The 51277-nt window shown below is 40.5% G+C and carries 32 protein-coding genes, 5 tRNA genes and 3 rRNA genes; 19 read left to right on the top strand and 21 right to left on the bottom strand.

Features of this window, described 5'->3' with window-relative positions:
• Nucleotides 1–197 precede the first annotated feature (197 nt).
• The 4 genes from rrf (at nucleotide 198) to acnB (ending at nucleotide 6165) form a co-directional block, all read left to right on the top strand.
• Nucleotides 198–313 (top strand): 5S ribosomal RNA (rrf, locus tag ED622_RS17335).
• A 92-nt stretch (nucleotides 314–405) separates the two neighbouring features.
• A tRNA-Asp gene (locus ED622_RS17330) sits at nucleotides 406–482 on the top strand.
• A gap of 606 nt (nucleotides 483–1088) precedes the next feature.
• A complete protein-coding gene (locus tag ED622_RS17325) occupies nucleotides 1089–3356 on the top strand; it encodes a patatin-like phospholipase family protein (RefSeq protein WP_122036236.1) in 2268 nt (755 codons plus the stop codon).
• Between the two features lie 220 nt (nucleotides 3357–3576).
• Nucleotides 3577–6165, top strand: coding sequence for a bifunctional aconitate hydratase 2/2-methylisocitrate dehydratase (gene acnB, locus ED622_RS17320; protein WP_122036234.1), 2589 nt, complete (start codon nucleotides 3577–3579; stop codon nucleotides 6163–6165).
• Nucleotides 6166–6256: 91 nt separating this feature from the next.
• On the opposite strand, the gene ED622_RS17315 is transcribed toward acnB, so the two are convergent.
• The 3 genes from ED622_RS17315 to ED622_RS17305 form a co-directional block, all read right to left on the bottom strand.
• Nucleotides 6257–7396, bottom strand: coding sequence for a glycerate kinase (locus tag ED622_RS17315; protein WP_122036231.1), 1140 nt, complete (start codon nucleotides 7394–7396; stop codon nucleotides 6257–6259).
• Between the two features lie 12 nt (nucleotides 7397–7408).
• Nucleotides 7409–8674 carry a GntP family permease gene (locus ED622_RS17310; RefSeq protein ID WP_045101232.1) on the bottom strand — a complete coding sequence of 422 codons (1266 nt, stop codon included), beginning with the start codon at nucleotides 8672–8674 and terminating at the stop codon, nucleotides 7409–7411.
• Between the two features lie 127 nt (nucleotides 8675–8801).
• Nucleotides 8802–9947, bottom strand: coding sequence for a sugar diacid recognition domain-containing protein (locus tag ED622_RS17305; protein WP_122036229.1), 1146 nt, complete (start codon nucleotides 9945–9947; stop codon nucleotides 8802–8804).
• Nucleotides 9948–10084: 137 nt separating this feature from the next.
• Here ED622_RS17305 and ED622_RS17300 point away from each other — a divergent pair, with 137 nt between their 5' ends.
• From ED622_RS17300 to ED622_RS17275, 6 genes are all read left to right on the top strand, one after another.
• Nucleotides 10085–10453: a YacL family protein gene (locus tag ED622_RS17300; RefSeq protein WP_045101234.1), complete on the top strand. Its 369-nt coding sequence runs from the start codon at nucleotides 10085–10087 to the stop codon at nucleotides 10451–10453.
• A 169-nt stretch (nucleotides 10454–10622) separates the two neighbouring features.
• Nucleotides 10623–10961 carry a P-II family nitrogen regulator gene (locus tag ED622_RS17295; RefSeq protein WP_045101235.1) on the top strand — a complete coding sequence of 113 codons (339 nt, stop codon included), beginning with the start codon at nucleotides 10623–10625 and terminating at the stop codon, nucleotides 10959–10961.
• Nucleotides 10962–10978: 17 nt separating this feature from the next.
• Nucleotides 10979–12208, top strand: coding sequence for an ammonium transporter (locus ED622_RS17290; RefSeq protein WP_122036227.1), 1230 nt, complete (start codon nucleotides 10979–10981; stop codon nucleotides 12206–12208).
• Nucleotides 12209–12381: 173 nt separating this feature from the next.
• Nucleotides 12382–13395, top strand: a complete 1014-nt coding sequence (locus ED622_RS17285; RefSeq protein ID WP_122036225.1) for a Fe(3+) ABC transporter substrate-binding protein — start codon at nucleotides 12382–12384, stop codon at nucleotides 13393–13395.
• Nucleotides 13396–13462: 67 nt separating this feature from the next.
• Nucleotides 13463–15094, top strand: coding sequence for an iron ABC transporter permease (locus ED622_RS17280; protein ID WP_122036223.1), 1632 nt, complete (start codon nucleotides 13463–13465; stop codon nucleotides 15092–15094).
• Nucleotides 15094–16134: an ABC transporter ATP-binding protein gene (locus ED622_RS17275; protein WP_122036221.1), complete on the top strand. Its 1041-nt coding sequence runs from the start codon at nucleotides 15094–15096 to the stop codon at nucleotides 16132–16134. Before ED622_RS17280 ends, ED622_RS17275 begins: the two co-directional genes overlap by 1 nt.
• Before the next feature lie 91 nt (nucleotides 16135–16225).
• Here ED622_RS17275 and ED622_RS17270 read toward each other — a convergent pair whose 3' ends face one another.
• The 14 genes from ED622_RS17270 to hemL form a co-directional block, all read right to left on the bottom strand.
• A complete protein-coding gene (locus ED622_RS17270; protein ID WP_122036219.1) occupies nucleotides 16226–17638 on the bottom strand; it encodes a phosphoglucomutase/phosphomannomutase family protein in 1413 nt (470 codons plus the stop codon).
• A 79-nt stretch (nucleotides 17639–17717) separates the two neighbouring features.
• Complete coding sequence (locus ED622_RS17265) at nucleotides 17718–20123, bottom strand: GH36-type glycosyl hydrolase domain-containing protein (protein WP_122036217.1); 2406 nt, start codon at nucleotides 20121–20123, stop codon at nucleotides 17718–17720.
• 38 nt (nucleotides 20124–20161) lie between these two features.
• Nucleotides 20162–22063, bottom strand: coding sequence for a beta-N-acetylhexosaminidase (locus ED622_RS17260; protein ID WP_162922565.1), 1902 nt, complete (start codon nucleotides 22061–22063; stop codon nucleotides 20162–20164).
• A 20-nt stretch (nucleotides 22064–22083) separates the two neighbouring features.
• Entirely contained in the window at nucleotides 22084–22959 is an 876-nt protein-coding gene (locus ED622_RS17255) for an N-acetylglucosamine kinase (protein WP_122036213.1), read from the bottom strand.
• A 2-nt stretch (nucleotides 22960–22961) separates the two neighbouring features.
• On the bottom strand, nucleotides 22962–24680 hold the full coding sequence (locus ED622_RS17250; RefSeq protein WP_122036210.1) for a glycoside hydrolase family 9 protein: 1719 nt from the start codon (nucleotides 24678–24680) through the stop codon (nucleotides 22962–22964).
• A 48-nt stretch (nucleotides 24681–24728) separates the two neighbouring features.
• Nucleotides 24729–25724 carry an ABC transporter ATP-binding protein gene (locus tag ED622_RS17245; RefSeq protein WP_122036208.1) on the bottom strand — a complete coding sequence of 332 codons (996 nt, stop codon included), beginning with the start codon at nucleotides 25722–25724 and terminating at the stop codon, nucleotides 24729–24731.
• A 22-nt stretch (nucleotides 25725–25746) separates the two neighbouring features.
• Nucleotides 25747–26730: an ABC transporter ATP-binding protein gene (locus tag ED622_RS17240; protein WP_060994148.1), complete on the bottom strand. Its 984-nt coding sequence runs from the start codon at nucleotides 26728–26730 to the stop codon at nucleotides 25747–25749.
• A 1-nt stretch (nucleotide 26731) separates the two neighbouring features.
• On the bottom strand, nucleotides 26732–27757 hold the full coding sequence (locus ED622_RS17235; protein ID WP_122036206.1) for an ABC transporter permease: 1026 nt from the start codon (nucleotides 27755–27757) through the stop codon (nucleotides 26732–26734).
• A 2-nt stretch (nucleotides 27758–27759) separates the two neighbouring features.
• Entirely contained in the window at nucleotides 27760–28746 is a 987-nt protein-coding gene (locus ED622_RS17230; protein WP_122036204.1) for an ABC transporter permease, read from the bottom strand.
• A gap of 147 nt (nucleotides 28747–28893) precedes the next feature.
• Entirely contained in the window at nucleotides 28894–30567 is a 1674-nt protein-coding gene (locus ED622_RS17225) for an ABC transporter substrate-binding protein (RefSeq protein WP_122036202.1), read from the bottom strand.
• 615 nt (nucleotides 30568–31182) lie between these two features.
• On the bottom strand, nucleotides 31183–34560 hold the full coding sequence (locus ED622_RS17220; RefSeq protein WP_122036200.1) for a response regulator: 3378 nt from the start codon (nucleotides 34558–34560) through the stop codon (nucleotides 31183–31185).
• A gap of 163 nt (nucleotides 34561–34723) precedes the next feature.
• Complete coding sequence (rsmC, locus tag ED622_RS17215) at nucleotides 34724–35743, bottom strand: 16S rRNA (guanine(1207)-N(2))-methyltransferase RsmC (RefSeq protein WP_122036198.1); 1020 nt, start codon at nucleotides 35741–35743, stop codon at nucleotides 34724–34726.
• Nucleotides 35744–35868: 125 nt separating this feature from the next.
• Nucleotides 35869–36954, bottom strand: a complete 1086-nt coding sequence (locus ED622_RS17210) for an AI-2E family transporter (protein ID WP_122036196.1) — start codon at nucleotides 36952–36954, stop codon at nucleotides 35869–35871.
• Nucleotides 36955–37219: 265 nt separating this feature from the next.
• Complete coding sequence (hemL, locus tag ED622_RS17205; protein ID WP_122036194.1) at nucleotides 37220–38515, bottom strand: glutamate-1-semialdehyde 2,1-aminomutase; 1296 nt, start codon at nucleotides 38513–38515, stop codon at nucleotides 37220–37222.
• Between the two features lie 233 nt (nucleotides 38516–38748).
• Between hemL and erpA the strand changes: the two genes are divergently transcribed.
• From erpA to ED622_RS17190, 3 genes are all read left to right on the top strand, one after another.
• Nucleotides 38749–39090 carry an iron-sulfur cluster insertion protein ErpA gene (gene erpA / locus ED622_RS17200; protein ID WP_045101254.1) on the top strand — a complete coding sequence of 114 codons (342 nt, stop codon included), beginning with the start codon at nucleotides 38749–38751 and terminating at the stop codon, nucleotides 39088–39090.
• 139 nt (nucleotides 39091–39229) lie between these two features.
• Nucleotides 39230–40342, top strand: a complete 1113-nt coding sequence (locus ED622_RS17195) for an efflux RND transporter periplasmic adaptor subunit (RefSeq protein ID WP_122036191.1) — start codon at nucleotides 39230–39232, stop codon at nucleotides 40340–40342.
• Between the two features lie 9 nt (nucleotides 40343–40351).
• Nucleotides 40352–43447 (top strand): efflux RND transporter permease subunit, encoded by a 3096-nt coding sequence (locus ED622_RS17190; RefSeq protein WP_122036189.1) that lies wholly within the window; start codon nucleotides 40352–40354, stop codon nucleotides 43445–43447.
• A gap of 62 nt (nucleotides 43448–43509) precedes the next feature.
• On the opposite strand, the gene ED622_RS17185 is transcribed toward ED622_RS17190, so the two are convergent.
• The 4 genes from ED622_RS17185 to mtnN all read right to left on the bottom strand — a co-directional run bounded on the left by ED622_RS17185 (nucleotide 43510) and on the right by mtnN (nucleotide 47367).
• The gene (locus ED622_RS17185) at nucleotides 43510–44817 is read right to left on the bottom strand and encodes a peptidoglycan DD-metalloendopeptidase family protein (RefSeq protein WP_174213462.1); all 1308 of its coding nucleotides are present in this window, start codon (nucleotides 44815–44817) and stop codon (nucleotides 43510–43512) included.
• A 180-nt stretch (nucleotides 44818–44997) separates the two neighbouring features.
• Complete coding sequence (locus ED622_RS17180) at nucleotides 44998–45609, bottom strand: TRIC cation channel family protein (RefSeq protein WP_122036185.1); 612 nt, start codon at nucleotides 45607–45609, stop codon at nucleotides 44998–45000.
• Between the two features lie 44 nt (nucleotides 45610–45653).
• Nucleotides 45654–46607: a cobalamin biosynthesis family protein gene (locus tag ED622_RS17175; protein ID WP_122036183.1), complete on the bottom strand. Its 954-nt coding sequence runs from the start codon at nucleotides 46605–46607 to the stop codon at nucleotides 45654–45656.
• A 64-nt stretch (nucleotides 46608–46671) separates the two neighbouring features.
• Complete coding sequence (gene mtnN, locus ED622_RS17170) at nucleotides 46672–47367, bottom strand: 5'-methylthioadenosine/S-adenosylhomocysteine nucleosidase (protein WP_122036181.1); 696 nt, start codon at nucleotides 47365–47367, stop codon at nucleotides 46672–46674.
• Between the two features lie 446 nt (nucleotides 47368–47813).
• On the opposite strand from mtnN, the gene ED622_RS17165 reads away from it, so the two are divergent.
• The 6 genes from ED622_RS17165 to ED622_RS17140 form a co-directional block, all read left to right on the top strand.
• Nucleotides 47814–49371, top strand: a 16S ribosomal RNA gene (locus ED622_RS17165).
• Between the two features lie 96 nt (nucleotides 49372–49467).
• Nucleotides 49468–49543 (top strand) — tRNA-Glu (locus ED622_RS17160).
• Nucleotides 49544–49545: 2 nt separating this feature from the next.
• Nucleotides 49546–49621 (top strand) — tRNA-Lys (locus tag ED622_RS17155).
• A 25-nt stretch (nucleotides 49622–49646) separates the two neighbouring features.
• A tRNA-Ala gene (locus ED622_RS17150) sits at nucleotides 49647–49722 on the top strand.
• A gap of 31 nt (nucleotides 49723–49753) precedes the next feature.
• Nucleotides 49754–49829: transfer RNA gene (locus tag ED622_RS17145), tRNA-Val, on the top strand.
• Between the two features lie 270 nt (nucleotides 49830–50099).
• Nucleotides 50100–51277, top strand: a 23S ribosomal RNA gene (locus ED622_RS17140); the annotation flags it as partial.

Raw genomic sequence — 51277 nt, 5'->3', positions numbered from 1 at the left:
TTGATAGGCAGGGTGTGTAAGTGCTGCGAGGCATTGAGCTAACCTGTACTAATTGCCCGTGAGGCTTAACCATACAACACCCAAGGGGTTTTGAACGGATTTGAAGTTGCAAGAAACGTATTGAATGTGATTAAGAACRCATACACAGCTTTCCAGATTATTATTTATCTCTTATTGAGGTAGATAGAAAGAATTTGCTTGGCGACCATAGCGTTATGGACCCACCTGATCCCATGCCGAACTCAGAAGTGAAACGTAATAGCGCCGATGGTAGTGTGGGGTTTCCCCATGTGAGAGTAGGACATCGCCAGGCTTTAAATTAGTTTTTATCTTTTTAAAGATAAAAACAGAATAAAACATAATATGTTTTATTTAAGTAATAGCATTATGCTGAATAGACACTGCGGAGTGGTAGTTCAGTTGGTTAGAATACCGGCCTGTCACGCCGGGGGTCGCGGGTTCGAGTCCCGTCCACTCCGCCACTATTTGAAAAAGCCCTAATCGAAAGATTAGGGCTTTTTTACGTCTGTATAAAAGTAAAATGATGCAGAATAGACACTGCGAAGTGGCAGTTCAGTTGGTTAGACTTTCTATTGGAGAGCTTAGCGGCCTGTCACGCCGAGGGACGTGTCGCTTTCAAGGTTAATAGAAAGTCCCGTCCACTCCGTCACTATATCAAGAAAGCCCTAATCGGAAGATTAGGGCTTTTTTACGTCTGTCTAAAAGTAAAGCGATGCAGAATAGACACTTCGGAGTGGTAGTTCAGTTGGTTAGACTTTTTATTGGAGAGCTTAGCGGCCTGTCACACCGGGGGACGTGTCGTTTTTAAGGTTAATAGAAAGTCCCGTCCACTCCGCCACTATACCAAGAAAGCCCTAATCGAAAGATTAGGGCTTTTTTACGTCTGTCTAAAGGTAAAATGATGCAGAATAGACACTGCGAAGTGATAATTCAGTTGGCTAGGCTTTTTTACACTGGTATAAAATTATTCATTAACATAATCAATTAAAACAAAACTCAGCTACTTATCTTTCTCTATCACCTTTCATCCTGTATTCTTTTAATATTGCTATTTCAAGGATGACATCATGCATTTCAAACCTCTCTTATTTTCTTCTATTGCTCTATATCTATTTTCGTCAGCATCGCTGGCTGCTGAAGCTCGCCCTAAAATCGGTCTTGTATTGGCGGGAGGCGGTGCAAAAGGTGCTGCCCATATTGGTGTACTTAAAGCATTAGAAGAAATGAATATTCCAATTGATTATATTACAGGCACTAGTATGGGAGCTTATATTGGAGGCTTGTATGCGTCAGGGCTAAGTGCGGATGAAATCGAAGTATTTATTGATTCTATTGATTGGAATAGTGGATTTGTAGATAAAGTTGAACGAAGTGAAAGACAAATTAGAGATAAAGAATATGAAGATCGTTATCAAATAGGAACTGATATCGGCTTCTCATTCACAGAACTAAAAGCACCAAAAGGATTTGTTCAAGGCCAGAATATGGCCAAAATTCTGAGAACAACCTCAGGAAATGTTCCTTATTTAGAGTCATTTGATGATCTTCCTATCCCATTCAGAGCCGTTGCCACCGATATAGAAAAGCTAGAGCCTGTTATATTAGATCATGGCAATTTAGCTGAAGCAATGATGGCAAGTATGTCGGTTCCTGGAGCCCTTCCACCCGTTGAATATGAAGGACGCTTGTTAGTTGATGGTGGTAGTGTAAATAATATGCCTGTTGATATAGCAAGGGAGATGGGAGCAGATATTATCATTGCGGTAGATATCGGTTCTGATTACTTAGAAGCAAAAGATATCTCTAGTTATCTATCTGTAATGGGACAATTAACAAATTACATTGTAAAAAACAGTACTCTTCAGCAAGAGAAATTATTAGAAGAACAAGATATTTTGCTCTCACCTCATGTTGGTAAAATGGAAACCGCTGAGTTTGATAAAATGTCGTTTGCCTATGAAAAAGGCTACGATATCGCTTATGAGAAGCATAAAGCATTAGATAAGTTAGTCTTGTCTAAAAGTGCTTATAAATCATATTTAGATGAGAAAACACATAAAACAGAACAACTTGTTCGTGGTGAAACTATTCAAGTTAATGAAATTGTAATTAAAAACAACAGCTTATATACAGGGAAGATGCTGCGTGATCGATTAAATTTAAAAGAAAACAAAGCGTATAGCGCGAGTGAGCTTGAGGAACATGTAAGAGATTTATATGTGATAGATAGATTTGAGAGGGTCGATTATTACTATGAAGAGAATGAAGCTGGAACTCATGATCTAGTTGTTGAAGTGAAGGAAAAGAGTTGGGGACCAAATTATTTAGATTTTCGATTTGCATTAGAAGATGACTTTGATAATCAGAGTAAATATTCATTAGGGATGTCGATTAATTTTACTGATATTGAGTTAACTGGCTTTAGAGATAACCGTTCAGAATTAAGAACTAACTTTGAGTTGGGAACAGATAAATTAATCTCTGCAGAGCTATACACCCCATTTTTAATTAACCAACTATTATTTACATCATTTAAGTCTACTTATAGTGTAGAGCAGAAAAAATTCTCTTTATCAGGTAATGAATTAAGCTCAATTGATAATGATTTTCCATTGGAATACAGTGACTTAGTTTTTGAAGCTGCATTTGGGCTACAAGGTCGTTTATGGAGTGATTTTAGAATTGGTGGGCGATACACTAAAGGTGACGTCGCTTTTAGTAGCATCTCAAGTATCGATGCAAGTTACACGCGAGAAGGTGTTTTTGCTCAGTATCGCCTTGATACATTAGATAACTATACCTTTCCAACTAAAGGTTTCTATGTTCGTTCAGAGTACCTTTATTCTCATGATAATGTAGATGACAGCGTTATTGATATTGATGGAACTAAAGATTCAGTTATAGAGTTTTCTGTGAATACCAGAGCTGCTTGGACTTATTCTCGTCATACTTTCGTCGGTAATTTTGAATATGGTGTTGTCGAAAATAAGAATGGAGATTTACAGTTAGAACCCAAATCTCTCGGCGGATTTTTACGCTTATCAGGCACACCAAAAGACAGCTTAACAGGGCAAAACTTGGCGTTTGCTAGTCTTGTATATCGATATCGTTTAATGGATAACGATTTTGGATTATTTCAATCCCCTATATATTTAGGGGCTTCAGTCGAAAATGGAGGGCTATGGAATGATGAGCATTTTGATGACGCACCTATTTATACCTCAGGTTCTATTTTCGCAGGAATAGACTCGCCATTAGGACCAATTATTTTAGCTTATGGTCGTACAGAGCAAAATCATGAATCAGTATATTTAAGCATTGGTGCAACATTATAATGTTTAAAATTGCGCTATAAGTCGTATGTTGTTTGATGTGGTGAGATTTTAATTTTAAGTTAAATTTGATATCATCTGGCCACATTTTAGTCTATACCGATACATATTCTCTTGTTTTATTGAGATTTATAACAGAATTAAAAAGTTAATGGATATAAACTGAATCGTTTCCAAGGATGTTTACTCATTAAGAGTAGACCAGAAAGTGAGGAATTAAGTCGTGCTTGAAGCTTATCGTAAACACGTCGAAGAACGTGCTTCTGAAGGTGTGGTCCCAAGACCATTAAATGCTGAACAGGTAGCAGCATTAGTTGAACTAGTAAAAAATCCGCCACAAGGTGAAGAAGAGGTCATTCTTGATTTACTAGAAAATCGCATTCCCCCTGGTGTTGATGAAGCCGCTTATGTTAAAGCTGGTTTTTTAACAGCAATTACAAAGGGTGAAGTGGAGTCCCCATTAGTTAGCAAAGCAAAAGCGACTGAACTGCTTGGTACTATGCAAGGTGGTTACAACATTGAATCTCTAGTTTCTCTACTAGATGATACAGAGCTTGCTCCTATCGCTGTAAAAGCACTGTCTCATACTCTACTTATGTTCGATGCGTTCTACGATGTAGAAGAGAAAGTGAAAGCTGGAAATGTATTTGCACAACAAGTACTTCAATCTTGGGCTGATGCTGAATGGTTTACAGCGAAAAACAAAGTAGCAGAAAAGATCACCGTTAAAGTATTTAAAGTTACTGGTGAAACCAACACCGATGACTTATCTCCTGCGCCAGATGCGTGGTCACGACCTGATATTCCAGTACACGCAAAAGCGATGCTGAAGATGGAGCGTGATGGTATCACTCCTGATGAGCAAGGTAGCGTTGGTCCAATCAATCAAATTGAAGAAATGCAGAAAGATGGCATTCCACTGGCTTACGTTGGTGATGTTGTTGGTACTGGTTCTTCACGTAAATCGGCAACAAACTCAGTGCTTTGGTTCATGGGCGAAGATATCCCATTCGTACCAAACAAGCGTACTGGCGGTGTTTGTCTTGGTGGTAAAATTGCACCAATCTTCTACAACACTATGGAAGATTCAGGTGCACTACCAATTGAGTTGAACGTACAAGATATGAACATGGGTGATGTGATTGATATCTACCCTTATGAAGGTGTTGTTCGTAAAGACGGTGCTGAGATCTCAAGTTTTGAGTTGGGCAAAGTACTTTTAGATGAAGTTCGTGCTGGTGGTCGTATTCCACTGATTATTGGTCGTGGCTTAACAGGCCGTGCTCGTGATGCTCTAGGCCTAGCTGAGACGGATCTATTTGCTAAACCAATCGATCCATCTGAATCTGATAAAGGCTACACGCTAGCTCAGAAGATGGTTGGTAAAGCGTGTGGCGTTGAAGGTGTGCGTGCTGGTCAGTACTGCGAACCTAAAATGACAACGGTAGGTTCTCAAGATACGACCGGTCCTATGACTCGTGATGAGCTTAAAGATCTAGCATGTCTTGGTTTCTCTGCTGATCTTGTAATGCAGTCTTTCTGTCACACATCGGCATACCCAAAACCAGTTGATGTAAACACTCACCATACGCTACCTGATTTCATCATGAACCGTGCGGGTGTTTCACTGCGTCCGGGTGATGGTGTTATCCACTCATGGCTAAACCGCATGTTATTGCCTGATACTGTAGGTACTGGTGGCGATTCACATACACGTTTCCCTCTAGGTATTTCATTCCCTGCTGGTTCTGGCTTAGTAGCATTTGCTGCAGCAACAGGTGTTATGCCTCTTGATATGCCTGAATCAATCTTGGTTCGCTTTAAAGGTGAAATGCAACCAGGTATCACGCTACGTGACCTGGTACATGCAATTCCTCTTTACGGTATCAAGCAAGGCCTACTGACCGTTGAAAAAGCCGGTAAGATCAATGAATTCTCTGGTCGTGTACTAGAAATTGAAGGTGTTGACCACCTATCAGTAGAGCAAGCATTTGAGCTTTCAGATGCATCGGCTGAACGTTCGGCAGCTGGTTGTACAGTGAAGCTTTCTCAAGAGTCTATCTCTGAGTACTTAAACTCGAATATCGTCATGCTTAAATGGATGATTGCCGAAGGTTACGGTGATGTTCGTACGATTGAACGTCGCATAATTGCAATGGAAGAGTGGTTAGCGAACCCTGAGTTGTTAGCTGCTGACTCAGATGCTGAATATGCTCATATTATCGAGATTGATCTTGCTGATATCGACCAACCAATCCTATGTGCGCCAAACGATCCAGATGATGCTCGTCTTCTATCTGATGTTCAAGGCACTGAGATTCAAGAAGTGTTTATCGGTTCATGTATGACGAACATTGGTCACTTCCGTGCTGCAGGTAAGATGTTAGAGGAGTTTAACGGCTCACTAAATACTCGTCTATGGGTTGCTCCGCCAACGAAGATGGATAAAGACCAACTGACAGAAGAAGGCTACTACGGCATCTTCGGTCGCGCTGGGGTACGTATCGAAACTCCTGGCTGTTCACTATGTATGGGTAACCAAGCCCGTGTTGCTGACAAGTCGACAGTAATGTCTACCTCTACTCGTAACTTCCCGAACCGTTTGGGTACAGGTGCGAACGTTTATCTGGCTTCTGCTGAGCTTTCTGCTGTTGGTGCGATTCTTGGCCGCATTCCAACAAAAGAAGAGTACTTAGAGTACGCAGAGAAGATAAATGCAACAGCTGCTGATACATACCGTTACCTGAACTTCCATAAAATGGGTCAGTATACAGATAAAGCAGATACAGTTATTTTCCAAGAACCCGCTTAATCTTTGTTTATAAATGAAAAAAGCAGCCAAATCGGCTGCTTTTTTATTGCGTATAACTTTATATTAATAACGTACTCAATAAAAAAATACGCTATTTTTTAATATGCATCGAATAAATTGCAGCGACATTTCTTGCTGTATTTTCAACATTGATCGAGGCTTCTTTTAGTGCTATTTCTAAAGATACAGAGCGAGGAACGACACTAAATACCGCATCAATGCCATATTCATGAACAACAGCGCAATCATCAGATAGACAACCAGCAATGCCAATAACGGGTAAATCAAACTTTTTCGCAGTTCTTGCTACACCAATAGGCGTTTTACCATGGATGGTTTGACTATCAATTCGGCCTTCACCTGTAATCACTAAATCTGCCTTAGATAACACATTACTTAAATTAACCGCGTCCATTACAATTTCGATACCAGGTCGAAGCGTCGCATCAAATAAACCAAGTAACGCCGCACCAAGACCACCTGCAGCACCTGCGCCTTCTGTATCTTTTACGTCTTTATTCAATTGTGATTTCATCACATCAGCGTAATGGCTTAGGTTTGAATCTAATGTTTTGACCATTTCAGGTGTTGCCCCTTTCTGTGGGCCAAACACGAAAGATGCACCTTTGGGGCCACATAATGGGTTATCAACATCGCACGCGACTTCAAGCGTAATATCATCAAGACGAGGATCTTTATTTGAAGTATCGATCGTTGCAAGCTGTGCTAATGAACCGCCACCAAAAGCAAGATCATTACCATCTTTATCCAGCAACTTAATACCAAGCGCTTGAGCCATGCCAATGCCGCCATCATTAGTCGCACTGCCACCAATTCCGACAATAATATGTTTTACACCTTTATCGAGAGCCGCTTTAATTAACTCGCCAGTACCATAGGTTGTAGTGTGTAAAGGGTTGCGGAAATTGGGTTCAACAAGGTGTAAGCCTGATGCCGCAGCCATTTCTATAATTGCGGTTTGGCCATCCCCAAGTAATCCATAGAATCCAGTTATTTTCTCACCAAGAGGAGCGGTAACCGTATGTTCAATTATAGACCCACCAGTAGCGTCAATTAGAGATTGAACTGTCCCTTCACCGCCATCGGCCATCGGTAATTTAATATATTCAGCGTTAGGTAATACCTGTTTAAATCCAGCTTCAATTGCCGTAGCGACTTCCATCGCTGTTAAACTTTCTTTGTAAGAATCAGGAGCAATAACAATTTTCATAATAAAGCCTTATTAAACAAATAAACCGAAGACACCAAAGATGAGAGTTGAAACAGTTGCGATCATAAGACCAACCGCTGATTCATATGGGATAAGTTTTAAACGTTCTTTCATGTCCATGTGAACTGCGCCACCCGTTGCATGAAAGAAGCTGCCGTGTGGCATGTGATCTAATACTGTCGCACCTGCGTGGATCATTGCAGCACCAGCAAGAGCGGGAACACCAAGCTCTAAAATAGTATGACTAAAGACACTGGCTGCAACTGCTGTACCTGCGGTCGTTGATGCCGTTGCGAGTGACATCATTGCACCTGAAATAGGCGCTAATAAATAAGAAGGAAGACCTGATGCGGTTAATACTTCAATTAAGCCTGATTTAAGTCCGGAGTTCGCAATAATTCCTGCAAGAGTACCTGTACCAAGTAGCATTACCGCCACTGGAGCCATACGAGAAAGACCTGATACTGCAAAGTGATTGGTGTCTCTAAAACGTCCCATAGCAACAGCACCTAATAAACCACCAAGTGGAAGTGCGATGAGTGGGTCAACGTTAATCCCTGCGATAGGGCGTAACGCAAGAAGGCTAATAGCAACAAGAGGAGCGACGATTGAAGTAACGAAACTTGGTAAACGAGAGTGATCAACTGCCACGACTTCGTGCTCTTGAACTTTACTGCCTTTATTGACTAATTTCTTAGCGATGAAATAGGCAAAGACTAGGCCGAATAAGCCAGGGATCACACCTGCTGCCATTACTGAAGTTAAAGGAACATTAAAGGCATCAGCAGCTGCAATGGCGTTTGGATTCGGAGACATAACGTTACCCGCTTTACCGCCACCAACCATAGCTAATAGAATCGCCATTTTTGAAAGGTCAGCACGACGAGCAATGGCAAGTGCAATAGGAGCTACGGTGATAACAGCAACATCCACAAAAACCCCAACGGCGGTTAAGATCATTGTCGCGACGGCTAAAGCAAATAAAGCACGAGTTTCACCGACTTTCTTTACAATGGTTTCTGCAATAGAGGTTGCCGCGCCTGATTCGATTAGAACACCAGCAAGAACACCAGCAGCTAGAATACGAAGCACAGCAGTAACGATACCTTGTGCACCACCTATCATTAAGTTCACGGTATCGGTAAGTGATACGCCACCAACAATACCACCGATTAAAGCACCAATGATCATGCCATAAGCCGGCGGTACTTTTTTCAAAATGAGTGTAATTGCAACGGTCAAGGCGGCGAGTGCACCTAAAGTTGATACTTCGATCATATTAATGTTCCATTTAATAATTAAGATGCCAGTAATCTATCTTTAAGAGTAGAAATAAGCTTTAGACGAATGAACAAATTTTATCGCCGGGGTGTAGCTTTGATTGTGCCGCTGCACAAATTCACATTTACTTGTTGCTTGATAGTATTGCTAAATATAAATAAGTACGATCGTTTATCTTATTGATATTTAAGTTGGTTTCTTGTTGTATCTTGTCTAGTCGATAGCGGAGAGTATTACGATGTATATGAAGCGCATTACAGGTTTGAGCTGAATCACAATTATGATTAAAAAAGGCACGTAGTGTTTTAATTAAAATATGTTTTGTATCACTGGCCATCAGCTTTTGAATCGGAAGCGCTAATTGTTCCGATCGCCATGCATCAGGTCGTAAGCCATCGATTAAAACAGGCAAGATATTATCTTGGTAAAAAAGAATACGGCTTTTGGAGTCTGCGGTATTCATGGTGGCCTTTGCCGTCATATAAGATTGTGCAAGACCTTCTAAATCAGGAAAGTAATCACCAAGTGCTATTTTTATCGTGAATTTCTCATCATGGGATATTCGTTGGAAAAGTTGGCGAATACGTTTTTCTTCGTGAGATCGATTCCACCCTGTACCCGTCAGTGTTATTGGTTTTAACACCACAACTTCATTTAATGTCACTGAACTGATCGCCACCAAATTATCGCGTTCAGGGTATTCAAGTAAATGAACGAGCTTTTGTAGGTGAGTAAGAGACAGGTTCTCTCCGTTAAATGAATCAACCTTAATGATGGTAGCGATCCGAGGTTGATGAAGATCGAGCTCTAAGCGTTCAGCAATTGAATACAGCTGTTGAGTATTGAGCTCTGAAGGTTGAATTAGCTGTAAAACCAACTCTTCCTTATGTCGTTTCGACCACTGTATCTCTGTCATTAATGCCGCTTGCTCTATGATTAGCTCAGCGGTCATTTTTACTAATTCACCGTATTGTTGAATATCTATTGGGTGGCCTGAAATACCAACCACACCAATGATGTGATTTTGGAAAATAATAGGCAAGTTGATCCCAGCTTTTACCCCTCGTAATTGCTGGGCGGTTGCGTGATCAATCTCGACAATGCGATTTTCATTAATGGCTAAGATAGCCCCCTCATGACGGCAATTAAGGCGAGATGGATCGCCAGATCCAATAATGACGCCATATTCATCCATCACATTGACAGAATGCTTGATGATTTTCATTGAGCGCTCAACGATTTGCTTTGCGATCACGGTGGTTAGTTGCATGGTTGGATCTCTTTCATCATGGAATAAGGGCTTAACTATAAAAATACTAGGGATAGGATTATACTGGAGGAAAATAGCTCAGCATTGTCTTTGGTTAAAAACGTGTGAGCTAACGTCAATTATCGTAAGGGTTTCCGATGGATTACGAATTTAAGAAAAATACACTCGATGGCACTTATCATGCGAACTTTTCTATGGGGCATGAAGCCATGGGACGTTGGTTGGTAGAAGATGTCGCAAAAGATACCGAACTATTGGCGGAGCTGTATCAGCAAATAGCAGCAGTAAAAAATACTCAAGACGAATGGAAACGCTCAGGTCAGGTAATGACTCTAATTCTGACCGATCAAGAAGTTATCGTCCAAGAAAATGCTTTATTTGAAAATTCAGAAGAAGAATTTGAAGAAGATATTCATATGTATGACGATGAATGTATTTCTGTATGCGGATTAGAAGATTTTGAAACCATGCTCCAAAGTTGGGAGGCGTTTATTCGACGCTTCTGATCTGAGTCATTTATTGCTCAATACTAGGGAAAGGCTGCACTTATTTAGTGCAGCCTTTTTTCGTTTTTTTGAAGAAGATTAATTAACGCATTGAATTTTTTATGTTTTTAAAGTTGGCACACGAATTGGATTGTTAATTATAAGTTACAAATAATTCAAGGACTGAAGCATGAAAATAATCAATGCCATTATAAAGCCATTTAAATTAGACGATGTTCGTGAGGCTCTTGCAGAAGCAGGCGTCGATGGAATGACAGTATCGGAAGTGAAAGGGTTCGGACGTCAGAAGGGACATACTGAATTGTATCGAGGTGCAGAGTATCAAGTCGACTTTCTACCTAAAGTAAAACTTGAAATAGCAGTTCAAGCAGAGCATGTAGACAATATTATTGAGGCGATTACAAAAGCTGCACATACCGGAAAAATTGGTGACGGAAAGATTTTTGTTTATGACCTTCAGCAAGCCGTGCGTATTCGTACTGGTGAAACTGATACAGAAGCACTTTAAGGATAGAGGACAATATTATGGAACTTTCAACAACAGTATCAGAACTTCGTTATGCCTTAGATACCTTTTTCTTTTTAATGTCAGGTGCTTTAGTCATGTGGATGGCAGCAGGTTTTGCCATGTTAGAGGCCGGTTTAGTTCGCTCAAAAAATACCACTGAAATTTTAACTAAGAACTTATGTTTGTATGCGATTGCTTGTACAACTTATTTAGTTGTCGGTTATAACATCATGTATGTCGATAATACAGCGGGTGGGATCATGCCTTCTATTGGTGCTTTAATTGGTACTCAATCAGAAGGGGCTGATCATTCATTAGAATCGGATTTCTTTTTCCAAGTGGTTTTTGTTGCTACAGCGATGTCAGTGGTATCTGGTGCCGTGGCTGAACGTATGAAACTTTGGTCTTTTCTTGTGTTCTCTGCCATTTTAACGGCCTTTATTTATCCAATGGAAGGGTATTGGACATGGGGTGGCGGCTTCTTATCTGAAGCAGGATTTAGTGACTTTGCCGGTTCTGGTATTGTTCATATGGCTGGTGCTTCAGCCGCATTAGCTGGCGTACTATTACTTGGTGCTCGTAAAGGTAAGTACGGTAAGAAAGGTCAAATTTACCCAATTCCTGGTTCTAATATGCCACTGGCAACATTAGGTACCTTTATCTTATGGTTTGGCTGGTTCGGATTTAACGGCGGTTCTCAATTAATGATTTCAGACTTTGAGAATGCAACTACAGTTGGCCAAATCTTTTTAAATACCAATGCAGCAGCAGCAGCTGGTGCCATCACAGCGTTATTCGTGTGTAAAACTACGTGGGGCAAAGCGGATTTAACTATGGTATTAAATGGTGCATTAGCTGGGCTTGTAGCGATTACCGCGGATCCTTTATCCCCGTCTCCATTGGCCGCCGTGAGTGTCGGTGCTGTGGCTGGTGCATTGGTTGTCTTTAGTATTGTTGGGTTTGATAAAATTAAGATTGATGATCCAGTGGGGGCTATTTCAGTTCATGGTGTATGTGGGTTATTTGGTTTGATGATAGTTCCACTAAATAATACAGATGCAACGTTTGGCGCTCAACTGTTTGGAGCTGTCGTTATCTTTGCTTGGGTATTTGGTGCAAGTCTTGTGGTTTGGGCAATATTAAAAGCAACCATGGGGATCCGAGTAACAGAAGATGAAGAGCTTGAAGGGATGGATGTTCACGATTGTGGAATAGATGCTTATCCAGAGTTTGTTAGTGTGAAATAAATAACATTATTAATATTTATTTACAAAATATGAAGCCTCAACACCGTCTGTGTTGAGGCTTTTTTAGTAAATAATGCGTGAGATCATTGCCATTTAATAATTGCTTTGTATAATAGCGATATTGATAAGTATTCTTATTACCATTTGTAACTAGAAAAATTTAAAGGAATATCATGAAAAAGTTATTATCAGTTTCTGCACTAATCGCAGGTATGTTTGCACCAAGTGTTATGGCTGCTGAAGAAGTCAATGTTTACTCTTACCGTCAACCTTTCTTGGTTGAGCCAATGTTTAAAGAGTTTACCAAAGAGACTGGTATTAAAGTTAACGTGAAATTTGCTAAAAAAGGCTTGGCTGAAAAGCTAGCTCAAGAAGGTGAATTAAGTCCTGCTGATGTTATCTTAACAACTGATATTAGCCGTCTTGCTGAACTAACAAATAAAAATCTAGTACAACCAGTAGATAGCAAAACGATTGATGCTAACGTTCCTGCTCAATACCGTGATTCAGACGATGAGTGGTTCGCATTAACTCTACGTGCTCGTAACGTATATTCATCTCGTGACCGTGTTGGTAAATTAGGTGCTGATTTTGATTACGCTGACTTAGCAAACCCAGAGTGGAAAGGTAAAATTTGTACTCGTAGCGGTAAGCACCCTTACAATGTTTCTCTTGTATCATCAATGATTGCTCATCATGGTGAAGCAGAAACAAAAACATGGCTAGAAGGCGTAAAAGATAATCTTGCTCGTAAGCCACAAGGTAATGACCGTGCACAAGTTAAAGCAATTAAAGAAGGTCTTTGTGATGTTGCTTTAGGTAACAGTTACTACCTAGGTAAAATGGTTAATGATCCTAAGCAAGTTGCATGGGCTGAGTCTGTATACATTAACTTCCCTAACCAAAACACTGATGGTACTCACGTAAATATTAGTGGTATGGCAATGGCTAAATACGCACCTAATAAAGGCAATGCCTTGAAATTAATGGAGTTTTTAACGGGTGATGTTGCACAAGGTATGTACGCTGAAGTGAACTACGAATACCCAGTAAAACCTGGTGTTAAGCGTTCTGAGTTAGTTGCATCTTGGGGTGATTTCAAAGCAGATACGCTATCTTTAGATGCGATTGCAGATAACCACACTAAAGCGATTAAACTTTTAGATGAAGTTAAATTTGATCTTTAATTTGATATTTACTATTGGTGAGGTAACAATACCTCACCATTTTAAAAAGAGCCTTGCAGTTTAGGCAATGAAAGAAAAATTATTATTCTGGAAAACCAGTAGTTGGAGTGTATCTCTACTACTGGTTTTGCCGATCTTAGCGATCCTATATACCGCACTAGGTAATACAGATGATATCTTTACTCATCTGTTTAATACCGTATTACCAACCTATACGCTGAATACGGTGTTATTAGTCTTTGGTGCGATGTTCTTTTCCTTAATTTTAGGTGTCCCTTCTGCATGGTTTATGGCCATGTGTCGTATACCTTCCTCGTCAGTTTTACAATGGGCTTTAGTTCTTCCTTTGGCTATGCCAGCTTATATTGTGGGATATATCTATACCGATTGGCTTGATTTTGCAGGACCAATCCAAGTATTACTCCGCGATATCACTGGATGGCAATCTTACGGTGATTATTGGTTCCCAGATATTCGAACCTTAACTGGTGCCATTCTTGTAATGTCTTTGGTGCTATACCCATATGTATATTTACTTGCTCGTGCTGCATTTATGGAGCAAAACATCAGTTTGCTACAGTCGGCGCGATTATTAAAATGTACTCCTTGGGAGAGCTTTAAACGCATATCGCTACCTCTAGCAAGACCTTCTATTGCGGTTGCTTTATCTTTAGTTGCGATGGAAGCGTTAGGGGATTTTGGTACGGTTAGCTATTTTGCAGTAAATACATTAACGACGGCGGTTTATGATACGTGGTTAGGTTATTCGAATTTGAATGCCGCAGCTAAAGTGTCAGCGTTTATGTTGATGGGTATTTTATTGTTGATCAGTGGTGAGCGTTATAGCCGTCGTAAACAAAAAATGTTCCAAGAGAAGTTTAATACCAACGAAGAGTTTCAATATGAACTTCATGGTTGGAAAAAGTGGGGCGCATTCACTTGGTGCTGGGGATTAGTCTCGATTGCTTTTATTTTTCCATTATTGCAGCTCATTAGTTATTCTTTTCATTACTTTGAAGAGAGTTGGACGGCAGAGTTTCAAGAGTATGCAGTCAATAGTTTATATGTCTCATCTATTGCGGCGATCATTGCTGTAATTATTGCCATCGTGGTTAATTTTTTACACCGTCTGCAACCTAGCAGTAAGTGGAGTGTGCTCCCGATGCGCTTAGCATCACTTGGTTATGCAGTTCCCGGAACAGTGCTAGCGATTGGTGTAATGTTACCTATGATTGGTTTGGATCATTTAGTTAATGATATTTCAAAACAACTGGGTTTTGGGATGGTTGGTTTAATTTTCTCAGGCTCAATCTTTGCGTTAATTTTTGCATCTGTGACTCGCTTTTCAGCGGTTGCGATTGGTTCGATTGAAAGTAATTTAAATAAAATTCCACCGTCATTGGATATGGCATCGCGCACTTTAGGTTGTGGAACGTGGCCTATGTTACGTCGAGTTCATTTTCCATTAATTCGTCGGGGTTGCTTGATTGCTGGGTTATTAGTCTTTATTGAAACCATGAAAGAGTTAAATGCGGCCTTATTATTACGCCCATTTAACTTTGAAACACTAGCCACTTATGTATTTAATTTTGCTTCTGATGAGCAATTAGAGATTGCAGCAATGCCTGCGGTATTATTGGTATTGGTTGGATTGATCCCATTGATCATTGTTAACCGTTCTTTGGAGCAACAGCATTAATGAATTCTGCATTATCTATATCTAATTTAACCTGTCGCTATCATGATCAGGATATTTTATCTCAGCTCTCTTTAGACGTTGAATCGGGTGAAATTGTTTGTTTGCTAGGTGCGAGTGGCTGCGGAAAAACTACTCTTCTAAAAGCGATTGCAGGTCTCTTGCCTCTATCTGAAGGTGAGATGAATCTTAATGGTAAAGTTATTACCGGCAGTCATACATGGTTGCCGCCAGAGCTGCGAAATATAGGTATGATCTTTCAAGATTATGCGTTGTTTCCACATCTTACGGTAAGCGAAAATATCGGGTTTGGCTTAAAGAAATGGGAAAAGCAGCGAGCAATAGATAAAGTAGAATCTATGCTTCATCTTGTGCACTTAAGTGGCTTTGGTGATCGTTATCCTCATCAACTATCGGGTGGTCAGCAGCAGCGTGTCGCGATTGCAAGAGCACTCGCCAGTGAGCCTGATCTTCTGTTATTAGATGAACCATTCTCTAATATCGATACACAGGTTCGTCACGATTTAATCAAAGAGATCCGCCGTATCTTTAAAGCTCAAGGCGTGACGGCTATTTTCGTTACTCATAGCCGTGAAGAGGCATTTGCTTTCTCTGATAAATTAGCAGTAATGAACCATGGTGTGATAGAGCAATTTGGCAGTGCTAATGACTTATATTATTCACCAAACAGTCGTTTCGTTGCTGATTTCTTAGGTGGTGGCTCTTATGTTTCAGGTATGATTGGCAATGATGGAAACATTGAAACTGCGGTTGGTTTGATCTCTTGTGGTCGTAGTACTGAAGATGCAAATAAGAAAGCCGATGTTTTACTTCGCCCACAAAATATTACGTTATATAGAGACGTATCAGGCAGTGCTATTGTTAAAGAATTACAATTTATGGGTGATACGTGCCGATATGTGATTGAAGATGATGGGACGCAATTGATTGGTGTTTCTAATGACTCTTTATCTAATGGTGAAAAGGTAAGAGTTGAGATTAAGCCTCATTGTCCAATCGTATTCCTTCAAGAAAATAATTAAGCTTTTAGATAAAAAGAACCCAGCTAATCGACTCAAGAATTAGCTGGGTTAAGTCTTTAGAAGTGTATTTTTATTAAAAATACATTGGAAACTAAAGAGAAAGGAAAGCTTTCATTTCATTCAATACTTTTTCTGCTGTTAATTGGTCTTCCATCTCAGCAAAAATTCTTAGTAACGGCTCTGTTCCTGAGAATCGAGCAATTACCCAGCCACCATTTTTGAAATAAACTTTAGCGCCATCTTCATAGCTCACTTTTTCAATTTCATGTTCAAATTCAGGCAGTTGTTTTTCAATATAAATTTTATTGTACAGCGCTTCTTTTTCACTTGCTTTGAATGTACAGTCGCCTTCGGCAGTGTAGGCATAACCATATTTAGCATAAATTTCATCAAGCATTTCAGAGAGTTTTTTACCCGTCACACTGATCATTTCAACGAGTAAACTTGAAGCGAATACGCCATCTTTACCTTTAATGTGACCACGAATAGTTAAGCCACCCGAGCTTTCACCACCAAGTAAAGAATCATCCGCTTCCATTTGTGAACTGATATGCTTAAAGCCTACCGGAACCTCAAAGCTCTTTTCACCATGATCGGCTGCGACTTTATCTAGTAGGTGAGTAGTAGCAATATTACGAACAACAGAACCTTTCCAACCTTTGTACTCAAGTAGGTAATAATAAAGTAGCAATAGCACTTCATTTGGATGAATAAAGTTACCTTTCTCATCAATGATACCTAGACGGTCAGCATCACCATCGGTGCCAATACCAATGTCATAACCATCATGAGCAACCAAGTGTTTTAAACGATATAATGTTGCTGCGTTAGGCGATGGCATTAGACCACCAAATGAAGGGTTTTCACCGTCATTGATAACATCAACATCACAGCGAGCACTGATTAATACGGTTTGTAGAGCATTTTTTGCCACGCCAAACATAGGGTCGATCAGTACGCGTAAATTCGCTTTTTTAATGGCTTCCATATCGATAAAGTTAACGATGGAATCAACGAATGCGTTCATTGGATTAATTATCTCAATACAACCATCGTTTAGCGCTTCTTCAAAATCAACACTGCTTACATCTTGCTGCGTTAAATGAGCAATTTGTTGTTCAATTTTTTGAGTGATTATTTCATCAGCATCGCGTCCGCCTTCAATGAAGACTTTAACACCGTTGTAATCTGCAGGGTTGTGAGAGGCAGTAATACAAGCCGAGTAAATACATCCCATCTCTTTTGCTTGAAACATAACAATCGGGGTTGGAACGAATCGGTCAATAAAGCTAACTTTAATACCGTTTGCCGCGACGACTTCAGCAAACCATTTACCTGCTTTATCTGAAAGAAAGCGGCGGTCATAGCCAATAACAAAGCCTTTTTCTTGCGCTTGTTCATTGATCATAATATTAGATAACGCTTGTGCGACAAGACGTACATTGTCTTTAGTGAACTCTTCACCAATGAAAGCACGCCATCCGCCAGTACCAAATTGAATCATTGTAAATTCCTTTTAGAGTAAGGAGCTTGCTATAAGCTCCTTACTTTTATCATTTAAATTAAGCGTTAATTAAACGTACTTAACCCATGATTACGATAACGTTATTCACACTGCCTTCTGCTTGAACAGGGACTGCGCCATTAACTTCTTCGCCATTAATCGTGATTGATTGAACGCCTTTACTTACTGAGTTAGGGTTCTTAACTTGAATATTGTATGTAGCACCACGCCATTGACGAGTCACTGAGAACTCAGGCCAATTAGTTGGAATACAAGGATCAATCGTTAAGCCTTCGAAGCCAGCACGAACACCAAGAATAAAATTAGTTACCGCGAAGTAAGCCCAACCAGAAGTACCTGTTAACCAAGGGTGGTTAGCACGGCCATGATCTTGATGATCTTTACCCATGATAAACTGTACGTATGAGTATGGTTCTGCAACACGCTTTTCAATCATGTCATTTTGGTTATATGGATTTAGTGCATCATAGAATTTCATTGCACGGTCACCACGACCTAATTTTGCTTCTGCTACCCAAGCCCATGGGTTTGGGTGGGAGAAGATTGCGCCATTCTCTTTTACGCCTTGGTAAACACGAGTAACAAAACCAATGTCATCATTTGGTGTTGAGAATGAAGGTGAATTTAGGTGTAAACCGTATTCAGAGAATAAGTTCTCATCAACAGCATCCATCGCTTTCTCACCGCGCTCTTGAGATACCGCACCAGATAAAACCGCTAATGTGTTTGATTCAAGATGAACACGGCCTTCAGTTTGCTGTGCTGTACCAATTTTGTCGCCATCTTTGGTTAGACCACGAATGTACCAGCCGCCTTCTTCATCCCAAAGGTGAGTTTCACACGCTTCGCGTACGTTAGCTGCCATTTCTGAGTATTTAGAGATATCAGCATCATTGTTACGGAATTTAGCTAAATCTAAGAATTCTTCTAATGCCCAGAAATGTAAGAATGAAACCATTGATGATTCGCCACCACCTAAGTTCAAACAGTCATTCCAGTCAGCACGTAAACCTTTACAAATACCAGTACGACCAACGTATTCTGCAGAGAAATCTAACGCCGCTTTCATGTGCTCATAAACTGTTGCGTCACCGCCATCAGCGTATGGGATCACTTCGTCAAAGAAAGAATGTTCACCAGTTTCCATTACATATTTGATGATCGTCGGAACAATCCATAAATGGTCATCAGAACAGGTATCTTCAATGCCGTGGATCTTATCGTCATCGGATGGAGTAGGAACCACTGTTGGTGATTTTGATGGAACAACGTCTGCTTTTTCAGGATCGAACCAGTCAGGATCAAATAAGTGTAGACCGTAACCGGCTTTTACTTGGCCACGTAATAAGTCTACGATACGTTTACGAGTCATTTTTGGATTAGCGTGAGGTACAGAGATCGCATCTTGAGCGGTATCGCGGTAACCAAGCCCAGTACGTCCACCCACTTCGATGAATGAAGCAAAACGAGACCAAACCACACAAGTTTCTGCTTGATATAGTGTCCAAGTGTTGATCATTGTATCCAAACCTTCGTTTGGTGATTTAACTTGGAATTTATCGCAACGCTCACTCCAGTGATCTTTAATCTCTTGGAAAGCAGCATCAACATTAGCTACATCTTGGTATTTTTGACGTAGACGCTCACCGTTGCCTTTGCCTAGACCAAGTACGTAAGCGAAACGAACTTCTTCACCCGGTTGAATAGTGAATTGCTTATGAAGAGAACCACAATGGTTGTAACAGGTTTGTGCTGAGTTAGAGCATTGACCTTTTTCAACCGCAATTGGGTTTGCTTCATCACGGTATGCGCCTAAGAAGCTGTCACGTTGGCCATCATATGAATCAGGATCAAACGTAGATGCTAAGTAGTAGAAACCTTCAAAATCATTGGTGTTGTAGTAAAGATCGTATTCGATCACGCCTTCATTGTAAGACGTACCAGCAGAGTACAATGACATTTGGTGGTTTTGGTTATCTGATTGGATATGGCTGAATGAGAATTCAACAAAAGAGAATGCAGAGATAACACGAGGCTTATCGCTAGTATTCTTAATAACCACATCCCACACTTCAGCGTCTTCACCTTTTGGAACAAATAAGGTTTTTGTTGCTTCAATGCCGTTGTAATCACACTTGAACTTAGAGTAAGACAGGCCGTGACGAACTTCATAGCTTGCTTCATCTAAGCTTTTTGCAACAGGCTGCCATGAGATAGACCAGTAATCGCCAGTTTCATCATCACGCAAGTAAACATAGTGTCCAGGGCGATCAAATGTGCCATTTGGACGGAATTTAGTAACACGGTTGTACTCTGGAGAGTTATAGAAAGAGTAACCGCCAGCATTATGAGAAATAACCGTACAGAATTTTTCTGTGCCTAAATAGTTAGTCCATGGAGCTGGTACGTCAGGGCGAGTGATTACATATTCACGGTTATCGTTATCAAAAAAGCCGTATTTCATTGTTTTATCCTTAACTAAAATACTAATAATTGGGTGACTTATGGTTGACGGAAATTAATACCCTGACGTGTTAGGGTTGGTAATCGTCCATTTAACCTTGATAAAAAGTCTGTCCAGTTTCTGTGTTGTTTTTGTGTCCACATACCTTCAGACATTGCTAAAAGGCGTGGGAAAATCATGTAGTCCATACGCTCTTGGTTATTGATGATTTCACACCAAAGGGCGCATTGAATGCCAAGAATTCGTTTACGAATAGGGTCGTTATCAGCAAGTTCTGCTAATGGTTCATAGTTATATGCATCTTCAAGAGGAAGTACATTAGCCCAATCTACCCCTGGTTCTTCAGGCGCATAATCTTGAGCCATATCTAGGTAAGTCGTTTGTCCAGGTTGAAGTACCACATCAAAGCCTTGTTTAGCGCAATTAAGTGCCGCTTCTTCGCTTAACCAAGAGTAAATAACGGTATCTTTACTGACTTTATTACCATGTTGAGCTTCTTCCCATCCCAACATTCTTTTGCCGAGTTGCTTTAATTTTGTTTCGGCATGACGAAGTAAGTGGCCTTGAAGCTCTACTGGATCGCTATAGCCTTGTTGTTCCATTAGTTCTTGGCATTTTTGGCTGTCTGTCCAAACGCCTTTTGGTACTTCATCTGCGCCAATATGAATAAAGGGAGCAGGAAATAGCTCAGCAAGTTCTTCTAATACGGTATTAATAAAGGTGTAAGTTCCTTCTAATGCAGGAGAAAGAACATTGTCTGTGTAATGTTGGATACTGCGGTAATTTGAGTGATCCTCGGTATCAACTAATAAATGAGGTAATGCTTTGATTGCTGCGCGGCAGTGACCAGGAATATCGATTTCTGGGATCACGGTAATGCCACGTAATTCAGCGTAAGCGATCACTTCTTTGACTTCTTCTTGTGAGTAAAAACCACCATGAGAGCGAGCAACATGCGTATATTGAGGCTCTAAAAGATGGTCAGGTCCACGCCACGCTCCGATTTGAGTTAACTCTGGGAATGCTTTGATCTCAACGCGCCAGCCTTCATCATCGGTAAGGTGCCAATGGAATACATTAAATTTATATTGAGCTAATTGATTGATTAAACGCTTTACTCGTTCAAGCGGATGGAAGTGTCTTGCGCAATCTAGCATCATGCCACGGTAATGAAAGCGTGGTTGATCCTTAATTTTTACACATGGTACTAGTTGTGTGTTTTCATTAATTAATTGCAGTAATGTAGCGCAAGCATGAGCAAAACCTTCATTTGAACCAGCATGGAGTGTGATTTTATCTTCCACCACTGAGACTTGGTAAGCCCCTCTATCTAGTGTTGGATTAGCAATAAATAGGATCTGTCCATTATCACTAAGAGGATGACTTTTTGATGTAATTACCTCTAACTCTTCACTTAACCATGTTGCAGGGCCTTTTGCTAAATGAGTTTGAATCTCAAGTGAGGAGTTCGTTAAATTAAATAACCCATCAAGGCGTTGTACTGATTCTGGTTTTGGAATTAACGATAATTCAGCAGGTGCAACTCTTGGTATTTGAGTGCGTTCCGTGTGTGGTGATGCTAATACTATTGGAGAGATTGAAACCTCTAAAAATTGAGGCTTTTCGCTATCGGTAATGAATATAGCTGCATCATCAAGACCATCAGAAATAAAACGAAAAGGGGCCGTTCCAATGCTGAATTCTACATAGTAATGGTTGTTTGCTTTCAGTACTTGGTTAGCATTTGGAATCAGCTTACAGAAACTACCGATTTGCTCTAAAGTACCTTGAGTATTACTGTGCGGAGCTATGAAGCGATCAATCGTAAAATGAAACTGCCAATGATGAAGATCCACATCGCTTAAATTGTGTAACGTTAAGCCAAAGCGGCTTAGATTGTCTTTTTCTGACAAAACAACAAGATCTACACGATAATCCATCATCTTTTCCTTATAAAATGCTAGAACAGGTTATGTTCTGCTTTTCCTGCCATCATGATGCCACCTTCAATCGCATCACATTGTGGTTGTACTAAATATTGGCGAATAGAAGGGGATAACCACTCAACAATGCGCTCACCAATACTTCCCATTAACGCAATTTGTGTTGCGCCTTTCTTATTTAAAGCCGTTAAAAACATTTCGATATCACTGGCTGTTTGTTGTAACAGCTCAATAGCAAGATCATCCCCTTTTAACGCAAGAGCGAAGATAGTTGGAGAGAACTGTCCGTAATCGCATGGGCGAGCCGTTTTAGACCAATCAACGATGCTATCGATATCATGATTAAAATGCGCTAATACATGCTCGGTTAGAGCTGTCATAGGTTTTATACCATCAGAAGCCAAAAGCGTATTTTGAATTAAATGAAGGCCCATAATTGCGCCACCACCTTGGTCTGATATTGGAAACTCTCGACCGCCAACAACATGCTGTTGACCATCTTGGATGTAGATACCACAAGAGCCAGTTCCAGCTATCATGATTGCTCCATTTTTGCCTTTATGGGCACCTAAACATGCGCCGTAAGCATCTGTGTTTAATGTCATTGAGGCAAAAGGGTGTTTTAATTGCATAAATTTATGCCAAGCTGATTTTTGCTCTGCACCAGCAAGGGCAAGGCCAACGTGCATTGTGGCAAAATCATTTTGTGATAATTTACTTTGTGCTGCCGCTTGGGTAATCGCAGTAATGATTGAATCCATTGCAACTTCAATACCTAATAAGATATTGGCACTGCCGCTTTTAGCTTCACCTAATAAATCACCTTGTGCATTGCGAATTCGAGCGCGACAAGAAGTACCACCACCATCAATTCCAACATATAAATAGCTCATGACTATTCTCCTAGTTTCGCTTGGTAAGATGATTGAGTCATAATTGCTAATAAATACCATGCGCCGTGAGGGATCCATTGTTCACCCCAACGCCAGTTTTGTAGCATATCTTCACCGTGTGGTGCAGGATTGAAAGCGATATCTTCTTCATCATCAAAACCACCAGTAATGCCATTACAAACACCACCTTTAGCATTAAAAAAACCAAGATGAGGAAGGTAATCAGGGTTGTTATGACCATGGCCATCTAACATACACATATCATAAGGATTTAATCCTAATACCCAGTTCAAATTATTCTGAGCAAAGATCTCTAATTTCTGTTTAATATCAGTACAAGTAATATGAGGTAGGACTAAATAGCTCATGCTCGCTAACGAACCTAGGCGAGCATTCTCTCCTTGCCACCAGTAGCCAGATTCATTGTCATGAGCGACAAAAAAGGCACTGCGTTTTTTACCCTTAACCGGCTTAACGTATTGTCTTGGATAACCAAATGGATTGAATGTTTCTGAAGAGATAGTTAATTCAAATTCAACAGCTTTGTTGATAATTAATTGAGTATGAGCTTTACGGCTATTGTCAGTTTCTATTTCTAAGTATTGAGATAGTGCAATCGCAGGAAGACCAGCTTCTGCTGCATGGAAATAAGGACGTTCGCCATTTTGAGTTGCAGACCAAAAGTTGCTTTGCTGCTCATCACTTTGTTGGCGAGCTGATAATCTTTCTGCCCATGAACGAGCTTCCAGTAAAAAGGCATTATCTTGAGTTGTTTTGAATAGCTCGATAACAGCAAGAAGAGCACAATATTCATCAATGATATTCTCTTCGCCATTATTTAAATAATTAAGGTTATGTTCTTTTAGGTGCCAATAACCTTTTACCGCTGCGTCTAAATAGTTTTCACTAGTAAATTCACCATCAATATCTAAGCGAGCAGCAGAAGCAAGAGCCGCAATTGCGATTCCTCCACCTTGACGGAAACCTGCTTGGTAATCATCAGATTTCAGACCCTCTTGAGTCGCGTAAGCACAGATATCACGTTGATTGATATCTTTACTCCACTTATCAAATACGGTCATGTAAAAGAAACCTGTCGGATTTTGCATTCGAACTAAAAAGTCAGCACCAAACAATGCCTCTTCCGTGAGACGGGTGCGAGAGAATGCAGCAAAACTCGATAGGTTTTGAGTTAATTCAAGCCCTTTCAGCATATTCCAAACAACCATTGGAATTTGTTGAGGGTTTAAGTAATTAGCATAAGAAAGGTGACTGAAGTATTTACTTACATCACCAGATGCGTCGTACCAACCACCATGAACATCGACGGTTTCATTACTGTTTAATACAGGAGCTTTCTTATCTTGTTTATCAAAAATTCCACCACAACGTTGCGATTTAAAGTAGTGCATAACATCAGAGAATGTATGACTCATTAATAGGTTTGATTTGATAATAAAAGGATGAGAAATCGCCCCTTCGATTACAAGAATGAACTCTCCCTGTTCTGAGAATTCATTAAATGAAATCTCAGCAAAGTAACCTTGATGCCAATGAGCAACTTGGTTTGATGAAGAAATAGAAAAACGGTGTTTTACCTGTTGTGTTTGAGTACAAACAATTTGACCAGAGATTGGCTGCGCTAGGGCAGTGGTAGCCAATAATACCGCTGATTTCGGTCCGTTTGTTTCATATCCAATATGGTTAGTTAACAGTTGCATCTATTTCTCCAAAATACCAATTACTGCTGTTCGATATTACTAATGAAATTAATTTTCGTATAAGTAACAACGAACAAAATGGTTGTCTGACAGTTTTGTTATGCCAGGCATACGTTCTTTACATTTTTCTGTTACGTGAGTACAACGGCCAGCAAATGGGCAGCCTGCTGATTCTGGAGTCCAAAGAGGGATCTCCCCTTTATTTCCCTTCAACTTGGTGTGGATCGATTTGCTTGGATCTGGCACCGCTGACACTAATAGCTGTGTATATGGGTGCTGAGGATCGTGAATAATTTCATCAGTGTCACCCCATTCAACCATGTGCCCTACGTACATTACCGCGAGATCTTCTGCGATATAACGAGCGGTTGCGATATCGTGCGTGATGTAAAGTAGAGACATTTCTTTCTCAAACTTCATCTCTTCCATTAGGTTAAGAACACCTGCACGGATAGAAACATCAAGCATTGATGTAGGCTCATCAGCAAGAACAACTTCAGCACCTACAGCAATATTTCGAGCAAGGTTGACACGTTGACGTTGACCACCTGAAAGCTGGTGCGGGAACTTAGCCGCGGTTTCTTTTGGTGGGATCAAACCAACTTGCTCTAGAAGATCATAAACACGATCTTCAAGTTCTTTTTGATTGCCAGATGTGACTTTCTTATGAATAAGAAGTGGTCGAGCAATATGATGGAAAATATTATGGGTTGGGTTTAAAGAACCAAATGGGTCTTGCCATACCATTTGTACGCCTTCACGATATTTCATGAGATCATTTTTCTTAACGATATCTTGAATATCACGGCCTTTGTATTCAATAACGCCGTCTGTTGGTGCGTACATTTTTGCGATCATTTTTGCAGTGGTGGATTTACCAGAACCAGATTCACCTACAACAGAAAGACCACGACTTTTGTACATCTTGAATGATACGTCGTTGATTGCTCGCATCATTGGGTTTTTAAGTGCGTTACTACTTACAGGGAAATCTTTAACTAGATTTTTGCCTTCAATCAGTAGTTCGCCAAATGCTTTGCTCATAATTTACTCCAGAAAATCCGTTTTATGCTTTTGCTTGTGCAATTGTCTCACCATAAAGGTGGCAATTTGACAAGTGACCAGGCTCAATCTGACGAAGCTGCGTAGGAATCGTACGACATGCTTCGTGTACACGATCACAACGAGACTGGAAGCGACAACCTTGCGGAATCTCTAATAAATTAAGAGGGTTTCCAGGGATACCTGTTAATTTTGTTTTTGGTCCCGTTAGTGGTGGGAATGAACTACCCAGCCCTTTTGTATATGGGTGGTAAGGAGAGGTTAAGATCTCTTTTGAAGAAGCAACCTCGATCAATTCACCTGAGTACATGATCCCAATACGATCTGAGAACTCAACCATTAGTGATAAATCATGCGTAATGAATAGAATAGAGAAACCAAACTCTTCTTTTAGCGCATAAATTTTCTGTAAAATCTCACGTTGAACCACAACATCTAGTGCCGTTGTTGGTTCGTCCATGATGATCATTTTAGGGTTTAGTGCTAATGCAATTGCAATAACCAAACGCTGACGCATACCACCAGAGAATTGGTGAGGATAATCACTTAAACGACTCGGATGAATATCAACAATTTCCAATAAACCTTGAGCGCGAGTAATTGCTTGCTCACGAGTCATTGTGGTATGGCGCATGATTACATCACAAAACTGCTCTTCCATCGGAAGTACTGGGTTTAATGCGTTCATGGCACTTTGGAATACCATTGACATCTCACTCCAACGGAAAGCCTGCATTTGTGGGTCGCTATATTTTAAGATGTCTTGTCCATCAAATATAACCTCACCACCGGTGATGAATGCTGGCGGCTTATGTAGGCGCATTAAAGAGAATGCAATAGTTGATTTACCACAACCTGATTCACCAGCTAGACCAAAGACTTCACCTTTACCGATGTCAAAACTCACATTGTTTACAGCACGCACATCACCTGATTCAGTAATGTAATCCACACATAGATTGCGGATAGAAATTTGTGGGTCAGTCATATCAATCTTCCCTGTTCCAATTTAATACTGGTTTAGCTAAATCTGGTTTACGTTCATTCGTATCTTGAGTGGCTAATTTCTTCCAACGTTTCATTCCTTTGTGAGAACGAAGTTGTGGGTTAGCAATTTCATCAACAGCGAAGTTAAGCATTGCAAGGCCGACAGCTAGAAGAGTCAGTGCCATACAAGGAGCGATTAGTTCCCACCATGCGCCAATTAAGATAGATGAAGACGTTTGCACGTTGTACAGCATGATGCCCCAGCTAATCGTACTTGGGTCACCTAGACCTAAGAATGAAATCGTTGCTTCCATCATAATTGCGTACATTACAGAGCCAATGAAACTTGCACCTACGATTGAGATAAGATTTGGCAGAATCTCAACAAAGATGATGCGCCATGATGATTCACCTAGTACTTCAGCAGCTCTTACAAATTCTTTTTCACGTAATGCTAAGGTCTGAGAGCGTATTACACGTGCGCCCCAAGCCCAGGACGTACACCCGATTATGAGGGCTATGGTCATAGGGCCAGCTTCACCAATAAAGGCAGCAAGCACGAACAACAATGGATACTGAGGAATAACCAGCATGATGTTCATTGCAGCCGTTAAGATGTCATCAACCTTGCCACCGAAGTAACCCGCAGAGATCCCGATAACAGTTGCTAAGAAACACACCACTAAACCTGCACTAAAGCCAACCGCTAGTGATACACGAGCACCATGAGCAAGTTGAGACCAAACATCACGACCCATACGTGTCGTTCCCATTACGTGGTCTGCCTTTTTAGACATCAATAATGTACGACGGTCAGTTGCTAAGTTTTCAGAAACCCAACCATCTGGGTTGTTTTGTGCAGACGTTACAACGAAACTTGGGTATTCATGTGGTTTACCTGTGCGTTTATCTGGAGCGTGGTCACTAAGAAATGGGGCGAACACAGCAACAAAGATAAACATGAATAGGATACCTAAACCAAACAGTGACTTAGGGTTACCAGAAAGAAGTTTAATTAAGCCTTTCATTATTATTTTCCTCCCTTGCGTAGGCGAGGGTCTAGAACAACGTATAACATGTCAGCAAGAAGGTTAAAGAACAACATGAACAGAGTCATGATAAGTAGCTGACCTTGAAGAACTTGGTAGTCACGAGACGTAATTGCATTAAACAATACTGAACCAAGGCCTGGGTAGTTAAAGATAATTTCAACGATAAGTTGACCACCAATAGCCATACCAAGAGACATAGATAGAGCGGTAACACTTGGAAGCATTGCGTTACGTGCTGCGTAGTTAAATACAACTCGGTTTTCGCTTAATCCCTTTCCTTTTGCCATGGTGATGTAATCTTCACCTAACAGGTTAATCATGTTGTTACGCATGTTGATTAAGAAACCACCAATTTGAACAACTGAAGCACAGATCAATGGAAGAATGGCATGATAAGCGACGTCTTTTATGAATACCCAACTAGTCCAGTCAGGAATAACTCCGGGAGTATACGCATACCCTGTAGGGAACCATTTTAATCCGACGGCAAAGGTAAACATGGCAAGCATTGCGATAACCACTTGCGGCACGGCTTGAATAACCAGCATCCCTGGAGAGATAAATGTGTCATATGCACTACCGCGTTTCCAAGCAGCAAAAATACCTAAGATTGAACCTAGAGAGAAAGACAGAATAACTGCTGTACCAGCTAGGAAAAGAGACCAACCAAATGCGCCACCTAATAGTGTGTTTACACTTAGAGGGTAGAATTTGATAGAAGTACCTAGTTCCCAAGTTAGAATGTTTTTGATGTAGATAAAGTATTGTTGATAAAGAGGGCCATCAACAAAACCTAGCAATTGTTTCATAGCTTCGATACGCTCAGGAGTTACCTGAGTGGTGGCATTCGCAAACATCATGACAACAGGGTCACCTGGCATTGCTCGCGGAATGATAAAGTTAATCGTTGCAGCAACGACCAACGCAATAAAATAGAACGATAAACGTCTTAGAAAAAATCCCATAACTCACACCTTACTCATCCAGATATTATTTGCCTGACCTGGAAATCAGGACGCAAAATCCCCTGACGACAAGCGCCAATCCTTTAGCTAGTAGGGAAGGGGAGAATAGGCGGTGCACAAGATATGCACCGCAAAAGTTGTTACATATTACTTAACAGGTTTTAGGTCAAGAACGTGTAGAAGACGCTCAGGAATACCAGCCCAGATGTTTGGACGGCCCTTAGGATTCTTCTCGTTCCACCAACCAGTGAAGCGTTGTGTATTATATTGGTACATGTAAGCACCAGACATAATAGGAAGAGTTACTTGGTTTTCAGCGATGATTTTCTGAATACCGTGAGCGATTTCGATTTGCTCGTCTTTATCAGCTGTTTTGTAGAAGCTATCAAGTAGGGCATCTAGTTTCGCATCTTTGAAGTAATGCATTGCGAAACGAGGCATACCATCGCCTTCTTGTAGTGCTGAGTTATATGCACTGTTCCAGTATAGGTGTGGATCAGCACCGTGGAAGTAGTTGGTATAAGCTAAGTCGTATGTGCCTTCTAGCATTGCTTGGTTATAAACCGCAAATTCAGGAGTACGCGCTTTTGTTTTAATACCCACTTCATCTAATTGCTCAACAGCAAGTTGTACTGTGTTATTGAAATCAGTCCAACCATTTGGTGATTGAATTAGAAGCTCAAATGATTTACCAGATGGAGTATCAACATAACCATCGCCATTTACATCTTTAAAGCCAGCTTTAGCTAATTGTTTCTTAGCTGCTTCAACGTTGTAAGTATTGAATTTCTTGTATTTATTATGAATATCTTCATCAGACCAAGCTTCAAACGCATAACCTAGGCCAGATGCGAAGTCATTGACAGTACCGCCACCATAGAATGCGATGTCGATGATAGTTTGACGGTCAAGTGCCATACCCATAGCGCGACGGAATTCAACGTTAGTTAACGCTTCATTTTTTGCTGCATCTGGGTTTTTAAAGTTAACCATCAATGCTTGTGTACCTGATGGCGGGTACCAGTATTGGTGATTAGGATTTGCTGAAGCGTAAGTACGATCGATATCTGGAATGAAAGATGAAGTCCAATCCAGTTCAGAGTTTACGATTTTACCAAGTAGTTGGTCGTTGTTTGCAATTTGAGGAACACGCAAACAGTCAACATCTAGGTTATCGTTGTCCCAGTAATTCGGGTTACGACACTGAATGTAAAGTTGTGGTGTAAACGTATCGATTTCAGTGAAAGGACCAGTACCTACTGGATTTTCATTGGTAAATGTTGTTGGGTTTTTAACTTTAGACCAAATATGTTCTGCAACTACTGGTACCAATGAGATTTCATAAGGTACGTTTGAGTTAGCTTCAGATAGGCTGAATTTAACTTGGTATTCATTCAAACGTTCAACTTTTGTAACCCACTTATTAATACCACGTTGGTCAAGCTCTGGCTTGTCCTTCAATAGTTGGTAAGAGTAGATAACATCGTCAGCTGTGAATTTTTCACCATCAGACCATTTAACGCCTTTACGAATGTCAAAAGTTACACTCATTAGGTCATCAGACATACGGAAGTCTTCCGCAAGACGCATTACTGGTTCATTACCATGCATCTCATTAAAGATAACTAATGGTTCGTAAACAAAATCAGTTGTTGTACGAAGATTAGTTGCTAAGTATGGGTTAAAGTTTTGAATCATTGTAGGGTAGAAATCAGGTACTACTGTTAGCTCACTGCGAGCTGCTGCATCTGTAGCAGCAAAACCAGTTGTTGCTGCTAATACTGCAGCAGCTAGTGTAGTTTTTTTAATATTGGCAAGCATAGCTGTTCCTTACTCTTTGCTTTAGTTTCACGATATATACGTCTTTATCAATCTGATAAACACACATTTTAGGCTTACCTCAAATCCATTTTTTAAATTACCTTTACCATGGTTTTTGAGTGGTCTGTAGGCCTTGGGCATGTATAGGAAAACGTTTTCTGCTTAAAACGTCAATTTAGATTCCCGTTAAAAACGTCAAAGTTGGGTTTTGCTACGTTAAAATTGTTGTTTTCCTATGTTTTGCCCATATTTCGCACACTAACACCAGTGTGATGCATGTTCAATATATGAAGTACTGTAAAGGCAAAAGTTAGTGCGTACTTACCCCCTTTATTATGATGTGTATATGGTTTTCCTACTTGTTTGATAGAGAGTGATTGCGATCACGTGTGACTTAGGTCCGTAAATTTATCGCTAAAATTATCAGGTTAGGTTTGTTGTGATTCGCTTCTCATTCTTACGACAAATATAGATTTCACTGAGTAAAACACGGTTTTTTATTATATTTTTTGTTGTTTTTAACGAATGTAAAAGCAGTTAATTTGTGCTGTGAAATAGTATGGATATAAAAAAAACCCGTATAAAAATACGGGTTTAATTTAATTACTTTAATGATTAACTCGATGAGATTAAAGCCTGAAGTTTATCCTTTATTCTTATTAGTTTTTCTCTTTCTTGGTTATGCTCACTACAGTGTGTAAGGATATATTCTAATGTACTCACAACAGTTCGCCATCGCGGTGTTTTAGGCAAAGACTCTACTCGTAAGTACTTATCTAAAGTTCGAGTTTGCAGTGTGCTTCTATCAAGATAAACGCGCCATAACCCACTTTCCTCTGCAAGAGTAAATTTAGTTTGTCCTGTTGAGTCTTCCCAATATTGAAGAGCAGAAATCATTCCATCAACAATGAGCTCTCGCATAATCGTTCCTTTATCTTCTTTATTCTCATTGGCTTTAATGGCTAACTGAGCAATATCGCCCCCCATAATAGATAAAGAATCAAGTTTCTGTTTATCGCCATCAAAAGCAAACGCAGAGAGCGCTTCTACGGCACTTTCTAAGTCATGAATACGTTGATCGCTCGCTTCATTTTTATGGCTCACCACAAGCATGATAGATAAGCCTGAAGCGACAGGAAGATGCAATAGGTCAGCATTAATTTGCTTTATTGCACCATCAATATAGACGTCAATATTACCTCTATAATTTTGCTCACTTTCAATTAAGCTGCGTTTAGCGATTAACTCATCAATAGAATATCGAGACAGTTGCTCTTCTGTTCGTAAGAAAAGTTTTGCTGCCGCTTGGTTCACATATTGAATTTTGCCATCAGATTTCGCACAAATGATGGCTTCTTGTGCGTGAGTTAACTGTCCTAGTATATGACCTTGGGTTTCAAGTAAGCTGGTTTCTACTTTCTCGCGATGACGGATCTCTTGTTGTAGTCTGTCATTTTCAGTCAACCTTCCCTCAGCTTGGCTGGCTTGTAAGTGAGCTTTAATTCTAGCGGCCAGTTCTTGCTTATTGAATGGTTTAGTTAAGTAGTCATTGGCCCCTGATTCAAAGCCTCGTACTCTATCTTGGGTTTGATTTAATGCGGTGAGCATAATAATAGGCAGCTGGGAGTGGTTGTATGTTTGCCTAATTGATTGGCAAACTTCATAGCCACTCATTCCTGGCATCATTACGTCTAAGAGAAGCAATTCTGGTTTTTCTTCTTCTAAGGCTTGCAGGGTTTCAGGACCATCATTAACTGTTTTCACGCGATAGCCTTCAAGTTTGAGGAAGCTACTTAATACTTGTAGGTTGATAGGTTCATCATCAGCAACTAATAGCAGAGGGCCATCAGGGTTCTCTGGGAGTTCTTCTGTCAGATCATCTAAGTTGTATTCTAATTTTTCAGGGTTTTGGAAATGAGCGATATCTTCTTTGGTTAATAATTTATGTTGTTGTATCTGTTCTTTACTGGCTAAAGGTACAGTAAAGCTAAAAGTAGCACCAACCATTGGCTGACTACTTACATATAAAGAACCACCCATTAACTCAATAAGTTGACGACTAATAGATAGACCCAACCCAGAGCCTTGTCTGTAGCGATTAGAGTCATGACCTGCTTGGATCAGAGGTTCAAAAATATGTTCTAATTCATCGGCTGGGATCCCATGCCCTGTATCAACCACTTGCACACGCAAGAATTGGTCAACAACACTGGCTGAAATAACAATTTTCCCTTCTGAAGTATATTTAATCGCATTACCAATTAAGTTATACAGAACTTGCTCAAGGCGCTGTTCATCGGCATAAACAGAAGGTAATGATTTATCAACTTGGTTAATAATACGGATGGGTTTATTACCAAGTAAATGCTGCGATAATTCAAGAACGAGACTTGTGGCAGAAGAAAGATCAGCGACATGACGGTGAATATCTAAATTACCATGGCGCATTTTATGATAATCCAATAAATCATTAACTAGGTTAGTGAGTCGTTGACCACTATTAATTATGATTTCTAATTGATGACGATGAGAGGCTGATATAGGGCCATTAGCGCCAGTATAAAGAGCTTCTGCAATACCAACCATGCCATGCAGTGGGGTTCTTAGCTCATGAGAGGTTGTTGCTAAGAATTCATCTTTTAATTTATCAGCGGCTTCTAATTCACTGTTTTTATTTTTGATAATAGCAAGGTTTGCTTCTAGCTCTTTATTTTGAGCTTTGATCAGTTGAATCTTTTCTCTTATTGATCGTTGCATTCGTGCAAAACTTACCGCAAGACGGCCAATCTCATCTTTTCTATCGGTACTGATCATATCTTGATCTAAATCTCCTGCGGATACTCGTTCTGCAGCCCAAGTAAGACGTAGCAAAGGAGCCGTAATTGAGTTAGATAAGAAATGAGAGGCGATGACAACACTGACGATAGCGATGATCATAGCAATAATAAAAATGTGCTCTAATTGCTGAATACGAGCAAAGGCTTCATTTTCAGGTAACTCAACAGATAATCCCCAAACATGATTATCAATATTAATTGGAGCAAATGCAGCTAATACTTTCTGACCATTTTTATCTATAAAACTGCCAACGTTAGTTTTACCTGACAGTGCCGCTATTATATTTTGAGTTAAGTTTTTGTTCGTGTCGTTATTGCTAATTCGAGAATAAGAATCTTCACCAACAAAATAGGTTTTAGTTGAACTATTTTCTTTATTATCTAGCAGCGTAGATAGACCTGTATTCGGTAATTTAAATAAAGCAAAGCTATGTAAGTACCCTTGTTGAACGATAGGTGCAGCAAACCATGCGGTACTTTCATCATTAATGTAAGAGAAATCAGAGAATATAACGGGAATATTGTCTTGGTTGTTTGGTTTATCCATCATTTCACGTACTTTGCTGTACGTATGCTCAAGTGCGGTGCCTTTATATTTACCGCTGAGTAAATTAGTACCGTAGTTGTCTTCTTTTTTAGTTGAGTACACAACATTACCATCAATATCCACTAATAAGATATCGGTAAAATCAGAACGCTTTAGTAACTCTTGGTAAGCCCAGTGATATCGTTTATGCAAAAGACGATAGCGTTCACTGCCAATATAGGAATCTGATTCTGGCAAAATACTGGTGCGAATCTTATTTCCTGACCCTTCTATATACCTTAATTGTGCGTTTTTTCTCGCATTCTCAATCGATGAGCCTAAATGCGGAAACGCACTGATTAAGCCATAAAATCGGCCACCACTCGCATTGGCTAATTCTGAACGTGCAAAGCCTAAAACTTCTGACTTTCGAGCTTTAAAGTAGTTTGTTACTTGCTGTTCTTTATTGTCTCTCAAAGAAACAAGGTGAGCTGTACTTTGAGTCGCTAGATCTTGGCTGTGCGATTGAAGAAAGAAGATAGCGATAATTGATAGGGGAGTAATACTCAATGCAAGAAATGCAATCATTAACGTATGTTGAAGACGTTTAAAGTGTTGTTTTTTATCCATGTTAAGCCTGATTTACACTGTTGTCCATTCAGCGGAATTGACACAATTAACGTGTCAGTAAGTATTTGGTAGTGAAATTTTAACGAGAAACTCTGCTGCTTCTTATACGTAAGTTACGTTAAAAATCAAGCAGCAGAATAGTAAGTTGCGGCGGGGTGCTAGATTATTTTTGTGCGGAGTAGATCTTAAATTTATTATTTTTAGCTAATGTTGTGCATTCACCAAAGGCTTTTTCAATAATTGGAGGATATTGTAAGAAGCTATTCGCCACTAAAATTAATTGCCCATGATGGGTTAAATTTTGTGGTGCTTTTGCTAGTAACTCTTCTGTTGAAGAATAGTGAGTTTTCAAACCGGCATGAAACGGAGGGTTACTCACAATAAATTGGTAATTTTCTTTAGTATTAGAATAAACATCACTGGCGAAGACATTACCTTCAAGATCGTTTGCTTTTAAAGTCTCAATTGATGAGGCAATAGCGAGCGCGCTGATATCAACCATATCTAAATGAATCTTAGGATTTAATGTTTTCATTACTGAGCCTAAAACACCGGCACCACAACCAAAATCAAGGACGTGTCCACGCAATGATGGCAGTGTTTGTAGTAGTAATTCAGAACCTTTGTCAAATTCACCATGGCTAAATACGCCAGGTAGGCTTCTTACTTCAATAGTGTGCTCTTCAAATTGAACTTGGTACTCTTTAAACCAATCTTGTTGATTGAAACTTGGTACTGATTCAGTGCATTGCCCCCAGTAAAAGCTGCAACGACGAGCAGAATCAAATTTAGTGATTGGTCCAAAATCGGCAAACATTTTTTCAATGCTTTTTACACCACTTCTGTTTTCACCAACGACAGCGATTTCAGTATCTTTACCTAGCTTGGCTAGAAGCATAGTCAGTAGATACTCAGCCTCAGCTTTTGCTTTTGGCCAATAAAGTAGGATCATATCGGCATTGGTATCTTTAGTTAACTCAGAACCAAAATGGCAGTCAATACTGTCATTGTTTTCAAATTGCTTATAGTAGCCATAGTTAGTCGTGAAAATTGACGTTGAAGCACAATGTTTGACTAACTCAAGTGGGAAATCATCAGTAAGTTCACCAGCAATGAGAACGTGTTTGCCTTCAAAATAAGCAAGTTGACGTTGAGTGATTTGACTTGGAGCTGAGTAAGACATAATGGCCTCGAAAGAATACAAAAACTGACGAGATTGTCCCACAAAGAAAGGGGAAGGAAAAGAAAAGTAAGAGGCTGTTTACGTGAGTAAAGAAATCCAGCCTCTATCTGATAAAGTTTACGGTGCTAATTCTTATCTTGTTGGTCTAAAAATTTTTTAAATTCAGTCTCATACATATTAAAAAGAACTAAAGTTAAAGCGAAAATAATAGGGCCATAAATTAAACCAATTAAGCCATATAAGTGAATACCGCCTAATAAAGAGAAGAAAATGAGTAACGTATTCATTCCTGAGTTACCTTGCATCAATAATGGTCGTACGATGTTATCAATCGAACCTACAACCAGAACTCCCCACGCGGTTAAGAAAATAGCCCATTCCCATTGGTTCGTTAAAAGTAGATAAATCGTTGCAGGTACCCAAATAAGAGCAGTACCAACAACAGGAATGAAAGAGGCAAATCCCATCATTGTTCCCCAGAATAAGCCAGGGAAACCAGCTAACCACATAGCAAAACCACCAGCTAAACCTTGGGCTATAGCGGTTAAGAATGATCCAAGAATCGCTGATTTTGAAACCTCTTCAATTTCATTCAATAAGCGATCTTCTTGGCTTCTTGAAAGAGGCAATACATGGCGAAATGCTGAGATAATTTTGTCTTGATCTCGTAATAAGAAGAAGAGAACGAATAGCATTAAGAAGAAATTCACGAGTACATTTGTCACATCACCCAATATTTGAGCACTGACGCCAACCACTTTTGTTCCTACTTGAGAAGCAAGTTGAGCCACTTTTTGAGTGATTTCAGCAGGGTCAATAGCATCAAAAGGGAGATGCTTATTAATAAACGCTAATATTTGCGCGACAATCGGGTGTTCAAATAAAGTCTGAACGCCACCTTCTGTGACCCAGTGATAAGCGTCTTTAGAGAAGGTTGCTCCTTGCTGCACAATGGCAACAAAGACAAAAAATAAGGGAATAGCAATAATAAAGGTCAGGGCTGTACAAGATAAAATAGCCGCACTATTTGGGCTATTCGGTAGTTTTTCGCTGATTTTATTATGCAGAGGTGCAAATAACAGAGACATAATAAAGGCGAGAATAATAGGATTTAAATACGGCTGAATTAATAGAAAACACGCATAACCCGCGGCAAGTAAAGCAGCAATTAAAACCCAATGGCTAGAATTTAGTTTATTGAAATGAGACACATTATTCCCTTATGATGCGGTTAGCTATTTATAAATACTGACAGTTAGTTAAGTTATATAGGTACTTGGTTAGCTTAGCAAGAATAATGGAGAGTAACGATGGGCTGTTGTGATAAAGAGACGTGCAGTAGTAATAAAAAAAGAAAATTACCAGTTGTTCCTGTAATTATGATTGGACTAATAGTGATGGTGGTGTATTTCTGGCAATAAAAATGGCCTTCTCAATACAGAGTCGACCATTGATTAATTTCTTATCGTTTTAGATTTATTTTGCTTCTGAAGCCATTGTAGCAAAACAACGATCAGCGGCTTCTAGTGTCGCTTCAATCTCTTTTGGACCATGAGCTAAAGAAGTAAATCCAGCTTCAAATGCAGAAGGAGCAAGGTAAACACCGTGTTTTAGCATTAGATTGAAAAAACGTTTGAATTGTTCGATGTCGCACTTAGTTACGTCTTCGTAGGTTGTTACTGTTTCTTGCTCAGTAAAGAAGAAACCAAACATACCACCAACGTAATTTACAACCATTGGGATACCGTGTTTATTTGCTAGCTCTTTTAAGCCTAGTGCTAATTGCTTCGTCGTAGTAGCAAGGCGTTTTTCATTGCCTTCTTCTGTTAGTACTTTTAAACAAGCAAAACCAGCCGCCATTGCAACAGGATTACCAGAAAGGGTGCCCGCTTGATATACAGGACCTGTCGGAGCAATGTATTGCATTACTTCTTTGCTGCCACCAAAAGCGCCAACAGGCATACCGCCACCAATAACTTTACCAAGACAAGTTAGATCTGGTTTAATGTTGTAGTAACCTTGTGCGCAGTTTTCTGCAACACGGAAACCCGTCATTACTTCATCAAAAATCAATAACGCGCCTTCTTCATCACAGATCTGACGAAGACCTTCATGGAAACCTTCTACTGGTGGAATGCAGTTCATGTTGCCAGCAACAGGCTCAACAATAATACAAGCGATCTCACCTTTATTTGCAGCAAAGAGTTCACGAACAGACGCTAAGTCATTAAACGTTGCAGTTAGTGTGTACTTAGCAAAATCAGCAGGTACGCCAGGAGAGCTAGGTTGACCCAACGTTAATGCACCAGAACCTGCTTTTACAAGTAAGCTATCGGCATGACCGTGGTAACAGCCTTCAAACTTCATGATCTTATCACGGCTAGTGTAACCACGAGCAAGACGAATTGCGCTCATTGTTGCTTCCGTACCTGAACTTACCATACGAACTTGTTCCATTGATGGTACTAGTTCAGAGACAAGCTCAGCCATATTGATTTCAGTTTCAGTAGGAGCACCAAAACTTAAACCACGTTGTGCAGCAGATATTACGGCTTCACGAATAGCAGCATGGTTATGGCCAAGGATCATTGGACCCCAAGAGCCAACGTAATCAATATAAGCTTTTCCATCGGCATCAAAAATTAATGGGCCATCGGCACGCTCAATGAAAATTGGTGAGCCACCAACACCAGCAAAAGCACGAACAGGTGAATTAACGCCACCAGGGATTTTCTCTTGCGCTTTTGCAAATAGTTCTGCTGATTTGGTCATTACTTATATCCTCGTAGTAATCAATTGGACCAGTTGGCAGTTATTGTACCTAAATTGAATCAGAATGCTTGAGTTGATCGTATTAATCCCCATCTAATAAGTAAAAAATTATGCTGAATGAGAGCTAACTAGCTCTGTTACGCGTGATGGATGTATTGAATACTTGAATGAAACAGTCAGGTATTAGATAATCAGAATTAAAATAGAATTGGAAACCAATCTGAGAGGTTGAAATGAGTGATGTATCTGTGCCGTTAACGTTTTCTGATGTTGCTGCAGCAAAAGTAAAAACGTTAATAGCAGAAGAAGAAAACCCAAATCTAAAACTACGTGTATATATTACAGGTGGTGGCTGTAGTGGTTTCCAATACGGATTTACTTTTGATGAAGACGTAAACGAAGGCGATATGACGCTAGTAAATGATGGCGTAACTTTAGTTGTCGACCCAATGAGTTTACAGTACTTGATTGGCGGTGTTGTTGATTATACAGAAGGCCTAGAGGGTTCTCGCTTCTTTATTAATAACCCAAATGCGACAACAACATGTGGTTGTGGCGCATCATTTAGTGTGTAACTACTGAGATAGAAAGGTAAGTTGAGTACTCTCTACTTACCTTTTTTTATAAACTTACGATATAAAAGATAACTTAAACTTACAGTAAATCAGGATGTATTACTGTTTACCTACCTTCTAAGCACTAAGGATTGTTGCTATGGGTAAATACACATCTGCATTTTTCTCCTATCTTATTCACCGCCCTTGGATTATTTCTTCTTTTTTATTTTTGAGCTTATTTCTCTGGATAATGAGCGGTCCTTCTCATGCTGAAAATACAGAAAAAAAGTCAGATAACGTAGCCTTAAAAGTACCTTTAGCGAATGTTATTGTTGAGCGCTTCGAATCAACCCCCACCCATAAAACGATTTCATTATATGGAAGAACAGCGCCTGATCGTAAAACGATATTAGGGGCTCAAGTTGCTGCTCAAGTTGAAGATTTATTAGTAAGAAAAGGGGGTAGGGTTAAAAAAGGTCAACCGATTGCTCATCTAGATATGGCAGATCTTGATTTACGTTTAAGCCAAGCTAAAGCCATCTACTCTGTTCGTCTGAAAGAATTTAAAGCAGCAAAAGAGCTTCGCCGTAAAGGTCTACAAGGAGAAGTGGCTTTTAGTCAGGCAGAGGCCTCTTTGGCAGAAGCCAGAGCAAGCGTAAGAAATGCTGAACTCATCTTAAAAAATACCACAATCACAGCACCCTTTGATGGCATTGTTGAACACCTCTTTGTTGAAGTAGGTGACTTTGTCAGTCGTGGTGACCCTGTGGCAAAAGTGGTGGTATTAGATCCTTTAGTTATCGAAGTTAACGCCAGTGAAAGGCATATTGAGCAGATTAATAAAGGTCAAAAAGCAGAGGTATTCTTTATTAATGGTTCTTCAATTGAGGGTTATGTTCGTTATATATCGAGTGTTTCCTCATTGTCGACCAACACTTTTTCTGTTGAGGTTGAAATACCGAATGTTGGAGCAGAGATCTATGCAGGCATGAGTTCTGAAGTAGAAATAAACCTCGATCTTCAGTTGGCGTTAAAAGTCTCTCCTGCCATGTTAGCGCTAAATGAAGCGGGGGATTTAGGAGTAAAAACGGTTATTCAGAGTGAAGGGAATCCTGAGAGTGATCAGAAAGTAAAATTTGTACCGATCCAATTAGTAAAAGCAGAAGATGATGGTATTTGGTTAACAGGACTTGGTGATGAAGTCGACATTATTACTGTTGGGCAAGGATTTGTCCGTGATGATGATTTCATTCACGCTCAACGTAAGTAGGGACGTCATATGTTAGCTATTATTAATGCGGCATTAAGTCGTGCTCGAACTATGTTGATGCTACTTGTGTTACTGCTTGTGGCTGGCGTATCTACGTATATAGTCATTCCAAAAGAATCTAATCCAGACATCACGATACCTATTATTTATGTGTCGATGAGTCACCAAGGCATTTCGTCTGAAGATTCAGAACGTTTATTAGTTCGTCCAATGGAGCAAGAGTTACGCTCTATTGAAGGAATTAAAGAAATGACAGCTGTTGCTGGTGAAGGGCATGGTTCAGTGACATTAGAATTTAACGTGGGTACTGATTTAGATAAAGCGTTAATGGATGTAAGGGATGCGGTTGATTTGGTAAAGCCAGATTTACCAGAAGAGAGTGATGAACCAACTGTCAATGAAGTTACTTTAGCAGCAGAGCAAGCGGTGTTGTCTGTTGTCTTATATGGAACCGTTCCTGAGCGAACAACAGTACAAATAGCTCGTAAATTACGAGATAAGCTTGAAAGCTATAAGCAAATACTAGAAGTTGATATTGCTGGTGATCGGGAAGATGTGGTCGAAATTATTGTCGATCCTCTTTTATTGGAAAGTTACGGATTAGATCAAGCCGCTATTTATAACCTGATAGCACTGAATAATCGAGTGGTAGCCGCAGGGTTTGTTGATACCGGTTATGGACGATTCTCAGTTAAGGTGCCTTCTGTTTTTGATTCATTAAAAGATGTCCTTGAGCTACCGATTAAAGTGGATGGTAAGCAAGTTGTTACCTTTGGAGATATTGCAACGGTTCGAAAAGCCTTTAGAGACCCAAACAGTTACGCCCGGCTAAATGGTGAAAAGGCGATTGTTTTAGATATCAAAAAACGCTCAGGCGAAAATATTATTGAAACTGTTGAGATAGTAAAAGCGGTTTTAGCTGGTGCTCAAGAGCTTGATTCATGGCCAAATAATCTATTGGTAAAATACACATGGGATGAATCAAAAGACGTTAAGATCATGCTTAATGATCTGCAAAATAATATTCTTTCGGCTATCTTACTGGTTGTGATTGTTATTATTGCAATCTTGGGAGCAAGAACAGCACTTTTGGTCGGGATCTCGATCCCAGGATCATTTCTTACCGGCTTATTAATGCTGGCATTGTCGGGATTAACCATCAATATCGTGGTGTTGTTTTCTCTTATTATGGCCGTAGGGATGTTGGTTGATGGAGCGATCGTAGTTACAGAGTATGCTGATCGACGAATGCAAGAAGGGTCGCATCGCATTGATGCATATCGAGAAGCAGCACAGCGAATGGCTTGGCCGATCACCGCTTCTACAGCAACGACATTAGCCGCTTTTGCTCCTTTGCTATTTTGGCCAGATATTACGGGTGAGTTCATGAAGTACTTGCCTCTCACCTTAATCGCGACATTGAGTGCATCTCTTGTTATGGCTCTGCTGTTTGTCCCTGTTTTGGGGAGCTTATTTGGGAAGCCACAGCAAGTATTGCCACAAAAGAGAGAGAGCTTATATGCCCTGAGTCAGGGAGATTATAGTCAGGCTGAAGGAATTACAAAACTCTACTTCCATACGCTATCGATGGCATTAAAACACCCGTTTAAAATTTTACTGTTGGCAATTGTGCTAGCGGTTGGGATTGGTTTTACTTACGCTAAAGCCGGTTTAGGTGTCGTCTTCTTCCCTGATGTTGACCCTCCGTTCTTAACGGTCAAAGTGCGCTCTCATGGTGATCTCTCTATTAATGAAAAAGATAAATTAATGGTTGAGGTGCAAGACCAAATACTAGGGATGAAAGAGTTAGACAGTATTTACACTCGAACTGGAGGTGATGATGAGATTGGACAAATACAGATCACCCCAGTCGATTGGCAATATCGTCGACCAGTAAAAGAGATCATTAGTGATTTAAGGGCGCAAACAAAGGGTATTGCAGGTATTGAATTAGAGTTCAGTACGCCAAATGCAGGGCCTCCGAGTGAGCATGATTTAGTTATCGAACTCAGTGCTAGAAATGGCGATCAGCTTAATCAATCAGTCATGAAAGTGAGAGAGTGGATTGACGCTAATCCAGCCTTTACCAATGTAAGTGATACCTCGAATAAACAAGGAATTGATTGGAAAATAGATATTCGTCGAGATGATGCTGCGCGCTTTGGTGCTGATGCGACACTGGTTGGTAATACGGTGCAATTTGTTACGAATGGGCTCAAAATTGGTGATTACTTACCAGATGATAATGATGAACAAGTCGATATTCTTGTTCGTTTCCCTGAAGAGCATCGAGATATTGGGCGCTTTGATGAGTTAAGAGTAAAAACGGCAAATGGGCTGGTTCCCATTACGAATTTTGCGCGGATCATTCCGACTCATAAACAAGATACGATTCATCGAATTGATGGTCATCGGATCTTAACTGTTAAAGCAGATATGAGTGATGGCTATAACTTAAGTATTGAGTTACCAAAGATTGAATCAGCATTGAATTCTTTAGATTTACCTGAGGATGTTGAGTTTAAATTAAGAGGGCAAAATGAAGAGCAAAATAATTCAGCTAAATTTCTTCAAAATGCCTTTATTGTCGCTTTGGCTGTAATGGCAATTATCTTGGTAACGCAATTTAATAGTTTTTATCAGGCTTTTCTTATTCTGAGCGCAGTTTTATTTTCAACCGTTGGTGTTTTTGCTGGCTTGCTGATATTCCAGCGCCCATTTGGGATCATCATGTCTGGAATAGGGGTGATATCTTTGGCTGGGATCGTCGTAAACAATAATATTGTGCTTATTGATACCTACAATACGTTACGTAAAGAAGGGCTTGAAAAAGTAGATGCGATATTACAAACCGGTGTTCAACGCTTACGACCAGTGCTATTGACTACGGTGACAACGATCTTAGGTTTAATGCCAATGGTACTGGAAATGAATATTGATCTGGTAAGTCAAAAAGTGGAGTTTGGTGCACCTAGTACTCAGTGGTGGTCACAATTAGCAACGGCAGTCGCTGGGGGCTTAGCATTTGCGACGGTATTAACGTTAGTATTAACGCCTTGTTTATTGATGTTAGGCAGAGATAAAGCATACTCAAACGAGAGATAAAAATAATGCCTTACGATGTCATCAGATCATGACGTCGTAGGGCATTATCGTACTTTAACTTACTAGTGAGTTAGTACAGGGGGCTTGCCAACGATAAATTGGCTGTACTGCTCAAGTTGCTTTAGGCGTTCTTTTGCTACAAGTTCAAACTCTTTCTTATCGTTACCTGTTAATGATTTTGATTGTGGTAACGAGACTGTTCTAGCGTCTTTATGAACACCGTTAACTAAGAACTCATAATGTAAGTGAGGGCCAGTAACTCGGCCTGTACCACCAAGCGTACCGACAGTATCACCTTGTTTTACTCGTTGGCCTGCTTTTACATAACGTTTAGTCATGTGTAAATATTTAGTAATGTAGGTATTACTGTGGCGAATAAAGACATAGTTACCATTAAATCTATTGTAACCCGACTTATCTACGACACCATCACCCGCAGCCCAAATAGGCGTACCAACCGGTGCGACATAATCTGTACCTCTATGTGCTTTTCTTTGGCCAGTCACTGGGTGTAAGCGACGAGGATTAAAGTTAGAACTTACATAACGGAAGTTAATTGGAGAGCGTAAAAAGGCTTTTTTCATTGCTCTGCCATTTGGCTCGTAGAAATTGCCATTTTTATCATTACGAATAGCGGTAAAAGTATCTCCACGGTTGGTAAAAGAAGCAGCAATGATATTACCTTTGCCTGCGTATTCGCCTTCTACATATCGCTCTTCATAAAGAACTTTAAAGTTGTCACCTTCACGAATATCTAATGCAAAATCGATATCCCAACCAAAAATCCCCGCCAGTTCCATAATTTGGTTGGCATTTAAACCTGCAGTTATTGAAGCATTCCAGAAGTTGGATGTAATCGTTGCTTTGGTGTAGTTAAGTTGTGTTTCGATATCTTGTTTTTCAAATAAACCAAGATAGCTATCACCTACTTTGCTGATCCGAAATGTCTCAAATTTACTGATTGGACGGATAAGTTGAATTATTTCTTGGTTTTTGTTGAAGCCAAATTTTAATTTGTCTCCTGGGCGAAGCCGAGTGAGCTGATTTTCTATCTCTTTATCGCTGCTGGTTAAGTTATAAAGTTGACGAGCAGTTAAACCGACGCGGCTGAATAGTACAGAAGCACTTTCACCAGACTTTACAGTATAAGTTTCCCAAGAGAGTTGTTTATTTTTAGAGGCTTGCTCATGAGAAATAAGGGACTCTTGGCGAATTTCAATAGGGTATGTTTGTCCAACGGATAATTTATAAAAACCGGAATCTGGTGCGACAGAGTCTGGGATTGTCGCTACAGCAGCAACTATTCCAGCACTGCAAATACCAATAAGAATGCGATGGATAACAGGAATGCGAGTTAATTTAGATAATATCATTCGACTAATTAGGTAAAGAATTCATAAAAATAACGACATAGGAGTTTAGCTTGTTTTTAGGTTAACTGCTATGTGATGAAGTTATCGTTTTGTCACCTTTTAATAAAAAAAAGTTCAATAAATTTAAAATAAACAAGAAAAGCCAACTCAATAATGGAAAAGAGTTGGCTTAACGTTTTATTTATTAAGAGCGAAGGTCGGTAAGGATAAGTGCCAGCGAATGGCTGCGAGTCGAATGATTAGTGTTGTAGCTACGCCTAAAAGCATTGAGGTTGACCCTTCAATATCAAAGGCTAATGATGAAGTATGTACAATGCCTCCTAGTATACAAGCCGTTGCATAGACTTCACTTCTAAGAACCATAGGCACTTCACGAGCAAGTACATCGCGGATAATACCGCCACCGCAACCAGTAATTACTCCCATTATGACTGCAACCATAGGGTCTGCATTATATTTCAGTGCCTTTTCGACACCAATGCCAACGAAGACCGCTAAACCAATGGCATCTGATACTGGCAGGATATACCAAGGAAGACGTTTGGGCTTTCTGATGATTAACATGGTTAAAATGCAGGTAATAAAGATGACTAATAAATAGTTGGTATCCGTAATCCAGAAAACAGGGGTAGCGCCAAGCGCCATATCTCGAATCGTTCCTCCGCCAATAGCGGTAACACTAGCAAGTACAGTGACCCCAAAAGGGTCCATTTTTAATCTTCCTGCTAATAACACTCCTGAAATAGCAAAAATGGCGGTACCAAACATATCAATTATATAGATTAACATCTTGTCCTCTATGACTTACTGCATGATGTCGTTGAAATAAAAAGTTATAACCCATGTTTGATTATAACCATTAGGGTGCTTTGAATAATTAACCAGATAGCGATTCTCCAACTTAAAAAACGATGTATTTGCGCTAAATGAATCGCTGAAGGCGCAATTTTCCCTCCAAGTTTTGGGCGACTGATTTTCTTGCCTTGATAAATAACAGGACCGCCTAGAGAAAGCTCAAATTTTTTACCAATAATGATAAGTAGCCACGCATTATTTGTATTTGCCCAACTCTTACGTTGTTGGTTGAGTGTTTGAAGTGTTATTTGGAAATGCTTTCCAATAAGGCACAGCAAACTAAAAAGTTTGAGAGGAATAAAATCAAGAAAGGTTTGTATAGTTAATGCGGGATTACCAAAAGGTCTGAATGAATCTCGTGAAGGAGACCAAGCTCTTGCTAATTCTAATGATAGGCGATAGATAAATGCACCTATTCCTCCTGCAATACCGTACCAAAATAAAACACCGATAACCGTTCTTGCATAGCCTAAAATTATTGTTTCTGCACTTGCTTTACCTAAGCCCAATAAAGATAAAGGTTCAACCTCTCTATTGATCCACGGTTGTAGTGCTTTTTTTGCGTCTTTCTTATTGTCTTGATTAATTGCTTGAATCGTTGCTTTGCAGAGTTTTTCAACCCCTCGCCATTCTAATGAAATAAGCAATAGACCTAAATTAAATAGCGGAAGGTTCCAAGCGATTGGTTGAGCGGCAATACACACAATAAATGCAGGAATGATCATTAACGTCCAAGCTAGAAAGCCAGAAAGAAGGCGTTGTTGGTAAGAGCGAGCTGTATTTACTTTTGTGGCTAACAGTTCAGCGAATTTCCGCCAGATAGTCATTGGGTGTGCATGTACGGGAATAGGCAGAAGTAAATGAAATAATAATGCTCCCCATAAAACCAATAGAGAGTAATCAGCAATGAGTAGAGATAATTTTTCAGACATATATGTTTACTATATAGAGGGAAAGAATTGAGCTAACTAATTTGCTAGCTCAATTACGTTGCAATTATTTTAGCAATGCGACCATTTTAGTCACCATTTCTGATGAGCTTTGCGCTGCAAGAGGTAAAAACTCCTCAAAGCTCATTGGTGATTCTTTATCAGCGACATCTGAAATTGCACGAACAACAACAAATGGAATTTCAAACTGGTGGCAAGTTTGAGCAATTGCTGATGCTTCCATTTCAACAGCGATAACTGATGGGAAGTGAGTGCGGATAAATGCTTGACGCTCTGGAGTACATACAAAAGCATCACCAGTACAGATTAAGCCACGTACAGCGTGTTTATTTTCCATTTGTGTTAATGCTTGCTCTGCCACAGACATTAATTTCTCGTCGGCTTTGAAAGCAGCTGGTTGCTGTGCCATTTGACCCATTTCGTAACCAAAAGCAGTTACGTCTGCATCATGGTGACGTACTTCTGTTGAAATTACGACATCACCAAGATTTAGTGATGAATCAAACCCACCAGCTGAACCTGTGTTTAGTACAAGATCTACATTATGATCTGAAATAAGTAATGTTGTACCTACTGCAGCAGCAACTTTACCAATACCAGATTGTAGCAATACAACGTCAGCGCCAGATAATGTACCTGTATGGAAAGTACATCCTGCTTTTGTTGTTGTCGTTAAGCCTTCAATCTGTTCTTTTAGAATGGCAACTTCTTGTTCCATTGCACCAATAATGCCGATTTTCATGTGTATATCTCAATAAAGTTTGAATAGATGATAATTGTAACATAGCTATTAAAGAGTGAGGAGCTAAGAGTAATGAGGTTAATCACGTATAAAATGGTGTTTTTAGATTGATATTTGCTCGGATTGTTTAATTATTATTCGAACGGTATTGTTTTTAATAAAAAGCCTTGCACGAAATTCTGAATTGCCTATACTGCGCATCCACTGACACGGAGCGAGTGATTCAAATCACAGTATGCCTTGTTAGTTTGCTCTTTAAAAATTTGAAACCTATTAATCTGTGTGGGCACTTGTGAGTTGATAATCACTAGTTTGCTTTTACTTTTCGAAGTGAATTCAAACAAAATAATCAATGAACTGAGTGGCTACACAAAATTACTTTTATGTAACAATCAGTATTAATCATTGAGTCGATATCCTTTCTGCTGAAAGGTATCAAAAAACTTTAATTGAAGAGTTTGATCATGGCTCAGATTGAACGCTGGCGGCAGGCCTAACACATGCAAGTCGAGCGGTAACAGAAATTAGCTTGCTAATTTGCTGACGAGCGGCGGACGGGTGAGTAATGCCTGGGAATATGCCTTAGTGTGGGGGATAACTATTGGAAACGATAGCTAATACCGCATAATGTTTTTGTTCATTACGGACAGGAACCAAAGAGGGGGATCTTCGGACCTCTCGCGYYAAGATTAGCCCAGGTGAGATTAGCTAGTTGGTGGGGTAAGAGCTCACCAAGGCGACGATCTCTAGCTGGTCTGAGAGGATGATCAGCCACACTGGAACTGAGACACGGTCCAGACTCCTACGGGAGGCAGCAGTGGGGAATATTGCACAATGGGCGAAAGCCTGATGCAGCCATGCCGCGTGTATGAAGAAGGCCTTCGGGTTGTAAAGTACTTTCAGTCGTGAGGAAGGGTGTGTAGTTAATAGCTGCAYATCTTGACGTTAGCGACAGAAGAAGCACCGGCTAACTCCGTGCCAGCAGCCGCGGTAATACGGAGGGTGCGAGCGTTAATCGGAATTACTGGGCGTAAAGCGCATGCAGGTGGTTCATTAAGTCAGATGTGAAAGCCCGGGGCTCAACCTCGGAACCGCATTTGAAACTGGTGAACTAGAGTGCTGTAGAGGGGGGTAGAATTTCAGGTGTAGCGGTGAAATGCGTAGAGATCTGAAGGAATACCAGTGGCGAAGGCGGCCCCCTGGACAGACACTGACACTCAGATGCGAAAGCGTGGGGAGCAAACAGGATTAGATACCCTGGTAGTCCACGCCGTAAACGATGTCTACTTGGAGGTTGTGGCCTTGAGCCGTGGCTTTCGGAGCTAACGCGTTAAGTAGACCGCCTGGGGAGTACGGTCGCAAGATTAAAACTCAAATGAATTGACGGGGGCCCGCACAAGCGGTGGAGCATGTGGTTTAATTCGATGCAACGCGAAGAACCTTACCTACTCTTGACATCCAGAGAATTCGCTAGAGATAGCTTAGTGCCTTCGGGAACTSTGAGACAGGTGCTGCATGGCTGTCGTCAGCTCGTGTTGTGAAATGTTGGGTTAAGTCCCGCAACGAGCGCAACCCTTATCCTTGTTTGCCAGCACGTAATGGTGGGAACTCCAGGGAGACTGCCGGTGATAAACCGGAGGAAGGTGGGGACGACGTCAAGTCATCATGGCCCTTACGAGTAGGGCTACACACGTGCTACAATGGCGCATACAGAGGGCTGCAAGCTAGCGATAGTGAGCGAATCCCAAAAAGTGCGTCGTAGTCCGGATCGGAGTCTGCAACTCGACTCCGTGAAGTCGGAATCGCTAGTAATCGTGAATCAGAATGTCACGGTGAATACGTTCCCGGGCCTTGTACACACCGCCCGTCACACCATGGGAGTGGGCTGCAAAAGAAGTGGGTAGTTTAACCTTCGGGAGGACGCTCACCACTTTGTGGTTCATGACTGGGGTGAAGTCGTAACAAGGTAGCCCTAGGGGAACCTGGGGCTGGATCACCTCCTTAAACGATAGATTGCGATTTATGAGTGTTCACACAGATTGATTAGGTTAAAAACGTAAAGAAGCAATAGAAGGTGCCCAACACCTTCAAATATCCAGTGTCCCGTTCGTCTAGAGGCCTAGGACACCGCCCTTTCACGGCGGTAACAGGGGTTCGACTCCCCTACGGGATACCATTGGGTCGTTAGCTCAGTTGGTAGAGCAGTTGACTTTTAATCAATTGGTCGCAGGTTCGAATCCTGCACGACCCACCATTTCCTCCCAAGGAAATAAAAATATGGGGCTATAGCTCAGCTGGGAGAGCGCCTGCCTTGCACGCAGGAGGTCTGCGGTTCGATCCCGCATAGCTCCACCATTCTTTCTCACGAAGGAATTAAAACTTTCGTGGGCGATTAGCTCAGTTGGGAGAGCACCTCCCTTACAAGGAGGGGGTCACTGGTTCGAGCCCGGTATCGCCCACCATCTTTAAGTATTCTCCCTGAGAGTCTTTAAAAATGGTTTCGAAAGAAACATTGCTCTTTAACAATTTGGAAAGCTGACTGATTTAACTRACTTACGAGTTAGATAAATCAAAATTTAAAAGTTCTTAATATCTTTTGTTTATCTTTTAGATAAACAAAYTAAAAACACATTCAAGTGTTCTTGTATTTTGAATCCGGCGAAAAACCAGAACTCGCAATGACGAGTTCAACCTTGGTTGTTTATGCCATACGAAACCTCTTGGGGTTGTATGGTTAAGTGACTAAGCGTACACGGTGGATGCCTTGGCAGTCAGAGGCGATGAAAGACGTATTAACTTGCGATAAGCGTAGATTAGGTAGTAAAAACCATTTGAGTCTACGATTTCTGAATGGGGAAACCCACTAGCATAAGCTAGTATCGCTGCGTGAATACATAGCGCAGCGAGGCAAACCGGGAGAACTGAAACATCTAAGTACCCCGAGGAAGAGAAATCAACCGAGATCCCGAAAGTAGCGGCGAGCGAAATTGGGTTAGCCCTTAAGCTTTTAATGAGACAGGTGAAGGCTCTGGAAAGTGCCGCGATACAAGGTGATAGCCCTGTAACCGACATCTCATCATCAGTGAAAACGAGTAAGGCGGGACACGTGATATCCTGTCTGAATATGGGGGGACCATCCTCCAAGGCTAAATACTACTGACTGACCGATAGTGAACCAGTACCGTGAGGGAAAGGCGAAAAGAACCCCTGTGAGGGGAGTGAAATAGAACCTGAAACCGTGTACGTACAAGCAGTAGGAGCATACTTGTTATGTGACTGCGTACCTTTTGTATAATGGGTCAGCGACTTATATTCAGTGGCAAGGTTAACCGTTTAGGGGAGCCGTAGGGAAACCGAGTCTTAACTGGGCGTTCAGTCTCTGGATATAGACCCGAAACCAAGTGATCTAGCCATGGGCAGGTTGAAGGTTGAGTAACATCAACTGGAGGACCGAACCGACTAATGTTGAAAAATTAGCGGATGACTTGTGGCTAGGGGTGAAAGGCCAATCAAACTTGGAGATAGCTGGTTCTCCCCGAAATCTATTTAGGTAGAGCCTCGGACGAATACTACTGGGGGTAGAGCACTGTTAAGGCTAGGGGGTCATCCCGACTTACCAACCCTTTGCAAACTCCGAATACCAGTAAGTACTATCCGGGAGACACACGGCGGGTGCTAACGTCCGTCGTGGAGAGGGAAACAACCCAGACCGCCAGCTAAGGTCCCAAAGTTATAGCTAAGTGGGAAACGATGTGGGAAGGCTCAGACAGCCAGGATGTTGGCTTAGAAGCAGCCATCATTTAAAGAAAGCGTAATAGCTCACTGGTCGAGTCGGCCTGCGCGGAAGATGTAACGGGGCTAAGCTATACACCGAAGCTGCGGCAGTACAATTTATTGTGCTGGGTAGGGG

It is taken from the genome of Aliivibrio sp. EL58 (genome assembly GCF_900312675.1).
Lineage (GTDB): Bacteria > Pseudomonadota > Gammaproteobacteria > Enterobacterales > Vibrionaceae > Aliivibrio.
This window is presented reverse-complemented; position numbering and strand designations above follow the sequence as displayed.

Excerpts from the sequence above, each read along its gene's own strand:
- ED622_RS17325 (WP_122036236.1), top strand. The coding sequence starts at position 1,089 with ATGCATTTCAAACCTCTCTTATTTTCTTCTATTGCTCTATATCTATTT.
- ED622_RS17315 (WP_122036231.1), bottom strand. The coding sequence starts at position 7,396 with ATGAAAATTGTTATTGCTCCTGATTCTTACAAAGAAAGTTTAACAGCG.
- ED622_RS17310 (WP_045101232.1), bottom strand. The coding sequence starts at position 8,674 with ATGATCGAAGTATCAACTTTAGGTGCACTCGCCGCCTTGACCGTTGCA.
- ED622_RS17305 (WP_122036229.1), bottom strand. The coding sequence starts at position 9,947 with ATGCAACTAACCACCGTGATCGCAAAGCAAATCGTTGAGCGCTCAATG.
- ED622_RS17300 (WP_045101234.1), top strand. The coding sequence starts at position 10,085 with ATGGATTACGAATTTAAGAAAAATACACTCGATGGCACTTATCATGCG.
- ED622_RS17295 (WP_045101235.1), top strand. The coding sequence starts at position 10,623 with ATGAAAATAATCAATGCCATTATAAAGCCATTTAAATTAGACGATGTT.
- ED622_RS17290 (WP_122036227.1), top strand. The coding sequence starts at position 10,979 with ATGGAACTTTCAACAACAGTATCAGAACTTCGTTATGCCTTAGATACC.
- ED622_RS17285 (WP_122036225.1), top strand. The coding sequence starts at position 12,382 with ATGAAAAAGTTATTATCAGTTTCTGCACTAATCGCAGGTATGTTTGCA.
- ED622_RS17280 (WP_122036223.1), top strand. The coding sequence starts at position 13,463 with ATGAAAGAAAAATTATTATTCTGGAAAACCAGTAGTTGGAGTGTATCT.
- ED622_RS17275 (WP_122036221.1), top strand. The coding sequence starts at position 15,094 with ATGAATTCTGCATTATCTATATCTAATTTAACCTGTCGCTATCATGAT.
- ED622_RS17270 (WP_122036219.1), bottom strand. The coding sequence starts at position 17,638 with ATGATTCAATTTGGTACTGGCGGATGGCGTGCTTTCATTGGTGAAGAG.
- ED622_RS17265 (WP_122036217.1), bottom strand. The coding sequence starts at position 20,123 with ATGAAATACGGCTTTTTTGATAACGATAACCGTGAATATGTAATCACT.
- ED622_RS17260 (WP_162922565.1), bottom strand. The coding sequence starts at position 22,063 with ATGGATTATCGTGTAGATCTTGTTGTTTTGTCAGAAAAAGACAATCTA.
- ED622_RS17255 (WP_122036213.1), bottom strand. The coding sequence starts at position 22,959 with ATGAGCTATTTATATGTTGGAATTGATGGTGGTGGTACTTCTTGTCGC.
- ED622_RS17250 (WP_122036210.1), bottom strand. The coding sequence starts at position 24,680 with ATGCAACTGTTAACTAACCATATTGGATATGAAACAAACGGACCGAAA.
- ED622_RS17245 (WP_122036208.1), bottom strand. The coding sequence starts at position 25,724 with ATGAGCAAAGCATTTGGCGAACTACTGATTGAAGGCAAAAATCTAGTT.
- ED622_RS17240 (WP_060994148.1), bottom strand. The coding sequence starts at position 26,730 with ATGACTGACCCACAAATTTCTATCCGCAATCTATGTGTGGATTACATT.
- ED622_RS17235 (WP_122036206.1), bottom strand. The coding sequence starts at position 27,757 with ATGAAAGGCTTAATTAAACTTCTTTCTGGTAACCCTAAGTCACTGTTT.
- ED622_RS17230 (WP_122036204.1), bottom strand. The coding sequence starts at position 28,746 with ATGGGATTTTTTCTAAGACGTTTATCGTTCTATTTTATTGCGTTGGTC.
- ED622_RS17225 (WP_122036202.1), bottom strand. The coding sequence starts at position 30,567 with ATGCTTGCCAATATTAAAAAAACTACACTAGCTGCTGCAGTATTAGCA.
- ED622_RS17220 (WP_122036200.1), bottom strand. The coding sequence starts at position 34,560 with ATGGATAAAAAACAACACTTTAAACGTCTTCAACATACGTTAATGATT.
- rsmC (WP_122036198.1), bottom strand. The coding sequence starts at position 35,743 with ATGTCTTACTCAGCTCCAAGTCAAATCACTCAACGTCAACTTGCTTAT.
- hemL (WP_122036194.1), bottom strand. The coding sequence starts at position 38,515 with ATGACCAAATCAGCAGAACTATTTGCAAAAGCGCAAGAGAAAATCCCT.
- erpA (WP_045101254.1), top strand. The coding sequence starts at position 38,749 with ATGAGTGATGTATCTGTGCCGTTAACGTTTTCTGATGTTGCTGCAGCA.
- ED622_RS17195 (WP_122036191.1), top strand. The coding sequence starts at position 39,230 with ATGGGTAAATACACATCTGCATTTTTCTCCTATCTTATTCACCGCCCT.
- ED622_RS17190 (WP_122036189.1), top strand. The coding sequence starts at position 40,352 with ATGTTAGCTATTATTAATGCGGCATTAAGTCGTGCTCGAACTATGTTG.
- ED622_RS17180 (WP_122036185.1), bottom strand. The coding sequence starts at position 45,609 with ATGTTAATCTATATAATTGATATGTTTGGTACCGCCATTTTTGCTATT.
- ED622_RS17175 (WP_122036183.1), bottom strand. The coding sequence starts at position 46,607 with ATGTCTGAAAAATTATCTCTACTCATTGCTGATTACTCTCTATTGGTT.
- mtnN (WP_122036181.1), bottom strand. The coding sequence starts at position 47,367 with ATGAAAATCGGCATTATTGGTGCAATGGAACAAGAAGTTGCCATTCTA.